This window comes from Nonomuraea sp. NPDC050202 (assembly GCF_040656115.1).
Taxonomy (GTDB): domain Bacteria; phylum Actinomycetota; class Actinomycetes; order Streptosporangiales; family Streptosporangiaceae; genus Nonomuraea.
On the sequence record NZ_JBFALF010000018.1, the window covers coordinates 1 to 56,473 of the forward strand.

Sequence of the window (56,473 nt, forward strand, 5' to 3'; positions counted from 1 at the left end):
ACCGGCTTGGAGGTGGAGGCCATCCGGAAGATCGTGTCCCGCCGCATCGGCGCGCCACCGTCGTGCCGCATCGTGCCCAGCGCCTCGACGTGCGTGTGGCCGCCCCGGCTGACCAGGGCGACCAGGCCGGGGATCTTCCCGGAGTCGACATGCCGCTCCAGCACCTCACGCAGCCTGCGCAGACCCGTGGCGGTGAAGCCGTTGTTGCCATTCGTCGCCATCATGAAATTCCTCTGCCCATAGTGTTCGGTGGTGCGAGGCCTGCCCTTGCGGGCCTCGCGTTCATGGTGTGAACGATCGTCGATCGCTCTGACACGGAGCCGTCGCTGTCCTGACGTCGCCGCTGATACGACCCCTCCTCGTCGGCGGAAGCGCGAGGGTCGGCCAGCGGGGATCAGGCGCTCGTACGGGGCCGACGGGGATCGAGCCTTCATGAATGCCCTCGGTCACGGTCGCGTCGCGGCGAAGCTGGGGGCGTAGTCCTTCAGCCTGACGATCTGCGCGTGGGCCATCCCCGGCGCGTCGGCGTCGGCCATGCCAGACGCTTCCTGTATGGGCGTGCCCATGAAGAACCGGTCGGCGCCCTCGCGTCCCATCTGCTGATGCTCGGCGACGAAGCCGCGCATCTCCCGCTCGTAGGTGGCGAATGCCACCGTGTGGTCGCCGCCGGCCACGGCCAGCTCGCCGGCCAGGACGTAGGCGCCGATCAGTGCCTGGGAGGCGCCGCGGCCCGAGGTCGGCGCCGCGCAGTAGCCGGCGTCCCCAAGGAGCGCCACTCGGCCCGAGGACCAGCGGTCCATCTCCACCTGGGCGTTGGCGTCGAAGAAGAGGTCCTGCGCCCTGCTCATCTCCTCCAGCAGGCGCGGGATCGGCCGGCCTTCGCCGGCGAACTGCTCGGCCACGATGCGCTTGTGCTGCGCGGCGTCGTCGCGGTCGTAGGCCAATGGCCCGGAGGCGAAGTGCAGTTCCGCGCGCGCCCCGGTGTTGTCGCAGGTGCTGAGGACGGCGGCCGCCTTGCCCGGCATGCTGGAGAGCCGGCCGTTGTCGGGCAGACCGAGGTGGTTGGGCAGGCTGAAGGTCGCGGTGTAGAGGCCCAGGTGCCGGACGAACCGCTGGTGCGGCCCGAAGACCAGCGAGCGGGTACGCGAGTGCAGCCCGTCGGCGCCGGCCACCAGGGCGAAGCGGCGCGGCCGGCCGCGTTCGAAGGTGACCCGCACGCCGCCGGCGTCCTGCTCCAGGGTGGCGATCGAGTCGCCGAAGACGTACTCCACCTCCTGGCGGGTGACCTCATACAGCAGGCCGATCAGCTCACCCGTGAAGATCACCGCAGGCAGGCCGTGGACCTGCTCCAGCAGCGCCATGCGGTCCAGGACGTCCAGTGCCTCGCCGCGGAAGCCCACCGCGCCCCCGCCCGCAAGCACCCGCGGGGCCCGCTCCACCACGGTGGGGGTGAAACCGTGGTGGCGTAACCAGTACGCCAGAGCGGACCCGGCAACGCCGGCGCCGGAAATGAGGACGTCCATCAACTTGCTCCATCGAACGTGCGGTTCGTGCAGTTCGAGGATCAAGTACGGGAACATCCGGAACAACGATGAATCCTGAAAGATCATCTTCAGTGGGAGTAAACGGAGCTGGCCAGGCGTGGAATGACGTGACTCGAGATCTCCTGACGCTGGCCGACCTAGGCGATCCAGAAGCAGGAGCGGCAGGTCGGTGCCCCGCTGTTCGAACGCACCAGCCGCACGGTACGGCTGACGCCGGTCGGCCGGCAGCTCCGCGACGACCTCCGGGCCGCTCTACGGGGGCGGCAACTGTCCACTGGCGACATCGCCGGAAAGGGCCGCGGGTTGCCTGTAGCCGCGGCTCGGCGGGTTCGGCCGGCCGATGGGCGGGCGGCGGCCGACCACTTGCCGACGAAGCGAGGCGGTCGCCTGGGCGTACTTCAGCGAGGCGGCCATCCGCAGCAGGTCCGGCTGGCAAGGCGCGCTGCTGGAGCGCGATGCGCGATGGTGAGGCCGAGACCGAAGGTCAACCGCTTTCTGCGTCGGCCTTCGCGTGGTGAGCGGCGAGGCCGACGGCCGGGAGGATGGCCTGGTCGACGATGTCGGCCAGGTCCGCGTCGCTGGGAGGCGTGCCGTCCAGCAGGCGCTTGGTGACCAGTGCCTCGCCGATGTCGGCGACCACGGGGGTGAGCAGTGCGGCGGGGAAGTGGCCGCGATCGGCGTAGTGGTGCAGCACCGTGCTGGTGAACGTGCCCCCCCGCCGGGAGAAGACGTTCTCGAAGAGCGCTTCGGAGACCTGCCCGGCCCCCAGGGGATCGGTGAGGATGGCCGCGACCGCTCGGCCTGCCGGGCTGAGCATCCAGGCGCGCATGAGCTGGAGCGATCGGATCAGGTCGCCGCGCAGATCGTCGGCTCCTGGGGTGGGTTCCTCGACCGGGTGCGCGTGGTAGAGCGCGTCCAGTAGCACCTCGATCGGGTCTGACCAGCGACGGTACAGCGTGGTACGGGCGGTTGCCGCCCGCCTGCCGATGCCTTCCATGGTCAGCCGGCCGACGCCGACCTCGAGTACCTCTTCCAGCACTGCGGCGTGGATGGCGTTGGCTACTTCTTCGGCACTGCGCCGCGTCCGGCCGCTGTGATCTCCCAATCGTCGCCCCTTGATCGACCCCAGGGCCCATCTTACTTGTGGAGGAGGCGGGCGCACCGCGACCGGGCCGGGGTCACCCGGCCGCGGTGGAAGCGGTCAGAACGAGATGACGGCCGTGGCGAAGGCGTCGATGACGACAGGTTCACCGGGTCGCGCCGGCGAGGTCACCGGTTCTCCTGGCCCGCTGCTGACGCCCGTCTGCTCCACCTGGCCGAGCTGCGCCTCATCGGCGGTGATCGCGATGGTGATGGGGTCGGCCGTCTTGTTCACGATCAGTAGTTTGCGATCACCGTCCGCCGTGACGAAGCCCTGAGTGTGGATGCGGCTGTCGGGATAGCCGAACATCATGGTGGTCGTGGTGACGAGCGAGTCGCCGGGGGCGAAGTGGCGCAGCAGCAGCTGAAGTGCCCGGTATCGGGCGTTGGGGGCGCCGCTGTCCCAGTTGATGAGCGTCGTGCCGGGAATCATGCCGGGGTAGTCCATGAACTCCGCGATGCCGACGAGGTCCACTCCGAGTTCGACGAGCCGGGCCCACAGGTAGGACTGCATCGACGCGCTGAGCGCCCAGTACTCCTCCGGGATCGTGGGGGCCGGGTTCATCAGGTCCGGCGGGTATGACCCCAGTTCGTTGATGAAGGTCCGGGTCCCGGATGCGAGCCGGCGGCGGATGGCGTCGATGTGGCGTACCTGGTCGAGGAACGCCTCGGCCTGGGCGAAGAAGAGCCCGCGCCAGTGCTCGAAGGGTGCGTTGCCGTGTTCGGAGATCGGGTTCACGATCTCAGGGGAGGCGTAGAAGTGATAGGAGAACGCGTCCAGGGGGATGCCGTCGGCGTGGTTGGCCGCGTTCAGGAAGTGCCAGAAGTATTCCGGCTCGCGGGCGACCGGGCTCAGGGACAACCCGATGAACTTCATCTCCGGGTCGAGAGGACGCAGCCGCTCCACGATGGTGTCGTAGAGCCGCGTGTACAGCTCGGGCGGGATGCGGTGCCCCATGTCGGGCTCGCACAGCACCTCCCAGTACGCGAAGCGGTAGCGGTGGCCCGATTCGTGCCACCGGCCGAGTTCGTCGGTGAAACCGCCCGCGATGTACCAGCTCGCGATCCGGTAGAAGTAGTCGGCGACCTCCCGCAACGTGGGGTCGCGTAGTTCGGTGCCCTGCTCGTAGTCCCAGTGGGTCTCATAGGGATCCTCCGCGACCGGTACCGGCTCGGGAGTGACGAACATCCAGGCGGGGATCGTGGCGAAGTTCGCCACGACCGGCCGGCCCTGGGCCGCGTTCATGAAGTCCTCCACGAACGGGTCGAGGAGCTGGAAGTTCCACGACGTCTCATCGGCGGTGGGCGGAGTCAGGGCGGGCACCGCCAACCGGGGGTGGGAGTACCAGGGCAGGAAACGCGCGAGGTCGGCGTTGAGATCGCGCAGCGCGTCGAACGCCTTGTCGTGGATCTGCGAACCGCGGCGCAACGGCGGGGCGGTCCACATGTGCGTGGTCAACGTCGTACGTGACACACCGGTCCTGGCGTTCCAGTCGAGGCGCACCTCGGTGGGTGGTGGCTCCGGAAATTCGATGGACATGGGTCTCTCCTTCAGTTCGGTGCGCGGCGGGGGTGTGTCCCTGGCCCACTCACACAAGCTACGCTACTGTAGCTATAAGCATGTAGCTACGCTTTCGTAGCTAAATCTGATTTCCGGTCGGACTCGAATGGCCGGAGCAACTAGACACCCCCTCTGCGGATGACGCCTGAGCAGCCAAAAGGGGGCGGGTCCCTTTGATGTGAGAGGTCAACCATGTCCATCGCTCCACCGGCCCCCGTTCACGAGGCCACTCCCATCACCCGGCGGGCGCTCGCCCCCGACCTCGCGCGTGGGCTGATGCTGCTGCTCATCGCGCTGGCGCATGCGCACATGTACCTGTCCGGCCACGAGGCGGGCTTCCGCGGTTACGCCCTGGACGGCACTGCTCTGGACCGGCTGGTCGCCGGGGCCCAGATCCTCCTGGTGGACGGGCGAGCGCTGCCCATGTTCGCGGCCCTGTTCGGCTACGGCCTGGTCCAGCTCGCCAACCGGCAGCTCGCCACGGGCAGAAGCTGGCCGCAGGTGCGCACCGTACTGCGCCGCCGGAGTCTGTGGCTGCTGGCCTTCGGGTTCTGCCACGCGCTGCTGCTGTTCTTCGGTGACATCCTCGGGGCATATGGACTGGTCGGGCTCGTGCTCGTCGGCTTCATCCGGCGCGAAGACCGGGCCGTGCTACGGGCCGCGGCGGTTGGATTGGCGCTGCATGTCGTGGTGCTGTTCGGCTTCGGGCTGCTCACCATCTCCGCACCCAAGGGCGACACGCCCGCCGCCATGGCGGACCCGATCGAGGCGCTCGTGATGCGGCTCATCGGATGGTCCGGAATGACGCCCACCTACTTCGCCGCCAGCGTGGTGCCGGCCTTCCTGTTCGGAATCTGGGCGGCCCGGCGCCGCGTACTGGAGGACCCGCTGTCGAACCGGGACCTGCTCTCCCGCGTCGCCGTCGTCGGTACGGTGCTGGCCGTCGTCGGCGCGGTTCCGCTGATGCTGATCGACACACAGGTCTGGACGCCGTCGGATCTGGTGTCCGTGTCGGCGTACGCGCTGCACAGCGTAACCGGCATCGCCGGCGGCCTCGCGTACGCGGCGATCATCGGACTCGTCGTCGGCCGGGGGCGGCGCGGCTATCCCGGCCCGCTCGTCAGGGCCCTCGCGGCCTGTGGCCAGTGGTCGCTGACCTGCTACCTGCTTCAGTCGGTGATCTTCGTCGCGGTGTTCGCCCCCTACGCGGGAGGGCTCGGCACGCGCGTCGGCGACGCCGCGGCGTCCGGCATCGCCGTGGTGACCTGGCTGGCCACCGTGGCGCTCGCCGCGCTGCTGGCTTCGGGCGGGCGTAGGGGACCTGCCGAGGCCGCACTGCGACGGCTGACGTACAGGCGAAACTGACCCACGCGAAGGATCCGCGAGCGTTCCTGGACAGGAGATGAGGCCTGTACCGCTTCACGTCACTGCAGAGTGCTTGACCTGCGGATCGACCTGAGGCGGTGGGATAGGCACGACCGGTGCTTGTGCCTCTTCCATCTCCTGTACGTGATCGCGCTCCGGAAGCTCGGCTGGTCAGGCCGGGTACGCCGCGAGCCAGGCGCCGCCGCCTGGCCCAACAGCGCTGAACGTATCCGAACCGGACCAGCCCGCCCGCGGACGAGAGAAAATCCGGGACCTGGTGGTGCGCCTGGCGGGGGAAAAACCGGCATGTGGATAACGCCGGGTCCACGGGTGGGCTTGTCCGATTCGCTGCCAGGTCAGCGGCTACGGCTCGGGGTCTGATACTGGAACGACGAATCCTGAAAGATCATCTCCAGCGGGAGTAAACGGAGAAGCCAGGCATGGAACTACGTGACATCGAGATCTTCCTGACCCTGGCCGAGGAGCTGCACTTCGGCCGCACTGCCACCCGGCTGTGCCTGTCACCCGCCCGCGTCACCCAGGCGATCCAGAAGCAGGAACGGCAGATCGGCGCCCTGCTGTTCGAACGCACCAACCGCAGCGTACGGCTGACGCCGGTCGGCCGGCAGCTCCGCGACGACCTGCGCCCTCTCTACGCCGGGCTGAAGGACAGCATGGAGCGCGCCCAGCTCGCCGGCCAGGGCATCACCGGCACCTTGCGCGTCGGCATGCTGCCGGCCAACGCCTACGACCTGCGCCCCTACTGGGACGTCTTCCGCCTGCGGAACCCGCAGTGGAGGCTCCGCGTCCAGAAGAGCCAGTTCAGCGACGCCTTCGCCACGCTGCGCCGCGGCGACATCGACGTCCTGATCGCCTGGCTGCCCATCGACGAGCCCGACCTCACCGTAGGGCCGACCCTGTTCGCCGAACCCCGGGTGCTGGCCGTCTCCACCGGCCACGAGCTCACCCGCCACACGTCGGTCTCGCTGGAGATGGCCGCCGACTTCCAGCACCCGCAGTCCGACACCCGCCCCGGCTACTGGTACGACGCCTACATTCCGCGCGCGACCCGCCGCGGCCGCACGATCGAGCGCGGCCTCGTGGTGCAGAGCACCGAAGAGGCCATCACCTTCGCCAGCATGGCCGAGATCGTCGTGCTCTTCCCCTCTCACATGGCCCGCTACTGGGTACGACCAGACATCACCTACCTGCCGGTCACCGACATGGGGCCGCTGCCGTACGCGCTGGTGTGGCGCAGCGAGACGGAGAACGAACCCATCCGCGCCCTGGCCGAGGTCGTCCGCGATCTCGGCCCCCTCCCCCCGGAGAGCTGATCGCCGAACAACACGGTGAACCCGGAAGCGTCCGGCGGATCGGAAGCCACAAACCTGCTTTGACCCTCACCGAGTTGGATGAGTGGCTCGACCGCGGCCGACGTACTTATCCGCAATGATCTCCCACAACGGCCTGCCGCTGACCTCGCGGATCCTGTGGCGCTACGACGCCACCGGCGCGGCTGAACTCCCCTATGCGGCCCCCACCGCGTGTTTCGGTCCCCATACCCTGACGCCCTCGGGGTTGAGGAACCTGCGGACAGCCGTTGGCGGTACCCGCGAGCTGCAGCGGCACCTCCGCCTCGCCGAGGTGGGTGGCGGCGGAGTGGCGCAGCACCGAGCCGCAGGAGTCGGTACTGGAGCTGGCCGCCCAATTGGGCGTCACTGCCGAGGACTACCGCGAGGCCAGGAAGATCAGGGACAGATATCGAGAAACAGGAGTGAGATGAACCCGAGGTGATCGGTAACGGTCGCCAATGCCGCAAGCGCGGGAAAGCTCAGGAGTACCCGGCCGCCGCGGCCTCCTAGTATGGCTACACTCTCACCCCTCCCGACCAACTGATGGAGCGCCTGGCAATCTGTAAGCCAGGGACACATACCGAATGGAAACCGTCCACATCAACGGTCTGCCCGCCGAGTACAACGCATGGCTGCCCGGAAATCCCTCGCTGGGTCCAGGCCACTTCACGCCACCATGAACAGGTACCACTATGCAGACAACACCCACGCTCCAAGCTGCGCAAACACCGACGCACAGGCCAGAACCGCTACCATCCGACATATTCCTCTACGAACTTCAAGTTCGTGGACTGGCGGAAGGTCGAGGACGCGATCGACTGAGCTGCCGAGCCCTGCGCCCGCGGGGGTGCAGGGCTCGACCAGTACGTTTCCTCGGCGGTTCTGCTCACTTGATGGCGCCCGCCCCGATGCCCTTCACGATGTGCCGCTGCGCCATCAGGTAGAAGATCACGACGGGCACGATCGAGATGGTGGTGGCGGCCAGGAGGATCTGCTGCTGTGGCGTCTCGGCGGAGGTGAAGGCGGTCAGGCCGCGCTGGATCGGCATGAGGGAGTTGTCCTCGAACAGGACGAGCGCCATGAGGTACTCGTTCCACGCGCCCAGCCCCTGGATGACCGCCACGGCGGCGAGGCCGGGCCGGGCCAGCGGGAGGATCACGTTCCAGAAGATGCGCAGCGGGCCGGCGCCGTCGAGCGCGGCCGCCTCCTCCAGGGCGCGGGGCTGGCCGACGAAGAAGCTGCGCATGATGAGCGTCGACATCGGGATGCCCGAGGTGATGAGGATCAGCACGTAGCCGACGGGGTTGTTCGTCAGGTTCAGCGAGATGAGCAGCTTGTACTGGGCGAGGAACATGGCGGGCGCCGGGATGATCATCACGGCGAGGATGACGAACGTGAACGCGCCCTTGCCCGCGAAGTCGAGCCGCGCGAGGGCGTATCCGGCGAGGCTGGACACCAGCAGGATGCCGAGAACGGCCGATCCCGTGTAGAGCACGCTGTTGCGCAGGTAGACGCCGAGCTCGCCCTGCACCCACGCGGTCACGTAGTTGTGCCACTGCGGGTCTGCGGGCAGGAAGCTCTTGTTCGACAGCAGCTCCGTGAGGCTCTGCAGGGACCCGGACAACATCCACAACAGGGGGAACATCGCGATCAGCGCGGCGACGCCCAGCAGTCCGTACAGGCCGGCCTTGTGGACGGGAACCCTGCGTCGTGCCGAAGCGATGGACATCCCCTCGGTCCTTCCTGTCGTCCGGCTGCTCATGCGCGGGACCTCCGCCTGGTGATCGCGAGCTGGATCACGGACAGCAGCACGAGGGCGCCGCCGAAGATGACCGACATGGCCGCGGCGCTGCCGTAACGCCAGTTGACGAACGCCTCGTTGTAGATCGCGAGGGTCGGCACCATCGTGTGGTGGCCGGGGCCGCCGTTGGTCAGCACCTGCACGGTGCCGAAGATCTGGAGGGCGGCGAGCAGGGTGAGCAGGCTGACGATCGAGGTGACCGGGGCCAGTTGCGGCCAGGTGATGTACCGGAACTTCGACCAGCGGTTCGCGCCGTCGAGCTCGGCGGCCTCGTACAGCTCCTTCGGCACGTCCTGCAGCCCGGCGAGGAAGAGCAGGAAGCCGAACCCCCAGTGGAACCAGACGAACACCGCCGCGACGGCGGGCAGCGCGACGGCCGGGTCGCCCAGCCAGTTCTGCTGGAGCGCGTCCAGCCCGGTCAGGCCGAGCAGCCGGTTGAGTACGCCGGAGCCGGGGGCCAGGATGAAGGAGAACAGCAGGCCGACGACGACGACCGACAACACGCCCGGCAGGTAGAAGACGGTGCGGAAGAACGTCCGGCCGCGGGTGACGCTGTTGACGGCCAGCGCCATGCCCAGGGCGACTCCGTTGCCGACGACGAAACCGACGACGCCGAAGAACAGGACGTTGCGCATGGACGCCCAGAAGATCGGGTCGGAGGCGACGAAGTCGTAGTTGTCCAGCCCCACCCACGGGGTGTCGGGGCTGACGCCGTCCCAGGACTGGAAGCTCAGCAGGATGGCCTGCGCGAACGGCGTGATCGTGAAGATCCCGACGAGCGCGACGGCCGGCGCCAGGAACAGCCAGCCGATCAGGTTGCGCCGGACAGCGCGCCTCCCGCGCGGCGCCCAGGAGGGGCGCCGTGCGGGAATCGCGAGGTGCTGCGTCGTCATGACGTACGGTCCTGCGCCGCCTGGATGGTGGTGAGCGCTTCGTCCACCGTCGTCTCGCCCAGCACCAGGCGCTGGGACTCCGCCCTGATCGCGGTGATCACGTCAGGCGTGAAGGTCGTCGACATGACCTGCATGGTCTTCACCCCGGCGGCGAAGCCCGCGAGCTGGTCGGGGATGTCCGCGCCGGCGAGGAGTTCCGGGTTGCTGGGCAGGATGCGGGCGGTCTTGGCGAACACCGCCTGCTGCTCGGGCTCGGTCAGCCACTTGACGAACGCGAGCGCCTCCTTGGGATGCTCGCCCCTCGGATTGATCACCGCGCCTTTCCCGGGGATGCCCGGCGAGCGCGGGTCGTGGACGCCGCCGGGAGCCTTGGGCAGCCCGGTGGAGAAGTAGTCCTCGAATTCCGGGTTCGTCCTGAGGCCGACCGCGATGCCGGGGGCGGCGTCGAAGATGGCGCCCATCGACTTGGTGAAGAAGGACGACTCCACGTTCGGGTGGTCGTCCTGGCCGCCGGGGATGGAGTCGTCGGCGAGCACGCCGGCCTTCTTCAGGTCGGCCAGGAACTGGAAGGCGTTGCGCCAGCCGTCCTGTTTCCAGCTCGCCTTCCCGTTGAGGGTGGCTTCGATCTCGGCGTCCGTCAGCCAGTTCGAGGCGAGGCCCTGGATGATGTTCGGCGTCTGCGATGCCGCGATGGAGAACTTCGCCTTCTTCGCGGCGAGCGCGTCGATGAACTCGGTCGTCGTCGCGGGCGGCTTGTCCGCCGACATTCCGGTCAGCGCCGGGTTGATGAGGAAGCCGTACGTCTGCGTCTCCCAGTGCACCGAGTAGATGCCGGGCTTGACCCCGAGGTTGTTGCCTTCCTGGAACGTCGACATCTTGAGCACGGCGGGGCTGAAGTTCTTGCTCCAGCCGGCGTTCAGCTCGGCGGAGAGGTCCATCGCCCAGCCGGCCTTGTAGAACGGCGCCATCTGGGACGCGTCGAAGGACGAATAGACGTCGGGCATGGACCGCGACTGCGCCTTCGCCTGGAGCTTGGGCAGGTAGTCGGCCGGTCCGGGCGAGTCGATAGTGATCTTGACGCCGGTCTTCTTGGTGTACTGCTGCGCGAGCTGGGTGAGTGCGGCCTCCTGCCCGCGCGACTGGTTCATGAAGGTCAGTTCGACGTCCCCGGTGGCGGGTTCGTCGGACGACGAACAGCCTGCCAGGGCAAGCGCCCCGGCGATCGCCCATGATGCTGCCACGACGGTGGAGCGGCGACGAGCGCCACGTGCTGAAAGAGGTGTACCCATGGTCCTCACCTTTGGAAGCCTTGGATGGGGAAGCGGCTTGATATGTCGGCCGATGGTTCTTCTTCCGGGTGCGCGGAAGTCATTCGGGTGTGGACAGGACATGGGGGCGGGGAAGCACGCCCAGTCCTTCTGAAGTGATCACCCAGCCTTCGGGAGGCTCTGCCCCCTGGTTCACCGCCGTGGCGAGGTGCGCCATCGCGGCCAGCAGCCCTCCGTTCGCCGGGAGATAGATCGTGAGGAATCCCGGCATCTGCGGATTGTGTCCGTTGGGGAGGAAGACGTTCTTGGGCGATGGGAGCAGGAGGGCGTCGATCGCCCGGCCGACGTCGCCGAGGCGGGCCGCGGTCATCGCCATGACGGGGTAGTCCCAGCCCCAGCTGGACTGCAGGTCCCAGTGCTCCCAGACGGCATCGAGCGTCGCCGCCATCGTGGCCGCGTCCACGAGGTCGGTGTCCGGCAGCCACCCCAGCGCCATGAGCATGGACGGGTGATCCTTGCGGATGAGCCACGGGAACGTCGCGATCGCGGCGTACGTGCCGTCGGGCAGCAAGGCGGGCCGGCGCATGTTCCGCGCCACCCGGTCCCACCGCTCGTTCGGTTCGAGACCGAGCCGGGTTCTCCACTCGTTCGCCACGCCGAGCGCCCACGACCAGTACGCCAGCTCGAAGGTCGGATCGGCGTTCGTCGCCCGGTCGAGGAGGTAGCTCTCCTGCGCGGGGATGAGCGGGGGCGGCAGCCGGAAGGACCCGTCACGTTCCTCGGCGAAGTCGGCCATGAAGTCGGCGGTCGCCTCGACGAGCGGGTAGTGCTCCCGCAGGAACGGCTCGTCGCGCCCCTCGCCACGCAGCAGCTCCAGCAGGTGGATCACGTGCGGCTGCTGCCACAGGAGGAAGACGCCGATGTGGCTCGGCGACTCGCGCGCGGACGGGTCGGTCTGCTTCGGCCAGCGGGCTCCGCGATACCCCTGCCGGCGGGCGGTCGCCTTCGCCGCCTCCAGGGCGCCGTGGTACCAGCGCATGCTGCGCTCGAGCAGGTGCCCCCGGCCCCACATCGGGAAATGTGCCGCGTGCCACCAGTGCATCTCGAGGTGGAACTTGCCCGACCAGGTGTTGTACGTCAGACCGGACTCCGCCGGAGGCGTGACCCCGGCGCTGTTGACGGCCATGAGGTACTGCGAGAGAACGACGCGGCGTTCGAGTTCCGCGGCGCGCGTGTCCGTGCTGCCGGCGAGGCTGATGGCGGCACCGGCGCTCCAGTGCTCGGCCCACCAGGCGCGCGCGGACGCGCTGACGGCGGAGAAGCCGTCCTGGTGCGGCGGCCGGTCCTGACCAGGCGTCAGCGTCACCACGACCTCGAGAACGGTGGCGCCCGTGTGCGCGACGGCCGAGCCGGCCCCTTCACGCAGGCTGCCGGTGGTGCGGACGCCCACGCCGTAGGTCAGCGCCTCCACCGTGCGCCGTGCGGTCCAGTGGCACGCCGTGTGCCGGTCCCAGACCGTCTGTTGCGCGAGCGGCAGTTCGAAGGCGGCCAGGTCGTCCGGCTGGTCGTCGAACACCCAGGCGACGCCCCATCCGCGCGGCAGCAGGCCGGACTCGATGCGTACGGCGAAGCGGTGATCGTGCGGGTCGGCGACGGTGGTGACGCGGACGTGCTCGCCGTCGAGGACGTAGGAGGCCTGGATCGTTCCCGTCCACAGGTCGAGCTCGGTGCGGACGTTCGTCAACGCGGCCGGGTCGTCGAGCGCCGTCCCGTCCGGGCGGACCAGAGCGAGGCGGCCGAGGTGAGCGCGGCGGGGGTTGAAGTGGTACCACGCGCCCGCGGCGAACTCCTCGGCGATGGGGTCGCCGGCCCGCTGCAGGCCCATGCGGTCGAGGTAGGGCACCGGGCCGCGGGACGTCTCGTACAGCGTGGTCGTGTCCTCCAGCCGGAGCTCCCGGTCGGTGCGCGTCTCGTACCAGCCCCAGGTCGACTGCGTGCGCAGGGGGATCTGGAAGTCGTCGGCGTCGAAGACGCGCGGGCGCTGCTCGGGCAGGCCGGACAGCCCGTCGCGAACGACGCGGTGCGGGTCGGGGACAAGCTCGTGGAAGGACGGGAACGTCTGCAGTCCGGAGATGTCGACCGTGAGCGCGATATCACCGTTGCCGACCGTGAGGACGCCGGCGGGGTGCGCGGACGTCAGCACGGGGTTGTGCCGTCGCACGAGCCGGCGCCGGTCGATCGCTTCGGGCATCTCGCCTTTCCTTGCCATTTCTCAGCTGATGGGGTCTCGGAGCGCGTTGGCCTTGGCGACGCCACCCAGCCAGGCGAGGCTCGGCTTGGGCCGGCGCTCGAACGTCTCCCGGTCAACGGCGACGAGGCCGAACGTCGGGTCCCAGTGCCCCCACTCGTAGTTGTCGAGCAGGCTCCAATGGATGTAGCCCCGCACGTCCACGCCGGCTCCCATCGCCTCGGCCAGCGCGTCGAGCGCGCCGGTGGTGTAGGCGATGCGCCGGGCGTCGTCGCCGGTCGCGATGCCGTTCTCGGTGACGACGATCGGGACGCCGGGCAGCACGTCGGCGGTGTGCCGGACGGCGATGCCGAGGGCGTCGGGGCGGTACGCCGTTCGCACGAGGGTGTTGTCCGGGTGGACGGGGTGCGGTTCGATGCCGTCCAGCCCCACCCACTGCGCCGAGTAGGCCTGCACCCCGATGAAGTCGTCGCCCCGCGCGGCCTCCAGGTAGAGGTCCTCCCAGACGTACTCGAGCCGCCGGCGCACCTCCTCCGCCCCGGGCCGGGTCTCGAACGCGCGGCTCGCGACCGACCATCCCACCCGGGCGTCCGTGCCCTCGCGCAGCACGTCCCGGGCCGCGTGGTGGGCCTCGACGAGGCGGCGCCCGATCTCCACCGGCGGCGCCGGCTTCACCGGCCGGGGCGTGTCCGCCTCCAGCGTGGGGCTCAGCCACTCCAGGCCCGCGTCGGGGTCGAGCGTCGCCTCCGCCTCGCGCACCATGATCGCGAGCATGTTGGGCTCGTTGATGGTGCAGACCCACTCGACGCCGCCGAGGATCGAGGTGGCCGCCTCGACGTAGGCGCGGAAGCGGTCCACGGCCCGTTCTCCGCGCCAGCCGCCCTCCTCGGCGAACCATCGCGGCGAGGTGAAGTGATGGATCGTGACGAACGGGGTCACGCCCGCGGCGAGGCACGCGTCGATCATGCGCCGGTAGTGCGCGAGCGCCGCGCGCGACACCCTTCCCGGGGCCGGCTCGATGCGCGCCCACTCGATGCCGAAGCGGTAGGTGTTCAGGCCCGACTCCGCGACGAGCCGGATGTCCTCGGCGTATCGGTGGTAGCTGTCGAGGGCGTCGCCGCTGCGATCCGCTCCTGGCATGCGCTCCTCCTGCGCCCAGAAGTCGCTGTTGACGTTGTTGCCCTCGACCTGGTGCGGTGCGGTCGCCGCACCCCAGAGAAAGCCGTCGGGGAAGGTGCGCATTGGTCTCTCGATCATGTTCCGGGGCGACCTGGGTCGCCTGCGGGGGGCCGGGACGGGCCCCGAGTGCGAGTTAACGTAGCCGTTACGTCGCGCGAAGGTCAAGGGAAAATGTGTACCGGTCTACGACGTCTCCACTAGGCCAAAGGGGTACGGTCTGGGTTATCCGCTAAGGTTCATAAACCGGTCTACATGTGCGACGATCTCTGCGTCGGAGGATCGGCAGGACTCGGCTGGAGAAGGGATGCCCATGGTCGCGCCTGAGCGGCGACGAAGAGTGACCATTTCTGACGTGGCGAAGCACGCCGGGGTCTCCAAGGCGGCGGTCTCCAAGGTGATCCGGAACGACTACGGGGTCAGCGACGCCATGCGAGAGCGCGTCCAGCGGGCCATCGAGGAGCTCGGCTATCGCCCCCAGGCCGCCGCGCGGGCGCTGCGCGGGCGGGCGTTCACCATCGGCGTGCTCATGCGGCACATCGGGATCCCGTTCTACGCCGAGATCATGACCGGGCTGGTGGACCAGCTCGCCGAGTCCGACTACCAGGCGATCATGATCCAGGGAGGCACCCTCGACAAGACCGAGAAACGTGCCCTGGACGCCCTGATAGACCGGCAGGTGGACGGCATCCTCATGATCGCTCCGCTGGTCGGCCGCACCCAGCTCGAGCAGGTGGCGCGCGAGTTCCCCACCGTGGTGCTGGGCCGCCACGACAGGTCGCCGGCGTACGACTCGATCGTCGACGACGACAGGGTCGGCTCCGAGCTCGTCATGGAGCACCTGATCGGGCTCGGCCACCGCCGCATCGGGCACATCACCTTCCAGCAGGAGCACGGGCGGGCGGCCGACCAGATGCCGCGCATCAGGGCCGAGACCTACGAGAGGGTGATGCGTGACCACGGGCTCGCCGGCGAGATCGCCGTCGCCGTGACCTCGTACTCGGAGGAAGGCGGCTACGACGGCGCCCGCGAGCTGCTGAGCCGCGACCCGCGCCCCACCGCGATCTTCGCCGGTTCCGACGAGGCGGCGCTCGGCGTGCTGGCCGCGCTGCACGAGGCGGGCCTGTCCGTCCCGGACGACGTCTCCGTGGCCGGCTACGACAACACCAGGCTGGCCGCCCACCCCAACATCGCGCTGACCACCGTCAACCAGGACGGCGTCGTCATGGGCCGGATGGCCGGGCGGCTGCTGCTCGAACGCATCGAAGGCCGCACGTCACCGGTGCACTTCTCGGTCATTCCGAGCCTGGTCGTCCGGCGCTCCACCGCCGCTGCCCGGTGACGTCCCGCTTCCCGCTTCCGGCGTGGACGGCTCCCGCCTGCCCGGCTCCACCCAGCCGGAACTCTCATTCTGAGGAGTGACGTGATCCGCACCCCGTTCAACGGCGACCGGTCCCCTCGTGCTGCACGCCGGACCCGAACGACCGATCATCACGGCCGACGCCGGCGACCTGGCCTACATCGCCCTCACCCTGACCGACTCGGCCGGGACACCGCACCCCGCGGCCGACCGGCCCGTGCGGGTGAACGTCACCGGCGACGGAACGCTGGTCGGCTTCGGCAGCGCGGACCCGGCGAACACGGAACGGTTCGACGCGACCGAGCACCGCACCTACCGGGGCCGCGCCCTCGCCGTGGTGAGGCCGGCCGCGTTTGGCACCATCCGCCTGACCGCCGTCGCCCCGGACTGCGACCCGGTCGACGTGCTGGTCACGGTCGAGAAGCCGGCCTGCCACCGAGTCCGAACCCCCGGCTGACGAGACAGGCGGGATGAGCGCCGGGATGTGGCGGCCTGTGTCAGCGACCGTCCGGGGCTGAGACGCCCAGCAGGTGGGTTGCTCGTTCCGTGCGCAGGTGCAGTGCCGTGCGGCCCCTGCGTTGCGTCAGCACCAGGCCCGCCCCGCGCAGCGCGTTCAGGTGCTGCGAGACCGCGCTCGGGGTGATGCGCAGGCGGGTGGCCAGGGCCGCGGTCGTCAGGGGTTCGGCCAGGGCGGCGAGGATCTGTGTTCTCGTGTCGCCGAGCACCGGAGCCAGGCCGGTCAGCGCCGGCGGGGGCGGCTCCCAGAGCAGGCCGACGCCCAACGCCGGGTAGCGGATCGACGCGGCGGTGACCGGGGACTTGTCCACGCCCACGTTCGGCCAGTTGAAGACGCTGGGCAGCAGGACCAGGCCGTGCCCGCCGGCGTCCACTGTGCAGACGGAGTGCGGGGTGCGCCGGCCGTGCACCACCAACTGGCCGCCGTCCCAGGCGATGTCCCGGTGCAACTCGGCGAACAGCGCCTGCACCCCGCCGTCCACCAGGGTCAGCGCGCGCCGGCCGATGTCGGCCTCCAGCACCGCGCACATCCGGCCCCAGTGCGGCGCGATCAGCAGCTCGTGGCAGCGATGCAGCGCCTCCGCCAGCCGCGGCAGGACCGCCGCCGGCTCGGGGACCTCCTCGGCAGGCATGCCCAAGACCGCGCCGTACTCATGCCGGAAGAAGTCCCCTTCCGTGGCGAGCAGCAGGTCCAGCTCCGCCGCCATGGACGGCAGCCGCTTCCCGGGCACCGGGAACAGGAACGACGGCAGCGGTCCGGCGATCAGCCCTCGCAGCAGCGGCAGCTCCCGCTCGCCCGCCAGCAACGGGCGCGCCTGGCGCACCCACGGCTGGTGGACCGCATGCCCGCCCGTGCCCAGCAGGATCCGCAGCGCCAGCACCGTCTCGCCCAGCGGTGAGACGGCGAATCGCACCTTCGCGACCGACGCCGCGGTGAACCTGATCTCGACCGCCATCCGCCCTCATCATGTAGCTGTGGCTGAACGATAGCCGAGGAGCGCCGCTCTCCCGCAGGCTGGCGGGCATGCCATTCTTCACCGCCCACGACGGCACCAGGCTCGCCTACCACGTATCCGGCGATGGGTCGCCGGTGATCTGTCTGCCCGGCGGGCCGATGCAGGCTTCCGCCTACCTCGGCGACCTCGGAGGCCTGTCCGCGCACCGGCAGTTGATCATGCTGGACCTGCGGGGCACCGGCCGGTCCGCCGTGCCGGAGGACACCGGCTCGTACCGCTGCGACCGTCTTGTCGATGACGTCGAAGCCCTGCGCGAGCACCTTGCACTCGACCGGATGGACCTGCTCGCCCATTCCGCGGGCACGAATCTGGCCACGCTGTATGCGGCCCGCCATCCGGAACGCGTCAGCAAGCTCGTGCTGATCGGGCCGAGCGTCATGGCCGTCGGCATCACGGTCACCGCGGACGTCCGGCGGGAGACGGCGCTGCTGCGCAAGGACGAGCCGTGGTTCCCGGCGGCGTTCGCGGCCCTGGAGGAGATCATGGCCGGCACCGGCGACGCCTTCGAGGCCATCGCGCCGTTCTGGTACGGCCGCTGGGACGAGACGGCCCGCGCCCACAAGGCCGCCGAGGACGGGCGGAAGAACCGCGAGGCCGCAGCCGCCTTCGGCTCCGGCGGCGCCTTCGACCCCGCCGCCACCCGCGCCGCCCTCACCCGCCTCACCTCGCCGGTGCTGCTGCTCACAGGCGAGGTTGACCTGAACTCCCCTCCTGCCGCGATGGCCGGGCTCGCCGAGCTGTTTCCCCACGCCGAACTCATCGTTCAAGCCCGAGCCGGGCACTTTCCGTGGCTCGACGACGCCGACCGGTTCGTGGCCACCACCGCGGCGTTCCTGCGGTGAGCGATTCGGCCTCCCATGACGAGACCTGCACACCGTGTCGGCCGGCGAGAGCCGTGCAGCACGCACCGAAGAACACGGATTCGTGCTGACGTCACCGACGACGAGCTTGCCGAGCTGCGGTGGCAGATGGGGCATGGGCCACGGCCTGAGCGACTGCCGATTGGCGCTGACAGATACGTGGAGACCTGTCCGCTCGGTGATCCCGACGACCCCGATGGCGAATGGGAGGTCGCGGAACCGGCGCCCGTGTTCGCGCAGCGCGGCGCTGCCCGGCAAGTGGGAGGCGCGCTCGTCGCCGAATTGGTCGAGCGAGAGCAATCGGACGGCTGGGCGCTGACGGTACGCCAGGAACTCCATCCCGACGACTTCTATCAGCTCCGGACGCTGCTGGACTGGCTCGGCCGGAAGACATCGAGTCGCATACCCCGCACTGGGAGGAACGCTGAGGGCCTTCCATCCTGAAACGGCAGGTCAGGAGAGGTGGGGGCAGGCCCCGGGCGCCCGTGCGGCGCCCGGGGGCGCCGGGTCACCCGTTCGTAGCGGGTGCGTTCTCATAGCGGAGCTCGGGCCCGGGCTCGGGCGTGTCCGCGGGGTCGGGCGCCGGCGCCTGCACCGGCTCGTCCGCGGCCTCGGTGCCGTCGGGCAGCACCTTGACCTGGTTGGAGCCGTGCAGGTTCCAGGTGAAGTCGTCCTTGCCGTCACCGTCGATGTTGTAGACGATCTTCCCGTCGCTGGTCCAGCCGTTCTGCGCGGTGCTGGTCATGTAGCCCGTCGTACACGTGTCGCTGCCGGAGACATAGTAATTCAGCGCCTCGGTGTAGTCGCAGTTCATGTGCCTGAAAACGGCGTCGTACCGTTCGAGCCTGGCCTGCACCACGAATTTGTCGAATCGCTTGCCGACCGAGACACCGGTATTCGTGTCCCAGGAAAATTGAATGCGCGCCCTTCGGGTGTTGCCGTCCTTGTAGACGCAGGCCCGGGCGCGCACCGTGACATCCGGCTTGTTGGGCAGGTCGAACGACTTCGTCTGCCAGCTCGCGTCGCAGGTCCAGCTCGCGGCCTGAGCCGGGGACGCGACGAGCAGGCCGCCGGTGGCCGCGGTGGCGGCTAATGCGAGAGACGCCAGGCGAACGCCGAATCGTGACATGAGACTTTCCTTTCAGCACGGAATTGTTTTCCGTGAACCAGACTGCCCCGCAATTTCCTGGAATGCATGACCCAGAGAACACACTTACTTGACCGTGCGTCCACCGGAACTCCGGAATGGTTCACCGGCTCGGCCTGCTGTTGTTCGTCGCGGCTGCGGCGGGCGACGGCGCGGCGGCCGGCGGCAGCGCGGCCAGGAGGGCGATCAGGATGCCTTGAATCTCATGAGGATCTTCTTTCGTGACGGCACGGTGCGCGGGCCGGGGCCGGGGCCGGGGCCGGGTCCGGGGTAGCCGGCCCCGGGACACCCTTCCCCATGGACCGCCGTCGAGGATGTCGTGGTGCTTCACACCCGGGATCCAGCACCGCGCCGGGCTTTGGGCCGATCACGCGGGGCCCGGACTTGCGGCCGGGCCGCCACCGTGGTCAGTCGGCCGCCTCACCCTGAGTGAGGTCTCATGGCGGGTGTCACTTCCTCCACTGCTCCGCCGGCGACACCCCCGGCAGTGGCTTGCCGATGAGGGCCAGGGGAAGGAAGAAGCAGACCTGGCCGATGGCCATGATGAGCGTGGCGAGCGCCTTGTCGTCGTACTGCTCGGACGCGCGGGCGTACAGCTCGTCGGGGACGCGCTCGCCGGACGCGTTCGGGGTCAGGACGGCCTCGACCAGTTCCAGCGCGACGCGTTCTGCGGCGGTGAAGTAGGGCGCGGTCCGCCAGGAGGCCACGGCGGTGATGCTCTCCTCGGTGGCGCCGGCCGCGCGGAGGTTGCCGGTGTGCAGGACGGTCAGGTACGTGCTGCCGGCGAGCTGGCCGGCGCGCAGTTGCACCAAGCTGATGGTGGTCCGCGGGATCGTGCCGTTCCCGGTCGCCTTGTACAGGGCGCCGCCGATGTCCTTGAGCTCGGGGACGAGGACGGAGGGGTTGGGCAGGCGCGACTCGGTGGTGGTCATGATGGTGGTGTTCCTCTCTGTACGGTGTTTCGCTGCTCTGACGGATGGAGGGGGGCGAAGGTGACCGGGTTCAGCGGGTTGTTCGGAGAGTTTCCGGCATGCGCCGGCTGTCCGGGTTCGTGGGACGGGAGCGCAGGAGGAGGACGGCGGTGAGGATGGCGGCCAGGTAGAAGCCGCCCGCGCCGAGCATGCCCGCGGTGTAGCCGCTGGTGAGCGCGTCCTGTACGGGCGTGCCCGGTGGCACGCTCGTGGTGGCGGCCGCGGCGATGCCGGCCAGGACGGCCAGGCCGAGGGCGCCGCCGATCTGCTGGCTGGTGTTGACCAGGCCGGAGGCGATGCCGGAGTCGCGCGCGGTGACGCCCTGCACGCCGCCGATGGTGGCGGCGACGAAGCCGATGCCCAGGCCGATGCCGCCGGCGAGCTGGGCGGGCAGCAGCACGAGCAGGGGGTTCTGGTCCGGGGTCAGCAGGCTGAACCAGCCCATCGCCGCGGCGGCCACCGCCATCCCGATCGTCAGGACGGTCCGGGTGGAGGCGCGGGCCTGCAGGCGGGGGCCGATGAGGCCGGAGCCGATGCCGATGCCGATGGCGAACGGCAGGTACGCCAGCCCGGTGATCATGGGCGAGTACTGGTTGATCGTCTGCATGTAGAGGGTCAGGAAGTAGAAGGTGGCCAGCTGCCCGGCCCCCATGAGCAGCATGACCAGGTTGGCGCCGAGTCTGCCCCGGTCGGCGAGCACGCCCGGGGGCAGCATCGGGCTGCGCGCGCCGCGCTGGATGAGCACGAACGCGGCGAGCAGCACGAGGGCGGCGGCGCCGAAGGTGAGGGTGAGCGGGTCGCCGATGCCGTGCGAGCCGGCCCGGTTGATCGCGTAGACCAGCGCGCCGAGGGCGAGGGTCACGGTGGCCGCGCCGGGCAGGTCGAGGCCGCCGCGCTCGCGGGTGCCGGGCCTGAGGGCGTAGGTGCCGGCCAGAACCAGCAGCGCGATGGGGATGTTGATGAACATGATCCATCTCCAGCCCAGGTACTCCGTCAGCGCGCCGCCCAGCAGCAGGCCGGCCACCGAGCCGAGGCCGCCCATGGCGCCGTAGACGCCGAGCGCCTTGTTGCGCTGCGGTCCGGCGGGGAAGGTGTCGGCGAGCAGGGACAGCGCGGCCGGGGCGACGATCGCGGCGCCGACGCCCTGCAGGACGCGGGCGGCGATCAGCACGCTGCCGTTGCCGGCCAGGCCGCCCAGCAGGGACGCGGCCAGGAAGACGGCCAGCCCGGCGCGGAACAGCCTGCGCCGGCCGAACACGTCGCCGGCGCGGCCGCCGGCCAGCAGCAGTCCGCCGAAGGCCAGGGCGTAGGAGGTGAGCACCCAGTCCAGGTCGGCCTCGGCGATGCCGAGCCCGGTCCCGATGACGGGCAGGCCCACGGTCACGATGGTGCCGTCCATCACCATCAGCAGTTGCGCGGCGGCGATCACCAGCAGGGCCAGGCCGCTTCTTTCCGAAGGGGTGTGCGAGGTCATCCGACGTCCTCAGGAGGTGGTGGTGGCGGCGTGGTAGGTCGCGGCGGCGAGCCGGTCGTGCTCGGGGTAGGACCAGGCGAAGCCGAAGCGGCGCCGGGTGTAGCCGAACGCGATGCCGCTCATCGGGTCGGCGAAGGACTCCGAGCCCGCGGAGCCGTCGTGGCCGAACGCGTTCGCGCTGAGGAAGGGGTAGCGCAGGCCCTTGGCCTGGAAGCCGACCGCGTAGTTGCCCTGGTCGCCGCGGACCAGGTCGGCGCCGAGGGAGTGCAGCTGGGCGAACTCGCCGATGGTGTCCGGCTTGAGCAGCGGGGGCCGGCCGTCGAGGCCCCAGACGGCCGCGGCGTACAGGCCGGCCAGGCCGCGCGCGCTGCCCACCCCGCCGGCCGACGCCTGGCCGTGGGCGCGCACGTCGCGGGTGTTGGCGAAGGCCACCTGGTCCAGCGGCGGGGTGCTGTTGAGCCCGTAGCCGACGCCGAGGATGCTGTGCGGTCCTGGCAGGTTCGTCCAGAACGCGGCCTCCTGCTCGGGGGTGGCCGTCCACCACTGGATCGGGCGGAAGCGGCGCTCCTCGGCCTCGGGCAGGCCCAGGTACAGGTCCAGCCCGTACGGGGCCCGGACGCGCTGCTCGTAGACCTGCTGCAGCGACTGCCCGGTCACCCGCCGGATCACCTCGTTCACCAGCGCGAACGTGACGAACCCGCCGTAACCGTAGGCCGTGCCGGGACGCCAGTACGGCCGCTGCCCCGCCAGCCTGCGGGCGATCACCGCGTCGTCGGCGAGCTCGGCCGCCGACAGCCCGCCGTCGACGCCGATGACGCCGGAGCGGTGGGTGAGCACGTCCCGCAGCGTGATGGTGGCCTTGCCGGCGGCGGCGAACTCCGGCCAGTGCCGGGCCACCGGCTCGTCCAGATCGAGGACGCCGTCCTGCACGAGCAGCGCCGTCACCAGCGTCGCGGCTCCCTTGGTGGAGGAGTAGACGCCGGTCAGCGTGTCGCCGCTCACCTCGTCCCCCGCCCACAGATCCACCACCCGGCGGCCGTGCGCGTAGGCGGTCAGCTGCGCGCCCACCTGGCCGTCCTGCTCGGCCACCACCTCGGCGAACGCCTCGCGCACCGGCTCGAAGCCGTCCTCGACCGTTCCGTGGACGTCCGTGTTACTCATCGTCAGAAACCTTTCGTACGTGTTGGTCCCCGGCATGACGGATGGCGCGGGGAAGAGGTGACCGGTGCGCCCGCGGTCACCTTTGTCTGTTCTGCTGCGTCAGCGGTATGACGTTGCCGAAGTGAGAGGGCCGAGACCGTGACGCCCCATGACTTCCTGGCCGACCAGTCCGGGACCATCGCCCCCATCTCTGCAGGCGGTCGCCTGCCGCATGTTCGGCTCGCCGGCTGCCCGCGCGCCGGCAGCCTCACCCCGCTCGGCCGGCAGCTCCGCGACGACCTGCGGCCCGTCTGCGCCGGCCTGCACGACAGTCTCGAACGCGCCCGGCCGGCCGCCCAGGGCATCACCGCCGTGCTGCGTGTCGGCATGCTGCCCGTCAACGTGCACGAGCTGCGTGCCTATGGGGACGCCTTCCGCGCCCGTCATCCCGGCTGGAGGCTGCGCATCCGGCACCCGGCCTTCAGCGATCCCTTCGGCGCGTTGCGCCGCGGTGACGTGGACGTGCTGGTCGCCTGGCTACCTGTCGAGGAGCCCGGCCTCACCGTCGGCCCGGCCCCGTACGCCGAGCCGCGCGTGCTGGCTGTCGGCGCCGGCCATGAGCCGGCCGGGCGCACGTCGGTCTCGCTGGACGTGGTGATCGACTTCCGGCATCCCGACGTCGAATCCAGGCCCGACTACTGGTTCGACAGCTACGTCCCGTCCCACGCCCGCAACGGCCGTTCGATCCAGCGCGGCCCCTTGGTGCAGAACACCGAGGAGATCCTCAGCAGCCCTGACGTACGCCCTCGTCCGGCGCAGCGAGGCCGAGACCGGGCTCATCCGGGCCCTCGCCCAGGTCGTCCGCGACCTGGGGCCCTGTAGCGTCACCGACGGCACCACCTGACGCGCCCGGTGCCGGCGGTCTCAGGCGTTGCGGAACAGGTCCCGCCGCTCGGACAACTGCTCCATGCCCGCCGACCGGTACGTGGCCACGGCTCCGACGTTGGAGCTCTCGCAGCACACGATCATGCTGGACGAGCCCAGCTCCCGGAGGGCCCGCGCCGCGGCGATCGTGACCGCCCGGCCGTAACCCCGGCCGCGGTGCGCCCGGTGCACCCCCATCGGCTCGATCAGCCCGAGCCTGCCCTCACCCGCCGACCACACGATCACCACCGCCACCGCCTCGCCCCGCTCGTCCCGAACGGCCAGGCACCGCGCGTCGGCGAACGCCGAACCCGCCGCCGTCGCGAGCCAGTGATCGCCGGTGAACGTCGACCCGTCGAACGATGCCCGCAGGACCCCGGCCCACTCGTCCGCGTCTTTCGGCCCGATCACCTCGACGCGAACGCCGGGATCCGGCACAGGCGCCCCGAGGTCACGCCGGAGCAGTGTCCACGGCTCGCCGCTCTCCCAGCCGTCCTCGGCCAGCAGGTCCTGGACCAGGGCGTCCGTCGACGACTCGAGGTAAGCCTTGCCCGGTGGCAGTACGCCACGCTCGGGCGCCGCCGCGTCCTCGGCCACCTGCCGGGCCAGTTCCTCGTCCCGCATCGCCTGCGGCGCGAACGCCAGCCGCAGCAGATCCGGACCGTCCAGGAGCCCGATGGCCAGAACCTCTCCGGCCCGGCTCCAGGTCCGCGTGGCCTCCGCCGTCCGCTCCGCGCCGAACCGCCAGAACCACCCCACATCCCCCGGGTGCAGTTGGACGGGCGCTCCGTCGTACTGCCACTCCCCCAGGACCCGCACCACGTCACCGAGGCGGTCGACTCCCGGCTTGCCCATCTCGATCGTCATCCGTTGATCACATACCATCCCACGACCCCTCCGCACCCGGATTTCCGCCGGCAGCCGGCGATCATGATCATGTCCGCCGCCGCCCTCCGAAGCCGCCGCGGTCCAGGTACGGCTTTGGCCGTGCGGCTTCAGCCCATGCCTCCTGACCCGCCGCGTTCCGGCTGGGCGCAGATATGTCACTTATTGTGGCGATCTGCCTTGACCTTATCGGTCATACAGCGACTCCATAGGCGATCATCCTGCTCATCCACCAGGTCACCGGTACGTTCCTGCAGTCGGAGGGCCAGACTGACGACACCCTCAACGACGAGGTGCAGAACGAGAACCACTGGCCTCTGCCCACCAACAAATCCCTGGTGTGGCAGCTCCACAAGGTCGACCTGGGCGAAGGACGTACGACGTACCTGATCGAGAACCGCGCCAAGGGGCACTACCTGACCTTCCGCCCCGGCAACACCCCCGCGGAGATCCCCACCCTCTCGCCCGTCCTGCGGCAACGCGGCGGCGACACCGGCAGTGCCGAGCAACGCTGGGACTTCCACCCGATCCCCGGCAGCGACGCCGCCTACTGGGCCATCATGCCGCACGACTACGACACCTACGCCCTGAGCGTCTACAACAACCACCTGGCCGACGACCAGTGGATCGTCCCCACCCCCACCTGGAACGGGCCGCCGGCGCTCGCGCACGCGTGGGGCGTCGTCCTGCGCCACCGCTCCGGCTCCGAGGCCAGCAGCAAGATGTGATGACCGGCGCCTCGCTGAAGGCCACCCTCGCCTGGACCGGCCCGCCCTCGCCGCCTGCCGCGGTTCGGCGCCGCGGCTCTGACCGGTGCGCTCACGTTCGCCGCGCTGCCCGCCGAACTCGCGCTCGCCGAGGCCGGCCTCCAAGCGGCGGCGCACGCAGCCCGCTGCACGAGTCAGGAGCGCTCCCGCTCGCCCGTCGCCTCGGCCGGAGTGCTGAGCCGAGGAGGGGTGGCTGATCGGCTACGCCGCCGGTACTCGGTGGGCGTCAGCCCGACCAGCGTCCGGAAGCGGCGGGCGAAATACGTCGGATCGTCCCAGCCGACGGCGGCGCCGACCCGAGCAGCCGGCAGGGACGAATGTGCCAGCAGCGTGGCGGCGCGCTCGGCCCGCAGCCGGGCCAGGAACCCCAGCGGCGTCAGCCCCACGTGGCGCCTGAACAGCCGGCCGAGATGGGCGGGATCCAGACTGACCGCACGGGCGAGATCGTCCAGCCGCCACGGATGGGCGGGCGCTGCCTCGATCCGGGCGATGGTGGCGGACACCGCTGGGTGGATGGTGGCCTCGCGCGTCTGCCGCTCGGGTTCGCGGCCGTCGGCCAGGACGCCGAGCACGGTGATCAGCCGGCCCAGCACCCGGCCGGGCCGGCGCTGATCGGCTCCGAGGTCGTGTTCGAGCAGGTCGATCTCCGCGAGGGCCTCCTCGGCGGCGGCCGGGTCGACGCTCGTGACGGCCACGCCGTGCGTGCCGGACGCGACCGGATCGGTCCACAGCAACCGGCGCAGCATCGGGATGTCGTGCAGCGCCGCCAGCTCGCCTCGTAGCGCCTGGGCGGACAGGCAGCAGTTGGCGACGGTCAGGTCGGTGCAGTCCCGAAACCCGTGCCAGGCGCCGGGGCGGAGCACGATGACCTGCCCGCGCCGCAGCGGGTGCTCGCCCTGGCTGGTCACGTGCCGGCCGTGACCGGTTCCGATCACGGCGATCTCGAGGAAGTCGTGCGCGTGCGGCTCGATGCCGGAATTCAGGTGGTGGACACCTGCCAGGACCGGGTCCCCAGCGAACAGCGCGTGCTCGTGCAGCGTGGCAGGCATGTCGGGATCGTACGACTACTCGCCGAGATCGGCCTAGCCCCTGCCGGGGTGCCTCGACGAGGCTTGCAGTGTCTCAACCGCAAGAACCTTGGAGGTCAGTGATGACGACGACCACGACGGGGCAGCCCGGCAGCGACGTCGATGCCGGTGGACGGGTGCCGGACGAGCTCGTGGCGGCGTACCGGGAGAACGGTTTCGTCCGAGTACGGGGCGTTCTCGACCCCGACCAGGTCCAGCGCTTCCGGGCCGCCGCCGAGGCGTTCCTGCAGGCGCATCGCGCGGAGAGCCTGGAACAGCGGGGCGTCTTCAGCCAACTGGTCAACGTCTGGCAACACGACCCGACGCTGCGGGAGCTCACCTTCGACCCGCGGCTCGGCCGGATCGCCGAACAGCTCGCCGGGTTCCCGCTGCGGCTCTGGCACGACCAGATGCTGGTCAAGGAGCCGCACAACAACGCCGCCACCGAGTTCCACCAGGACCGCCCGTACTGGCCGCACGCGGGCGACCGGCTCCCGCTGTCGGCGTGGATCGCGCTGGTCGACGTTCCCCCGGAGCGGGGCTGCATGACGTTCCTGCCCGGCACCCAGCATCGGACCGGTCTGCGCCCGCAGGACCTCCACCACGAGGAAGACCTGTTCACGATGGACCCGTCCCTGCGCTGGATCCCCCGCGTCACCGTGCCGCTCCGCGCCGGCGACTGCACCTTCCACAGCGGCTACACCGGGCACATGGCGCTGCCCAACCGTACCGACCAGGCCCGGTTCGCGCACGTGACCATCTACATGGACGAGGCGGCCCGTTACAGCGGGACCGAGCACGTCGTGACCGACCCTCTCGGCCTCGCCGCAGGGGATCGGCTGGACGGCGACACCTTCCCTCGCCCCTGGGCTTAGACGGCTCGGGTTGCGCTGGTCAGGAACGCCGACGGCGGCGTCCCCCGAACGTATCGCCGGACGATACCGATCCAGCCGGCGCTGGCATCGCCTGCCATGGCGATCACCGAGGACACGATCCCAGGACTGCGAGCCGCGGCTGTCGCCGGGAACCCGGAGGCGGCTCGCGAGCTGGGCCGCCTGCTGTGCATGCTCAGGACCGACTCCCTGGAAGACGCCATGGACAGTGACTTCCTGGCCACGTGGCCGGAGGAGCCCTGGCTCCGCGCCGCCCTGCGCGCCCGCCCTGACGATCGGCTCGCCGCCGTCCTCCTGGCCGGGCGGCTCGTCCAGCAGATCGCTTTCCGGCAGATCGATGACGACCATGCGACGGCGCATGGCGAGGACGACGGCACGCTCGCCCGCAGACATGACGAAGCACACGCCCTGTACGCGAGCGTGCTGAGAACCGATCCCGGCAACGCCGCCGCGCGCGCCGGGGTCGCCGCCCTGAACGCCTGGGCCGACGACACCGGCGACCTGGAGAAGGAGCCGCGAGGTGCGCTGGGCCTGCTCCCGGCTCGTGGCCCCGATGGTGGCGCAGGCAGGGGAGCCTCCCTTCGGCGTGGACCTCGATCTGTTCACCTACTCGGACGGGCGGCTCGACAGCGTCGTTCGTCTCGCCCGGCATTTCCACGCCGACGGGACGCTGGACTGGGACGCCGTCGAGATCCCGCCGCTCACGGGCGACCCGCTCCCCGCGGGCCACCCGGTCGGCATCGGCCACTACGGCTACTTCTGCGACTGGGGGTGACTTGTCACTTCGCGCAGGGTCTGATCTCGCGTTCCACGTCACCGTCAGGGCCACCTGCACCGCGCACGTCGCCGAGGGGAAGATCGACTCGCACCGCGAGTACTACGACCAGCTCGAACTCTACAGCCGGCTCGGTTTCGGCCTGCTGGAACTCGACCGCATCCCGGCGCCGTGAAACGCGCTGTGAAACGCGCTGTGAAACGCGCTGTGACCGGTGCGAGCCCTCGATCCGGGACGCGGTCCCGCCCCCCACGCCCGCCCGTCCGGGCGGCGGGGGTGACCCGTCTGCGCTGCCGCCGATCACCGTGCAAGCCGGCTGCAAGCGCCGCCCGGCATGATCCGCTTCGAGAAGCTCGCCGGATTGGAGCGATCGGCGACCCGTAGATCAGGAACGGCATGACTGGCACACCCTCGCCCACCACCGGACACCTCCGGGCACCCCGGCGGCCGGCCCCATGAGCAACAGCCTCGTCCTCGACCCCGACCTGCCCGAGGCGCACCGCCGGGCGATGGCCGCCCGTCCCGAACTCCTGCCGCCCCCGCCCGACCGGCCGGCCTGGCGCGGGCGGACGTTCGCCGACGTGCTGACGGCCCTGGCCCTGTCGGCGCTCTGGGGGTTCCTGCCGCTGGTCCCGGCGCTGGCCCGCCGCGGGCGTCCCCGGTTACCGCTCGTCGCGGCGGCGCTGCTGCAGGCGGCGCTCCTCGCCGTCTGGGCCGGCCGCGGCTTCCCGGCGTTCTTCCTCGCCTGCCTGGCCGCGCAGGGCGTCGCGGCCGTGGTGCTGCTGGCCCTCGCGGGCGAGTCGCCTGCGGCCGAATACGGCCGCCGCCACCGCGGCAGGTACGTGCACGCCTCGATGCTCGAACCGCTGGACGCCGCGCTGCTGGACCGCACGGTCGACGCGACGGAGACCGTGCTGAACTCCCCCATCGATCGGGACGGCCTGCTCGACGGCATCGCCAACCGGGTGACCCTGCCCCGGCAGGCGTGGGAGATCGCCCAGACGCTGACCGAGCTGACCCGGCTGCGGCGCGAGCAGGGCTCCGCCCGCGCCGGCCGCGTCACCGACCGCATCGGCGAGGTGCTCGCCACGCAGGAGGAGGCGCTGACCGTGGCGACGCGCGCGCTGGCCCGGCGGATCTCCGCCCTGGAGGAGTACGCGCGGCGCACCGAGGAGGCGGAGGCCGTCTACGCCGAGTGGCGCACGCTGCAGGACCTGGCCGAGGACGGCGAGGCCTACCGCGAGCTGCTGTCCAGGACGGTGCGCGACCAGCTTGCGGCCGGCGAGGTCGGCGAGCTGGCCGAGCGCGCCCGGGACCTGGAGGAGTCCCTGCGCGACAGCGTCGAACAGGCCCGGCTCGCCGGCCTCACCCTGGTCACCCGGGAGGGCTGATCCATGCCCAGAATGTCCGACCGCATGCGCGGCCTCGTGGCGCCGCTCCCCAGGTGGGTCCCGCTGCTCGGCGGCGCCGTACTGGTCGCCGAGCTCGTCGTCGGCCTGCGCCTGGCGACGGGCGAGGAACGGCCCGCCGCGGTCGCCCCGCCGGCACGGATCTCACCCACCTCCGCCGAGCTGCCGGTCCAGATGCCCACCCCCACCGTCCCGAGGCCCAGCCCGGCCCACAGCGCGACCTCGGACGGTCCCGCCGTCGAGCGAATCGCCGAGGGGACGGTCGTGGCGCTCCCGAGGTATCCCGGCCGTGGTTCCAAGGTGATCGGCCGGGTGACCGACCCCAAGACCGGCCTGTCGTTCGCCGAGCTGGGCGCGCCCTGGCGGCGGAGCCGTCCCATCGGTGACGGCCCCGTCCAGGACGGCCGCTACAACCTGCGCCAGACGCTGCTCACCGAGACCTACGGCCCGGACGACGACCGCAAGTGGTGGGCCGACATCGACTCCCAGCACCTGTGGAGCGAGCTCGACGCGGGCGACAGCCCGTACGACGCCGCCCGGGCGATGCTCGACGACCGGCAGGGCAGCGTGTTCCCGGCGGGCACGGCGGGCGAGGACATCGCCTCGCAGCCGGTGCGCGGCGGCTGGCTGCTGGCCAGGATGATGCGGATGCCGCCGAGCCCGGACGGGCGCGAGGCGTCGCAGGAGCTGTCCGTCGCGATCGCCGTGGACACCGGCCAGCCGCGCCCGGCCGTCCTGTGGATCACGATCCCCGACACGCACCGGCACCTGTGGCCCGACGTCCACACCTTGGTGAGATCCCTCAAGGTGAACCGGGCCTGAAAGGGGCCGCGACCCTGCCGCCCTGGAAGACGCGTTGCGCGACCATGAACGACGCCGCCTCGCCGGGGGCGGGTGCTAGTTCGGGTTGTTCGCGTGGGTGAGGGTTTCCCACGCGACGAACAGGTTGTTGGTGCCCGCGGGCCGCTGCCGTTCCGTGAGCGTCTGCGTGTTCGTCATCGCGATGCCCATGCGGGTGTGCAGGCCGTTGAAGCCCACCTCGGTGACCGGGCCCAGCCCGAGGGTGAGGGAGCCGCCGCACAGCCAGGACGGGACGGCGGTGCCGAGCTGGTACTTGGAGTGGAAGCCGAGCGCGTGCCGCAGCCGCTCCGCCACCTCGGGATAGAGGTCCTGCCCCTGGATGCGGCTGATCTCGGCGATGTGCGAGATGGACGACAGCCCGTAGCCCGTGTGGGTGAGGTCGCGGCAGGTCTCCTGGCTGAGGCCGTCCACGAACGTGGTCTGGTCGTGCCAGAACCTGATGATCTCGGCAGGGGTGTCCACGCCGCCGACGGGCGGCGCGACCGGCAGGGAGCCGTCGGCGGAGAGGTAGACGTAGGCGGGCAGGCGGGCGCGGAACTTGGCCACCGCCCGGTCGTAGCCCTCTCGGTCCTCCAGGAAGACGGCGATGCCCAGGGCCGCCTCCGTCATGGTCAGCTCCCAGTTGCCGTTGCTCGACGAGCCGGCGGCGACCTCGGGCAGGTACACGTTGCGGAGCATGGTGGCGAAGCGGCCGGCGTTGGGCCAGCCGGTGTAGGTGTAGCGGATGATCTCGGCGGCCCGCGGCCAGACCGAGCCGGCCCAGCCGCTCTGCAGGGGCGCGTTGCTGTTGGTGTGGTCCTGGATCGTCGCCGACCAGGCGTCCATGATCGAAATGGCCTTCTCGGCGTACCGGCTGTCGCGGGAGATGTACCAGCGCAGCGCGAGCGTGTACGCCGCCAGGGCGTCCTCGCGCTCGTCGGTGCAGCCGTTGTTCGGGTTGGAGTAGGACCCGCACTCCACGATGGCCCGGGGGCGCGGGGTCCGGTCCAGGGAGGCGTACCGGCTGGCGTTCATCTGGTCGTAGGCGCTCTTCCACGGCTGCGCGTTCGCCTGGACCCGGGCCCGGACGAAGTCGAGCTGCGGCCGGCTGACCAGCACGCCGGGGTGGGTGAAGGTGGCGGGGGCCGTGCGGGCGGCGCGAGCGGTCGCGCCGGCGGCTCCTGCGGCCTCGGCGGTTCCGCCGGGGAGGCCCGCGACCAGCAGGGTGACCAGCGCGGAGAGGGAGAGGAAGGTACGGCTGCGCAAGGGGAGATCCCTTCGTCCACATACGTGTACGGCAGGCATGAGTCTGGATGGCTGCCGATGATGGCGAACATAGAGTCCGCGCCGGGCCCGGTCAAAGCTTTCTGTTCGTAAACTTTCCTATTGACAGCCCACTTTTCGACTGTTTGATCGCAGTTGATTTGCGGGCGCGCGACCCGGACGGCCTCTCAGGAGGGAGGAGGTGTTCCGGCACGGGACTGTCTCTTTCGCCCGGGCGGCTCAACCGAATCGTGACCTCAGTGTCAGGTGTTCGACTGACAAGCCGGCGTTCCCGTCGTCCATAGGCTCACAATCCAGCCGCCGGACGAGCACGGTGCGGGTGGGTTGCTGTCGTTCGACGGGCGAAGCGGGGGACATGAGGCACGGCATCCCGGCCATCGTGGCCGCCACGGCATGCGCAGGGCATGGCCGGCGCCGTTCCTGAGGACGCCTCCGCTCGGTCCCCGATCGCTGCGCGAAGGCGGGTGGCACTGGGTTCGCCGAACAGTCGCTGGTCCGTTCCGAGAGGTCGCCGATGTCCACGCCATTCCCGCCGCCTCCCGGCCGACCTCCCGGGCCGCCTCCCGGCCGATCTCCTGGCCGTCCCGGGCCGCCTCCCGGCCGGCCACCGCAGGGGCCCGGCATGCCCGGGGCGCCCGGTTGGCATCCCGGTGGGGTTCCCCCGATGGGGTCAGGAGGACCGGCGCCGGGCGGTCCGGGCGGGCCGCGGCGGGCGCCCTCGCGTCACCGCGGCGGTGGCGGCTCGAAGGGGCCGCTGATCGCTCTCGTCGTCACGCTCTGCGTCGTGCTGGTCGCCGGAGCGGCGGCCGGAGGCTGGTTGCTCCTCAGCCGCGACGGCGACGGACCGCGATCGTCCACGAACGTCCCCGGTGACCGGCGTGCGGCGACCCGGTCGCCGTCGCCGGCGAGCGAGGCGGTGAAGGTGAGCCTGCGGCCGATCACCGGCGACCAGCTCTGCGCCGCCGTCCCGGACGCCCTCCGCAAGAGCCTGGTCACCGACGGCAGGTACGGCGGGAAGAACGCGTCGACCGGGGCCGCCACCGCGACGGAGAAGCGGGCGGCCTGCTCGTGGGACAACAACAAGATGGACGTCGGCGGCGGCGTCATCGGCCACCGCTCGCTGAGCATCTCGGTGGAGGCCAGGAGCACCGACCGGCAGAACGCGCTCGAGTACGCCAAGGAGCGCTTCGCCGAGGAGAAGGAACGCAACGACGAGCGGGTCAACGTCAGGGACGGCAAGCGGATCGACGGCAGCACCACCGGCTCGGCGTTCGGCCCGATCAGGGAGCTGACGTACGGCGACGCGTCGTACAGCCAGACCTGGATCGGCCACAGCGGGCTCAAGGCCGGCGTGTACGTCCGGCAGGGGCCCTGGCTCATCAAGATCGAGTACGGCGGCAGCAACCGGACCGGCGGCAGCCCCGCGGGCGACGACGTGCGCGCCGGAGCCGGCAAGGTCGCCGAGCGCGTCACCGCGGAGATGGCCAAGGACGCCGCCAAGGTCAAGCTCACCGGGCCGTGCGGGATCCTCACGGCCAAGCACGTCGAGTCGGCGTTCTTCCCCCACGCCGAAGGGCCGACCGTCGGCGGCCGCGACGGCCGGATCAAGCAGACCACGTGCGGCTGGAAGGTCAGCGAGTCCGTCCCGCACAGGCCCGGCGAGCCCTTCACGGCCCGGGGCGGCGAACTGAGGATCCACCTGGTCGACTGGGGCGGAGGGGGCCTCGGATCGGCGTTCCAGTTCGACCGCGACGCCAAGAAGTACGACCGCTACCACGCCAAGGGCGGCATCGGCGACGACGATCTCCACATCGCCTACGAGCCCAGGCAGCAGATCGCCGGGCTCGGCCAGAAGGCGTTCGCGGTGGTCTCCACCAGCACCAGGCCGGGCCGAGAGGACGATCGCCCGCTGCGGGAGGTGCTGGTGAAGGTGCTGACCGGCGACCGGACGATCGAGTTCGTCTTCAGGGGCACGACGACCGGCGGCGGCATCGTCGGCGCCCCCGGCTACCAGGAGCCCACCTTCGAGCCCGCCGTCGCGCAGCAGGCCGTCGTGAAGCTGGCCAAGGCCTTCGTCGCCGACCTGACCTGACCGCCTCCGCACCCAGGGAAGCCGGCGCGGCCGAGGAAGAACGATCAGGACAGGCGGAAAACCAGGTGCGGTGACCGGCGGCCGAGGCGTAGAACGGCGTCATGGACGAGCAGCCCCTGACAGGTGGCAGGCATGTCGGCGCAGTACGCATCGGCGAGACCGTCCACCGGCCCGCCAACCCGTGGACGCCCAGCGTCCACGCCGTGCTGGCGCATCTGGAAGAGGTCGGGTTCGAGGGCGCGCCGCGGGTGCTCGGCTTCGACGAGCAGGGACGCGCCGTGGGAGCCCGGGCTGGTCATCGCGCACAACGATGCCTCGCCCTACAACGTGGTGTGGCAGGGCGATGATCTGGTCGGGTTCGTCGACTGGGATACCGCCGGGCCGTTCACGCGGGAGCGCGATCTGGCCTACGTGGCGTTGACCTGGGTTCCGCTGCACGCCCGGCACGTCGTCGTCGCGCAGGGATTCACGGCGTTCGAGGATCGGTACCGGCGGCTGCACCTGCTGCTCGACGCCTACGGCTACGAGGGTGACCGTTCGGCGTTCGGCTTGGAGGTGGCTGACCGGGCGCAGAAGAACGCCGAGTTCATCCGGCGGCACGCCGAGGGCGGCGAGCAGGTCTTCCGGACGCTCCTGCCGTTCGCCGTGAACCTCGAACAGGCAGTGGCCGAGATCGAGGAACTGCCGGACTCCTTCTGGGTACGCGCCTGAAGGAGCCGCCAGGGGGTGGACGCTGGACGGTCAGCATGTGGCCATGGCGGATATGGGACAGCGCCTCCGGCCGCCTGCGCCGGTCCACCCCGTGGTGCTGCCTCCAGCCTTCCGGTGGGAGGCAGCCGTTCCGATCCTTCTCGCGGGCCTTTCCGGTTGTTCGGGCGAGATCAGCCGGCGGGCTTGCCGAACCACCGGGAGAGGTGGCCGTCCAGGTCCTGCTGGTCGTCGCCGATCCAGGCGACGTGGCCGTCGGGGCGGAGCAGGACGCACGGGACATCCAGTTCCGCAGTGGGATCGGCGAGGTAGTCGACCCGGTCCGACCAGCCGCCGGCGGTCAGGCGTTCGGTACGGTCCAGCAGCAGGCCGCGGCCGCGATGCAGCAGACCGTAGAGGTGGCCCTGTTTCACCTCGATGTCGCGCAGGCGGCGGCCGAGCAGGTCGGGGCCCTCGCCGAAGTCGTAGCGGATGCCGATCGCGGTGATCTTCTCGGTCAGATGGCGGTTCACCTCGTCGAAGTCCATCAGTTCGGTGATCAGCCTGCGCACGGCCTGCGGGCCCGGCTCGGCGGACAGCAGTTCCGTCTGGGCGCGGGTGTTGTCCAGCACGTCCTCGGCGACCGGATGACGTTCGGCCTGGTAGGTGTCCAGCAGTGTTTCCGGCGCCCAGCCGCGGATCTGTGCGGCCAGTTTCCAGCCGAGGTTGAACGCGTCCTGAACGCCCAGGTTGAGGCCCTGCCCGCCGATGGGCGGGTGGATGTGTGCCGCGTCGCCGGCCAGCAGCACCCGCCCGGACCGGTAGCGTTCGGCCAGCCGGGTGGCATCCCCGAAGCGGGACAACCAGCGCGGGGAGTGCACGCCGAAATCGGTTCCGGCGATGGCGCGCAGCTGTTGTTTGAAATCCTCGAGGGTGGGCGGTTCCGCGCGGTCGCCGATTCCGGCGGCGGGGACCACGACGCTGTACATTGCTCCGCCGAAGGGCCGGAGCCAGAACGGCTGATGGGTCTCGCGGATCTCGGCCACCTTGGCGGCGATCTCCTCCTGCGGCACGCCCACTTCCATCTCGCCCATCAGCGTCTCGGTCCGCGACGGCTCGCCGGGGAAGGCGACGCCGAGCAGTTTGCGCACCGTGCTGCGCGCGCCGTCGCAGCCGACGAGGTAGCGCGAACGCAGCCGTTCCCCGCCGGCCAGCTCGACGGTCACGCCCTCGTCGTCCTGCTCGAGACCGGTCACCGCGCAACCGCGCCGGACCTGCGCGCCCAGCGCGATCGCGTGCTCTTCGAGCAGGTGAACGATGACCGGCTGCGGGATGCCCAGCAGGTAGGCGTACGCGGAGTCCAGGCCCTTGGGCGCGGGTTTGGGGATGGCGGCGAAGAAGCCGCCGGCCGGACGCCGTCTTCCATGCGGGACAATGCGATCCAGCAGTCCGCGCATCGCCATCAGCTCGAGACTGCGCATGTGCAGACCGACGATGCGGACGAACGACGCGGGCTCGGTGTCCTTCTCCAGAACGAGTACCCGTACATCGTGCAGCCGCAGTTCGGCGGCCAGCATCGCACCGGTCGGCCCGCACCCGGCAATGATCACATCGAAGGTGAGGGGGGTGCGCTCGGCTTTGTCGTTCGACGACGGCCCGGCGGTGACCTGCGGAGAGTGCATAGGTGTTGCCTTTCGGGAGTGCCTTGTTGGCCAGGCGCTCCCGGCGACACCTACGTCAATCGCCCGACCGTGACGGCAAGGGGGAGCACCCACATCGATACAGCGTTCATGGGTCTCACCTCCTCGGGCGGTGTCACGATCAACTGCAAGCTACAAGCCCGAGCATCATCCCGTCCAACCCTTTACCGGCCTCGCCCGCACCCCAGCCCCCGGAGGGAACCCCGACCGGCCCGTGGAACCGGCGCCAGCCCCGCACGACGGATTCCGTGCGCGGCGCTGGATCAGCGTCGCAGCCATTCGTCGAGCAGCGCGGCCTCGGCTTCGCTGAGATGGGGCAGTTCGGGCAGGAGGGTGCGGAAGGCCGCGACGACGGCCGCGGGGTCCCGGGTGGGGACAGCGGGCTCGTCCGCGAGGATCGCGCGTGCGATCGCGTCGAAGGCGGCGTCGGCCAGGTGCGGGTCGCTCTGCCCTGGTGGCAGCGTCAGCAGGGTGTGGACGGTTCCGATCCCCGCGGAGCGGATGAGGTTGACGGCGCGTTCCTCGCTCACCCGAAGCCGCCCGGCGGCGGCGACTCTGTGCACCCGCTCGGCAAGGATCTGCACGCCCTTGGCCTGTGCCGGGGTGTCGCGTGCGCGGGCCGGGTCGAGCAGCAGGCCGTAGACGTAGGGGTTGGCCAGGCCGAAGCTGATCTGCGTGTTCCATCCGGCGCGGAGGTCCTCCACGGGGTCGTCCGAGGGCGCGGCGGTCTGCTTGCTCGCCACGTGTTCGGCGAAGACGTGCTCCGCGGCGGCGTCCAGCAGGTCGTCCTTGTCCTGGAAGAAGCGGTAGAGGGCGGGAGGCTGCAGCCCGGCCTCGCCGGCCACGCGGCGCGTGGTCACCGCGGCCGGGCCCTGGTCGCGCAGCAGGCCGGCCGCGGTCTTCACGATGCGGTCACGGGTGACGTCTCTCCGCTGCGTGTTCGGTGCCATGGTCACGATGGTATCGCCCATACCTGACACGTGATGCTATCGCTGATATCACCAGCCTTGCCCTGTCGGCTGGAGGCAGACATGCTGGCAGCACCGGTCTCGACTCTGAACGGTGCAGGGCGTTTGCATCCAATGGCAATATCAGTGTTACCGTTATTTCCGTTCCGTTGGAAATCATCAGACTGGAGCCACCGATGCTGATCGTCACGGGAGCCACCGGCCACCTCGGGTCACTGATCGTCAACCGCCTGCTGGAGCGGATACCGGCCGGCAGGATCGCCGTCAGCGTGCGCGACGTGAGCAAGGCCGCCGACCTCGCCGAGCGCGGCGTCCGGGTCCGGACGGGAGACTTCACCGAACCCGGCGGCCTGAAGCACGCCTTCGAAGATGCCGAGCGCATCCTGGTCGTCTCCGCCGCCATTCGAGGCGACGGCGCGTTGACCGCCAACAGGGCCGCCATCGACGCGGCCCGGGAGGCGGGCGCCCAGCGCATCCTGTACACCAGCCACCAGGCCGCCTCTCCCCTGTCGCTCTTCCCGCCGCAGAGGGTCCACGCGGCGACCGAGGAGCATCTGGAGCGGCAAGGAATCCCCTACACCGCTCTTCGCAACGGGTTCTATGCCTCCACCCTGGGCTTCTACGTCACCGCGGCGCTGGAGACCGGCACGCTCGCCGTGCCGCAGGACGGCCCGGTGTCCTGGACCGCCCACGAGGACCTGGCAGAAGCCGCGGCCTTCGCCCTGGCCGAAGACGGAGCGCTCGAAGGGGTCACGCCGCCGCTGACGGCCCCCCGTACACTGGACTTCGCCGACGTCGCCGACATCCTCACCCGCATCACCGGCCGGACCATCACCCGAGTCGTCATGGACGACGACGAGTGGATCTCCGCGGCAGTCGCCGGCGGGATGCCGCGGCCGGCCGCGGAGTTCTTCCTGACGATGTTCGCGGCGTCGCGCAAGGGCGAGTTCAACGCCACCAGCCCCACGCTCGAAGCCACCATCGGTCACCCCGCGAAGACCGTCCACGAGGTCTTGGAGGCCGCCTTGCGCTCCCGTTGAGCCGGCCCGCCCACCGCCGTCCCCCGATCACCCCGAGCCTTGGCACAGATGCCACCAGGGAGTAGTCATGTCCACGCTGGTTTTCGTTCACGGTTTCTGGCACGGCTCCTGGTGCTGGAGCGAAGTCGTCCCCCACGTGGTGGCCGCCGGTCGCCCGGCCGTCGCGGTGGACCTGGCGGGGCACGGGCTGTACGCCCGCCGTCCTCGGTGGTTCACCGGACAGCCGTACGACCGCGAGGCCGTCAGCACCGAGGTCTCGCCCGTGGGTCACGTGAGTCTCGACGACGCGGCCGCGTTGCTGACCTCGCAGATCCAGCGGATCGGCGGTGGCGAGCCGGTCACGGTGGTCGCCCACAGCGCGGCCGGTCCCGTACTGACGCGGGTGGCCCAGCGGCTGCCCGAGCTGGTCGCGCACGCGGTTTACCTTTCCGCCTACATGCCGGCATCCGGCGTGCCGGCCGCGGCGTACACGCGGACGCCGGAGGCCGCCGACGACCAGGTGGCGCCGTTGTTGCGGGGCGATCCGGCCCGGACAGGCGCGCTGCGGCTGGACTTCGCCACGGACGACGCGGCCTACCGGCAGGGGCTCTACGAGGCGTTCTACGGTGACGTGGACCCGGTGCTCGCCGACGCCGCCACCGGCCTGCTGACGCCCGACGGTCCGATCGGCATCATGCTCGGCACCACCACCCTGACCCGCGACGGCTGGGGATCGGTGCGGCGCACGTACCTCACGTGCGGCAGGGACATGGCCATCAGGCCGGCCCTGCAGGCGAGGTTCATCGCCGAGGCCGACGCGGCATTCCCGGACAATCCCACCTCCGTGGTCGCGCTCGACGCGTCCCACTCGCCCTTCCTCTCGATGCCGAGCGAGGTGGCCGGCATCGTCACCCGGCTCGGCTGAGACCTCCCCCGCGCGCGCCCGGGCCGCCTTCTGACAAGCCGGTGCTCCCGGATCGGCGAAGGGCGGCGGTTCGGGTGGCCGGCCGGTGACGGCGGTGATGATGTCGGCGGCGACGTCGTGCGGTTTGCGGTTGCGGTTCTGCGAGGCCAGGCGCAGGACCTCGAAGGCATGGGAGGCGGTGCAGCGGCGCTGGCCCATGATGATGCCCAGCGCCTGGTCGATGATCATGGCGTGCGCGCTGGTGGAGGCCACGGTCAGCACGCGACCAGCGCGCCGCAGGGTGACCCCGACAGCGAGGCGCCGGGGGTGGAACGGGCGGCCACGTCGGCCAGGCGGCCCAGCGCCTGCTCCACGTTGGCGGTCGACAGCAGCAGCGCGGTCAACTCGCGCAGATACGGGGGCATGGGGACGGGGGCGGGCTGGGCGGGTACGGGCTGATCGGCCATGAGACGGCACACCCCCACGTGAGGGGGGTTCCCTTTCTGGGCGCAGGCGTCGCTGTCGCGCCATGTCCGGCCTCTACTGTACGCCCCTGGGCATGCGTGAGCCGCCGACGATCACACCCCGGACCTGTCGAGATCCCGTACGAGAGATCGTCGCCGATCTGCCGGCCGCCCGGCCAGGGGTGACGCGGCCGGCGAGCAGCCCGCACAGGGACGCCGGCGTGCGCCGCGATGAGGGCACGCCGGCGCCTTGTCCCCGGCCGGCTCACCGGCATTCGGACGGCCGGCCCTGGCGTTCGGTCAGGCGGGCAGCACGTTGTCGGCGAAGGCGCCGGTCATGTTGCCGCGCTCCTCGAAGACGAACACGATGTAGGTCTCGAAGTACTCACCGGGCTGCCCCGCGACGCGCGCGATGCCGACCTTGGTGCTGGCCTTCCAGACCAGCTGGGTGAAGTGGCCGGCGGCGGAGGAGAACTTGGCGGCGGCGAAGTCGTAGGCGGAGATCTCGTCGTACCACTTCTTGACCGCCCTCGATCCGGGCAGGGCTTCGGCGTCGCCGCCCCAGAAGATGTTCTCCCCCGTCTGCGTGCGCAGGCCGGTGTGCCCAGCTGCGAGTTTTTCCTGCTCGGAGCGGGACAGGGCCCGCTCCAGGGCGTAGGCGTTGAGTTCGGGGTCCATGACCATGGGCGGCGCGTGGTGCTTGGCGCGGTAGGCGTTGGCCTCGGCGAGCGCCTCGGCCTGGAACTCCGGCGTGGTGGCGTTGGGCAGGGCAGGGCGAGTTCCTGTCATGAGACATCCTTCGAGTTGCGCTGGGAGACGCTGGCCGGATCACGATCGCTGAACGTCGCGGCTTTCTCTCGGCGGTGGGCGACCCCGACCGGGGCCGCCTTCTGCTCATCCTCCGCCGCTGGTACGAATCCGCCAGATACAGCCTGTGTCCAACATCGGACACCCGGCCATCACACGTCACGAGTGCCGCCGCGACCAAGGGCCCACACCGCCGCCCCGGCCTGGCGCGCAGCTTCAGACGCGAGATCAACGGCGTCTGAACCGACACCTCGACGCGCTCGTCCAGCGGGACGTCGGGTCACTCCCGCCCCTCCGGCAACGAACGGAGCCCACCGTAATCAGCGCCTTGGCCTCATCCGGCCACCCCATGCCCAGCCGCGGCCCCACGGCGAGAAGGCGAAAGGACGTTGCTTGCACTGAGTGCAGATGCGCCGTGGACGCAGAGGCCCTAATGTCTACGGGTGAGCTCCACGTCCCCCGGCATCCGGCCCGCTGTCGCAGCGGACAGGGCCGAACGTTGGCACCGCCTGCGCCAGGCCGCCCTGACCCTGTTCGAGCAGCGCGGCTTCGCCGCCGTGTCGATCGACGACATCGCGGCGGCCGCCGGAGTGTCCCGGCGTACCTTCTTCAACCACTTCGACACCAAGGCGGGAGCCCTGTTCGACCCGGCCCCCGGCGAAGCGGCCCAGGTCGCGGAGCTGCTCGCCCGGGAGGCGGGCACCGACCCGTGGGCCGCCCTGACCAGGGCGCTCAAGGCGTACCTGACCGCGGAGTTCCGGACGGTGTCCGCGCGGCGGCGCATCCTGGCCGGCCAGCCCGAGCTGAACCGCTTCCTTCTGCTGGCCAACATGCACTTCGAGGAGTCCATCCTCCACTGGCTCGACGATCGCGGAGTCATCGGCCTGCGTGCCAGGGCGATGAGCAGCATGGCGCTGGTCTGTGTCCGGGAGAGCTTCACGGCGTGGGACTGCGAGGGTGGCCCGGCGCAGCTGTTCGAGATCCTGGACGAGATGTTCGCGCTGGCCGCGGCGGGTACGGCGGCCATCCGAACGGCACCGGCGGCGCGCACGGAACCCGCCGCCGACCGGGTCACGCCGAAGGCGGGCCAGACCCGGAGCCGGATCCTGCTGACCGCCGAACGCCTGTTCGCCGAGCACGGGGTGTTCGCGATCTCCAACCGCCAGATCAGCGAGGCCGCCGGCCAGGGCAACAACGCCGCGGTCGGCTATCACTTCGGCACCAAGGCCGACCTGCTGCGGGCGATCGTCGAGCACCACACCACGCAGATGGAGCGGATCCGCGAGCGGCTGCTGCGGTCCAGGGGTGACAGCACGGATCTGCACGACTGGGTCGCCTGCGTCGTGCTGCCGTTCACCGAGCATCTGAGCAGCCTGGGCACCCCGAGCTGGTATGCCAGGCTCGCCGCTCAGATCATGACGGAACCGCAGCTACGCGAGCTGGCGGCCGCGGGCCTGCACGACGCGCCCCGCTTCCACGCGGTCGTCGAGGGCCTGCACCGCTGCCTGCCCGCGCTCCCGCCCGAGCTGCGCCGCCGGCGCGACGACATGGCACGCACGCTGCTCGTGCACACCTGCGCCCATCGCGAGCGCACGCTGCCGGCCGACGCGGGCGCGGCCAGGGCAGCGTGGTCGGCCACGGCCGCCGAGCTGATCGATGCCGTCGAGGGGCTGTACCTGGCCCCGGCAACCGAGCACCAAAACAATCATTTGACTTAATTTTCCACCTTCGGTTAGCTTTCCTCAGACGGGGCGATCATCGTCCGCCGCTGCAGCACGCCGCCCCGTCCGATCGGTCCTGCGCCGATGATTTCCGTGCCGCTTCCCCAGGCGCGGCGATGACTCAGCGGCTCCCTGATCGGAAGGGCATCCATGGACCACTCCTCGCCGCCGCCTGCCCACCTCACCGTCGCCGAGCTGGGCTTCGACCCGGACGCGCTGCGGGCCAGGTACCGCCACGAGCGCGACCGCCGGCTGCGGCCCGATGGCAACGCCCAGTACCGGGGCGCCCGCGGCGAGTTCGGCTACTACGCCGCCGACCCGTACACCGAACGGGCCGAGCGGGAACCGGTCCGCGACCGGGTCGAGGCGCTGGTGGTGGGCGGCGGCTTCGGCGGGCTGCTCACCGGCGCCGCACTCCGCCAGGCCGGCGTGGACGGCATCCGGATGCTGGACGAGGCCGGCGACTTCGGCGGCACCTGGTACTGGAACCGCTACCCCGGCATCCACTGCGACATCGAGTCATCGGTCTACCTGCCGCTGCTCGAAGAGGTCGGCTACGTCCCCACCATGCGGTACGCGCCCGGCGAGGAGATCCGCCGGCACGCCGTCGCGATCGCCGAACTGTACGACCTGTACCGCGACACGCTCTTCCACACCCGCGTCACGGAGCTGCGCTGGGACGACGCCGCGGACGAATGGCAGGTACGCACCGACCGCGGCGACGACTTCCGGGCCCGCTACGTCGTGATGTCCGCCGGCACCCTGGCCCAGCCGAAGCTGCCCGGCATCCCGGGCATCGAGACGTTCCGCGGGCACACCTTCCACACCAGCCGCTGGGACTACGGATACACAGGCGGCGACCAGAACGGCGGCCTGCACAAGCTCGCCGGCAAGCGGGTCGCGGTCGTGGGCACCGGCGCCACCGGGATCCAGGTCATCCCGCACCTGGGGCGCGACTCCCAGCACCTGTACGTCTTCCAGCGCACCCCCTCGTCGGTCGACGTACGCGACAACCGCCCCACCGACCCGGCCTGGGCCGCCTCCCTCAAGCCCGGCTGGCAGCGGGAACGGATGGACAACTTCCTCACCGTCGTCACCGGCGGGCGCGCCGAGCAGGACCTGATCGGCGACGGCTGGACCAGCACCGCGCGGCTGCAACGCAACCTGATGGCCGGCACCGTCGACACCGACCTGCCGCCCGAGCAGCGCGCGTACCTCGACGAGATCGCCGACTTGCAGAAGATGAACGAGATCCGCGCCCGCGTCGACGAGATCGTCACCGACCCGGCCACCGCGGAGCTGCTCAAGCCCTGGTACCGCTACATGTGCAAGCGGCCCACCTTCAGCGACCACTACCTGCAGACGTTCAACCGGCCCAACGTCACCCTGGTCGACACCGCCGACCACGGCGGCATCACCGCGATGACCGAATCGGCGGTCGTGGTCGGCGATCAGAAGTACGAGGTCGACTGCGTCATCTTCGCCACCGGCTTCGAGGCCGGCGTTTCCGGGATCGTCTCCGGCGCCCTTCCGGTGTACGGCCGCGACGGCACGCCGCTGCTCGGCACCTGGCGGCAGGGCCCGCGCACGCTGCACGGCTTCTACAGCCACGGCTTCCCGAACCTGTTCCACCTGGGCCCGCTGCAGAACGCCTCCGCGGTCAACTTCGTGCACATCCTGACGGAGCAGGCCAGCCACATCGGCGCCGTGGTCCGCGAGGCCCGCCGGCGTGGCGTCGCCGTGGTCGAGCCGAGCAAGGACGCCGAGGAGGCGTGGGTGGCCACCATCCGGGAGCTGTCGCCGGACAACAGCCGGTTCCAGGCCGAGTGCACGCCCGGCTACTACAACAACGAGGGCAAGCCCCGCCCGGTCAGCATGACGTACGGGCCCGGCCCGGTCGCCTTCCACGAGCTGCTGCGCCGCTGGCGTGCCGAGGGCGGCATGGACGAGGTGCTGGCGAGCGGCCGATGACCCGCCGGAAGGCCGAGCGGCCGCAGTTCCCCCATGCTTTCCCACCGGCGCGTGGCAAGCCCGCCTGATGCCGGCAAGGGGGTGACACAATGGGCGACATCCACCTGTTCCGGGTGCAAGCGGAGGCCAGATGGCGCTGCAGGACGAGCCGTCGGCCGCCCCATCCGGACTCGCGCACCCGCTCGTCAACGGCAAGCTGCTGGTCCCGCCGGTCCGTCCTGGCACCGTCGGCCGAGGCAGGCTGACCGCGCTGCTCGACGACGACTCCCGGCGCCTGGCGGTCGTGGTCGCCCCCGCGGGCTGGGGGAAGACCACCCTGCTCGCCGACTGGGCCCGGCGAGGCGACCCCGCCGTCGCGTGGCTCACCCTGGACGACTCCGACGACGAGCCGCACCGCTTCTGGACCTACCTGGTCTCCGCCCTGCGTACGGTGAACCCGGCGCTGGGCGGCGCGGCGCTGAAGGCGTTGCGCGTGACCGAGATCGACCCCCTTGAGGTGGCTGTGCCCAGCCTGCTCAACGACCTCGACGCGATGACCATCGGGCGGCACGCCCTCGTGCTCGACGACTACCACGTGCTGCGCGACCGGCGGATCCACGAGGCCGTCGAGTTCTTCCTCGGCTACCTGCCGCGCTCCTTCCGCCTGGTCGTCGCCTCCCGGCTGGACCCGCCGCTGCCGCTGGCCAGGCTCAGGGCGGGCGGAGAGCTGGCCGAGATCCGCGCGGCGGGGCTGCGCTTCACCGGCGACGAGGCGGCCGGCCTGGTCAACGACGTGGCCGGCGACGCCCTCGACACCGATGGCATCGCCGCCCTGGTCCACAGGACAGAAGGCTGGGCGGCCGGGATCAAGCTGATGGCGCTCGCGCTCCGGGCGGCCCCGGCGGCCGGCGCGGGGCCGCCCGGCGGCGACGAACGGCACGTCGTCGACTACCTGACCAGCGAGGTGCTCGACGGCCTGGGCGACGGGCAGCGCGACTTCCTGCTCCGCACCTCCGTGCTGGAGCAACTGTGCGGCCCCCTCTGCGACGCCGTCCTGGAACGCGCGGGCTCCCACCTGGTGCTGGCCGAGTTGGAGCGGGCCGATCTGTTCCTCGTCCCGCTCGACTTCCAGCGGTTCTGGTACCGCTATCACCGGCTGTTCCGCGGAGCTCTCCGCCGTGAGCTGGCCACGGTGGCTCCTGACGCGGCTCCGCGGCTCCTGCGCCGGGCCGCCGAGTGGTGCGCGAAGAGCGGGGAGCAGGAGCAGGCGATCCGCTATCTGATCGCGGCCGGTGACCGGCGGGCCGCGGCGGAGCTGCTGGCCGCCTCCGACGACGACTTCCTGGCCCGCGGCGCGATCGGCGCCTTCCTGCGGCTCGGTGACGGCCTCGGCGCGGAGGTCGTACGCGCCGATCCGAGGCTGGCCATCTCGCTCGCTTCGGCCGCGGGCTTCACCGGCCGCCTCCACCGCGTGGCCCCGCTGCTCGACCTCGCCGAGGCCGCCATCACCGCCGGCACCGCCCCCGCGGCCGGATGGCGGTCCGGGCACGCGGCGGTGCTGACGCTGCGCGCCGTGTACGCCCAGGACGGCTGGACCCCGGAGGAACTGCTCGCCATGGCCCGCCGCTCCGTGGAGCTGGAGGTCGATCCGGAGATCCCCGGCTGGGTGATCTCCCGGATCGCTCTCGGGAGCGTGCTGTCCGGCACGGGCCACCACGACGACGCGGCGCGGGTGCTGGCGCAGGCGGTGGGGCGCGCCGCGGCGGTCGGCCTGCCCGCGTTCACCCGGCTCCAGGCCACCGGCCTGCTCGCCATGTCCCTGTCGAACCGGACCGACATCGAGCCCGTACGCGTGCTGCTGCGCGGCGTGCTGCCCGAGGTCGCGGCGATCGAGGCCGAGCTCGGGGAGGCCGCCGCGCCGGCGGTCGTCTTCCTGCGGCTGGCCGAGGGCGTCGTCGCCCATCGCGACGGGCGTCTGATCCAGGCCAGGGATCTGCTCCTGCACGCCGCGCACCTGGCCCAGATCACCGGTCATCCGACCCAGATCGTCCGGGCCCTGGTCACCCTGGCGGAGCTGGAGCTGGCCCGCGGGGACCGGCGGGCGGCGTCGGCCGCTCTCTCCGAGGCAGGCGAGGCGGCGCGGACCGGCCCGGTGTTACCTGCGGTGGCCGCCGCACTCACCGAGACGCGCCGGCGTGCCGGGCGGGACCCGACGGCCGTGACCGGACGGGCCGGCGGGCCCGTCGAACCCCTCACCGACCGGGAGCGCTCCATCCTGCGTGCCCTGTGCGGCCCGCTGAGCCAACGGGAGATCGGCGCCGAGCTCTACCTGTCGATGAACACGGTGAAGGGCTACAGCAAGAGCCTGTACCGCAAGCTCGGCGTGACGTCCCGCGCGGAAGCCGTCCGGCAGGGGCGCGACCTCGGCCTGATCTGACGCTCTCCACCCTGGGTGGACCACGGCCCTGGGTGGTGTGCGCTCCCCCCGGTGCCCGCGATGCTGCGCGGCATGCGAACAAAGAGCTCGACATGACGACGAACTACCGGGTGGAGGTCCGCGGGGTCCTCCCGAGCGGCCTCACGGACGAACTGCGCCGCCGGTTCGGAGCGGTGGTCGTCCAGTCGGACGGCGCCCGCACCGTGATGCCGGCCCTGGCCGTCGACCAGGCCGCGCTGCGGGCCGTACTCGACCTGCTGTGGGACGTGGACGGCGAGCTGCTGCTCGTCCAGGCCGTCCCGCCACGCGCGGAGCGGGGGGACCGATGAGATCGTGGCTCTGGCTGCTCGCCGGTACGGCCCTGCTGCCGTTCACCCTTCTGCAGACCACCATTCCGCTGGCTTCGTGGGTGGCGCCGGTGCTGCTGCTGCGCTTCACCCGGACCACGCGGGCCCGCTGGGCGCTGCCGGCCCTGACCGTCGCGATCGCCGTCAGCACCGCGATCAGTTTCCGCGGCGCCATGCCGGTCGACCAGGTCGCGATCATGGCCGTCGGCGCCGGGGTCCTCGGCGTCGTGGCGTACGCGGTGGACGGGCTGCTCGGCCGGCGGCTGAGCGGGCTGCCCCGTACCCTCGTCTTCCCGATGGCCGACGTCGCGGTGGCGTACTTGTTCAGCACCGGCGACATGGGCACGATGGGGCATCCTGCGGGTACCCAGGTGGGAAACCTGCCGCTCCTGCAATCGGTGTCGGTGACCGGCTTGTGGGGGCTCGCGTTCCTGCTCGCCTGGACCGCTTCGGTGGGCAACGAGTTGTGGGAGCGCGGCTTCGACCTGCGGGCCGCCGGTCGCAGCGCCGTCGTGTGGCTCTGCGCCCTGACGGCCGTGCACCTGCTGGGCGGGGCGCGGCTGGCGTTCGACCCGCCGGCCGGCTCGACCGTCCGGCTGGCCGCGCTGGCGCCGAACCGGGCGGCCGACGAGGCCGCCGTGGCCGCCGGCATCAGGCCAGGGCCGCGCAGCGCGGCGGAGCGCGCCGAGCTGAGACGACGGTACTTCGCTCCGACGCTGGACGACATGTTCGCCCGTACGGTGACGGCCGCCAGGTCGGGAGCCAAGATCGTGGTGTGGGCCGAGGCAGCCGCCTACGACTTCGCCGAGGAAGGGGCGGCGGTGGTCGAACGGGCGCGGGCGGTCGCCAGGCAGGAGCGCGTCTATCTCCAGATCGGGGTGGTCTACCTGCTGTCCGGCGAGCGGAGTCCCAACGTCGAGATCCGCGCGATCATGATCGACCCCGGCGGCACGGTGGTCTGGAACTACCTCAAGACGTCCACACCGGTCGGCGACGGCAACGTGCCCGGTCCTGGGGTGGTGCCCACGACGGACACGCCGTACGGCCGGTTGGCGACCGTCATCTGCTTCGACGCCAACTTCATGCCGCTGGTCAGGCAGGCCGGGCAGGCCGGGGCGGACATCCTGCTCCTGCCCTCCAGCGATTGGGAGCAGGTCACGGACGCGCTCGCCCAGCAGGCGGTGCTGCGCGGCGTGGAGAACGGGATGAGCGTCATCCGGTCCACCCGGCGGGGAACGTCACTGGCCGTCGACCACCAGGGCAGGGCGATCGGGTACGAGGCGAGCTGGTTCACCGGTGACCCCCGCACCACGGACCACACGATGACGGTCACGGTGCCCGTCCAGGGGCGGTCCACCCCGTACGGCCTGTGGGTGGGTGAAGGCGTCGCCTGGCTCTGCCTCGCCGGCCTGTCGTCCATGGGCGCGGTGGTGGCCGTCCGCCGCTTGCGTCGCAGGGCCGCGCGGGGAACGGCCGGGGCCGCCGGTGGCCGGCCGAAGCTCACGCCAGGCGTCCTGGAGCGGCATCCGCGGCAACTCGATGCCTCACAGCAAAAAGAACGGTGATTCTGTTAGAGTGACACCCCCAAACAGAATGATCATTTTCTTTGTGGGGGTGTGGTGCCGCGACTCACCAGCGCGCGCAAGGAACTTCGTCGTGCCCAGATCGCCGAGGCCGCCGTCCGCTGCTTCGGCCGCACCGGCCTGAAGCAGACCTCGATCGCCGACATCATCGCCGAGTCCGGCCTCTCGGCCGGTTCGATCTACGCGCACTACCGCAACAAGGCCGAGCTGGTCCGGGCCGCCGCCCGCGAGGTGCTCGCCAGGCGCGCCGGCGTCATCGGCGAGTACGCCGCGGACGACGTACCGCCCGATCCCGACGAACTGCTCGCCCGCCTGATCGCCGCGATCGACCCCGCCGAGGCCCGGGTCGGCGTGCAGACCTGGAGTGAGGCGACCACCGACCCGGACATCCGCGACATCGTCGTCGACATGACCGACCGGATGCGCGCGATGCTGCACGACTGCGTCACGGCCTGGCTCGTCAAGGTCGAGCACCACGAGCCGTCGGGGGCCCGGGAGCTCGCCGCCCCGATCGCCCACCGGGTCATGGCGCTCTACCAGGCCGAACTGCTGTACCTCGCCCTCAGATCAACGACCGAGGAGCCCGCATCATGACCACCACGACCGCTCCCTTCGCCGGCCGCACCGTCTCGCGGATCGGCTACGGCGCGCTGCAGCTCGAACGCCTGCACGACCGCCGCGGCGAGGCCGTCGCGCTGCTGCGCCGCGCCGTCGAGCTGGGCGTCGACCACGTGGACACCGCCGAGTTCTACGGCTTCGGCTTCGTCAACGACGTGATCCGCGAGGCGCTGCGTCCCGAGGACGGCGTCCTGATCGTCACGAAGGTCGGCGCCGATCCCGACCCGGGCGGGCCCGTACCGCTGCGTCTGGCGCAGCGGCCCGAGCAGCTACGCGCCAGCGTCGAGGACAACCTGCGCAGCCTCGGCGTCGAGCAGCTACCGGTGGTCAACCTCCGGCGCCTGGACACCGGCCCCGGGCTGCGTCCCGAGGGCGACCAGGTCGTCGACCTCGACGACCAGCTCGCGGTGATGACCGCGCTGCGTGACGAGGGCAAGATCGGCGCGATCGGCTTGAGCAGCGTCACCCTCGACGGCCTGCGCCGCGCCCTGCCGGCCGGCATCGTCTGCGTGCAGAACGCCTACAGCCTCGTCTCCCGCGACGACGAGGACCTGCTGCGGCTGTGCGCGGCCGAGGGCATCGCCTGGGTGCCGTTCTTCCCGCTCGGCGGCGCCTTCCCCGGCCTGCCCAAGGCGACCGACGAGCCGGTGGTGCACGCCGTGGCCGAGTCCTCGGGCGTGACGCCCTCCCAGGTCGCCCTCGCCTGGCTGCTGCACCACGCCCCGAACGTGCTGCTCATCCCCGGCACCGCGAACGCCGCCCATCTGGAGGCCAACATGGCGGTCAGCGAGATCGCCTTCGACGCCGCGACCCTCGCCGGCCTCGATGCCATCGAGTCTCGTTCCAGCGAGGTCCCCATCGGCTGACGGCAGCCGGCGCACCTGCCCCCGAACAACCTGACGTATCGAGGACATCCCTTTGAAGGCCATCATCTACCTCGACAACGGCGGCCCCGACGTTCTGCGGCTCGTCGACCGTGACCTGCCCGTGCCCGGCCCGGGCGAGGTCCGCGTCCGGGTCGCCGTCTCCGGGGTCAACCCGACCGACTGGCAGGCCCGCTCCGGCGCCGGCCACCCCAAGCACTTCGCCGAGGTCACCCCGCACCTCGACGGGGCCGGCACGATCGACGCCGTCGGCGAGGGGGTCGACCGGAGCCGGGTCGGCCAGCGGGTCTGGCTGCTCATGGCCGCCGCCGGGCGGCCCACCGGCACCGCCGCCGAGTTCACCGTGGTGCCCGCCGAACGGGCCGTGCCGCTGCCCGAGGAGGCCGGCTTCGACCTCGGCGCCGCACTCGGCGTCCCCGCGCTCACCGCACACCGTGCGCTCACCGTCGCCGACGACGGGCCGCGCCGGCTGCGGCCCGGGGCGCTCGCCGGCAAGGTGGTGCTCGCCGCGGGCGGGGCCGGAGCGGTCGGGCACGCGGTGATCCAGCTCGCCCGCTGGGCCGGCGCCATCGTGATCACCACGGTCAGCGGCCCTCACAAGGCCAGGCTGGCCACCGCCGCCGGAGCCCACCACGTGATCAACTACCGCGGCGGCGACCCGGCCGCCGAGATCCGCGACATCGTCCCGGACGGCGTCGACATCGTCGCCGAGGTGGCGCTGGGCGCGAACCTCGCCCTGGACCTGGCCGTGCTGAGGCCGCGCGGCACGATCTCGACCTACGCCAACGACGGCGGCAAGCCGGTCGGACTCGACGTGCCGCGGGCCATGGTGCTCAACACGCGCCTGCAGTTCCTGGTCCTCTACACAGCCGGCCCGGAGGCGCGTGCCGCGGCCGTCGAGGACGTCGCCGCCGCCGTCCGCGACGGCGCCCTGCCGGTCGGCGAGGAGCACGGCCTGCCGCTGATCCGCTTCCCGCTCGACCGCACCGCCGACGCCCACCGGGCGGTGGAGGGCGGCGCGGTCGGCAAGGTCGTGGTGGACGTCGCATCGTGACGCCCGGCGTGCGGGGGGTCACGATGCGGGCGACGCGTGCGGCTGGTCAGGGAGTCGCTCGCGGAAGGCTGGACCTATCAGAAGGTCGCCTTCTCCGGCGGGGTCTGCCATTCCCGTCCCGCGCGAACTAAGATCCACCGTGGGAGAACAGGAGTGAGTCATGGCCCGAGTGCTTGTTCTGACCGGCGACGCGGCGGAAGAGCTGGACTCCATGTACCCCGTCTTCCGGCTCCGGGAAGGGGGTCATGAGGCGATCGTGGCCGCCCCCACCACGCGTGCGGTGAAGCTGGTGGTGCACGACTTCGAGCCCGGCTGGGACGCCTACACGGAGAAGCCCGGCCATCAGCTGCCGGTGGATCTCGCGTTTGCCGACGTGCGCCCCGAGGACTACCAGGCGCTGGTGATCCCGGGCGGCCGCGCGCCGGAGTACATCCGCACCGATCCCGACGTCGCCCGAATCGTGCGCCACTTCTTCGAGCACGGCCTGCCGGTGGGCACGATCTGTCACGGCCCGCAGGTGCCGGCCGCGCTCGGCCTGCTGCGCGGCCGTACCACGGCGGCGTTCCCGCCGTTGCGGGCCGACATGGAGATGGCCGGCGCGACCTTCGTGGACGCCCCCGACGTGGTGGACGGCGCGATGGTCTCCTGCCGTGGCTGGCCGGACCTGCCTGAATGGTCGCGGGCCTTCATGCGCGTGCTGGAGGGCGTGAAGGTGCCGTTGTGAGGTGGGCGGATGTCGGCGCGCGGCGATCGTGCGTGCCGCGATCGCCGGCCATCGGCTGGGTGTGATGCCGGCCGAGGCCGGGCGCGGCGGGCGGATCAGTGGGCGGTGGCCCGGACGGCGTCGAGGATCAGTCCGGCGACCCGTTCGGGATGAGCGAGCATCACGAGGTGCGAGGAGTCGACGTCGACGGTCGTCATGCCGGCTCGTTCGTAGCCGTAACGCTCGACGTCGGGGTTGATGGTGCGGTCGGCCGTGGCGACCAGGCCCCAGGACGGCTTGGTCTTCCAGGCCGCCGCGGGGGCCTTCTCGCTGAAGGCCTGCGCAGCCAGCGGGCGCTGGGAGACGGCGAGGACAGCGGCGAGGCCGGGGTCGACGTCGGCGGCGAAGACCGCAGGAAACCTGTCGATCTGGACCGACACGTCGGTTCCGGTCTCCGTGGAGCCCTCGATCGGGAACGGGGTGTGGACGAGCGCGCCGGCAAGGTCGGAGTCGGGGAAGCGGCCCTGCAGCTCGCCCAGGCTCTCGCCTTCCTCCAGGGCGTAGCCGGCCAGGAAGACCAGCGCCTTGACGTTGTCCTCCGTTCCGGCGACCGTGATGATCGCGCCGCCGTAGGAGTGGCCGACCAGGATCACCGGACCGGGCACCTGCCGGACGAACGAGGCGATGTAGGCGGAGTCGCCGAGCAGGCTGCGGTTGGGAACGGCAGGGGCCAGCACGTCGAGGCCGCGGGCGATCAATTGGGGGATGACGCGGGCGAAGCTGGACGCGTCGGCGAACGCGCCGTGGACCAGGACGACGGTGGGGCTGTCAGGACGGGACATGGCACAACTCTCTCTGTGTGTGTCGAGGTGGTTGGATCGGCCGATACCGGCCCGGGATCAAGGTTCGCTGCCGCAGGCGCGGACGGCTGCGCTCGGGCCGGCTCGTACGGGTAAGGGAGTGCGATGCGTGGTTCGCCTGGATGGCGGACGCTTCGGCCGGTGCCGCGCTGGGCGTCACGCGGCCGTGAGGTACGACGCGCGGGACACGGGCATCGGGGGGGAACACCACGGCCTGAACGAACAGTAGGGGTGATCGAGGAGGGTGTCTTGCCTGCCAGCGCCCTACTTCTGGCCTGTCAGTGCCTGGGCGGCGCCGGCGGGCGGCGCAGCAGGAGCCGGGTCAGCAGCCCGCTGCCCAGCCCGGCTCGGCCGGCCGTTTCCTTCCTCGTGGTGGCCTTCGCTGTTCCCGGGCCGCACGGGACGGGGACGTGCCCGCCGGCCGCCGCAGGTGCCGCGCGGGAGGCGAGCCGAGTGCCGGCAAACCCGCGCCGACCTTCTGTTATGCGCGGTTGTACCCTGTGGTGCGGTGTCCGGGAGGCGGTGGCCGTATCGCAGGGCGGGGTGGTATGGAGCGGTCCAGTCGTGGTCTTCGTTTCGCGGTGCTCGGGCCCGTGCGGGCCTGGCGAAACGGGGCGGAACTAGAGCTCGGGCCGCCACAACAGCGGGCCGTGCTGGCGCTGCTGCTCGCAGGCTCGGGCAGGGCGGTGACCGTTGAGGAGATCGTGGACGTGCTCTGGCGCGACGATCCCCCGGCCAGTGCGGTCAACATCGCGCAGCGCTACGTCGGCAAACTGCGCAGGCTGCTCGACCCGGGGTTGCCGCCGCGTTCGGAGGGGACTCTCCTGGTGCGCAGCGGGGGCGGATACCGGCTGGAGGCGTCGTCGGCCGAGGTGGACCTGCTGGTGTTCCGGAACGGTGTGGAGCGAGCCCTGGGCGCGGACGCGGAGGGAGACCCCGAGCTGCGCGTGCGTCTGCTGATGGAGGCGCTCGGCCTGTGGCGGGGGCCGGTGGCGGCCAACGTGGAGGCGGACGTCCGCATCCATCCGATGTTCGTCGCGCTGGAGCGGGAGTACGTGAGCGCGGTGCGCCAGGCGGCGGACCTGGCCCTGCGTGCCGGAGTGGCGGAGCGAGCACTGGTGGCGGTGCAGCGGGCGGCCGAGGCGTACCCGCTGGACGAGTCGCTGCAGGCCAGGCTGATCCGGATACTCGCCGCCACCGGCCAGCAGGCGGCCGCGTTCGCCGTCTTCCACACCCTGCGTGACCGGCTCGTGGAGGAGCTGGGGGTCGATCCGGGTCCCGAGGTGTCGGCGGCGCACGCCGCCCTCCTGTCCGCGCCGGCCGCTCCCCCCGCACAGCCCGCGCGACCCGCTCCCTCCGCACAGTTCGCCCCGCCCGCGCCTCCCGCGGTGGTGCCGGCCCAGTTGCCGGTGGACCTGGCGTCCTTCACCGGCCGCCACGACCAGGTCGCGGAGCTGCTCGACCTGGTGCCCGGCGCGCCTCACACCGTCCTCATCAACGCGATCGGCGGCATGGCCGGGATCGGCAAGACCACGCTGGCGATCCACGTCGCGCACCGGCTCGCCGGCCGGTTCCCCGACGGCCAGCTCTACGTGAACCTGCGGGGCTTCGACCCCGCCGAGGCGCCGTTGGCCCCGGCCGACGCCCTGCACGGATTTCTGGAAGCCCTCGACGTGCCGCCCGAGCGTGTCCCGTCTGCCCTGGACGCGCGCGCCGCGCTGTTCCGCAGCCTGCTGGCCGGGCGGCGGATGCTGATCGTGCTCGACAACGCCCGCGACACCGCGCAGGTGACGCCGCTGCTGCCGGGCACCCCGGGCGCGCTCGTGCTGGTCACCAGCAGAAACCACCTGCTCGGCCTCGTCGCCGCGCACGGCGCGCACGCGCTCGCTCTGGACCTGCTCTCGGCCGAGGAGGCACGCGACCTCCTGACGCGGCGGCTGGGCGCCGCCCGGCTGGCGGCCGAACCGGACGCCGCCGAAGAGATCATCGCCCTGTGCGCGCGGCTGCCGCTGGCGCTGGCCATCGTCGCCGCCCGCGCCGCCGCCAACCGCGCCTTCACCCTGTCGTCCATCGCGGCCGAACTGCGGCGCGCGAACGGCAGCCTGCGCGCGTTCACCGGCCCCGAGGCGGCCGTCGACGCGAGGGCGATCTTCTCCTGGTCCTACAAGACCCTCAGTCACGGCGCGGCCCGGCTGTTCCGGATGCTCGCCATGCACCCTGGCAGCGGCGAGGCCGGTCTCGACGCGGCCACCGCGCTCACCGGCGCCCCTGCCGGGACGCTGCTGGCCGAGCTGGTCGGCGCCAATCTCCTCACCGAGACCTCACCCGGACGGTACGCCTTCCACGACCTCCTGCACGCCTACGCCACCGAACTCGCCGACGAGGACGCCGGCGAGGGCCGCGATGCCCTGCGGCGGGTGCTCGACTACTACCTCCACACCGCTCATGCCGCCTACCGGCTGATCGCACCGTTGAGGAAGAGCATCGTGGTGGAGCCGCCCCTGCCCGGCGTCCCGGAGACACACCTCGCCGACAAGGAGCAGGCCGAGGCCTGGCTGAGAACCGAGCATCGCGCTCTGCTGGCCGCGGTCGAGACGGCGGCGCGGTCGGGGTTCGACACGCACGCCTGGCAACTGGCCTGGGCGCTGACGGACTTCCTCGACGCCCGTGGCTATCAGGAGGAGGCGCTGGACGTCCATCGGACGGCGGCCCGGGCCGCCGAGCGGCTGAGCGATCCGTCCGCTCAGGCCCATGCATATCACAGCCTCGGCAGCGCGGCGAGCAACCTGGGACGTATGGAGGAAGCGCTCGAGTACACCTCTCACGCGGTCGAGCTGTTCGGCGAGGTGGGCGATCTTCACAACCAAGCGCATGCCATGCGCTTGGTCGCCTACGAGCTCAACAAGCAGGGACGGACCGCGGAAGCCCTGGTCCACGCCGAGCGGGCGCTCGAGCTGTTCAGCACGGTGGGTGACGCCCGGGGGCAGGCGATCACGCTCAATTCGGTCGGCTGGTGCCACATGCAGCTCGGTCACTACGAGCGCGGCTTGGAGTACTGTCAGCGCGCGGTCGAGCGACTGGCGGGGACGGGATCCCGCCGCAGCGAGCCCGCGGCCTGGGACAGCATCGGGTACGCCAGGCACCGGCTCGGGCAGTTCCAGGAGGCCATCAGCGCCTATCGGCGCGCGGTGGAGCTGCGCAACCTCATGGGCCTGCGATATCTCGAGGCGTCCTCCCTGGAGCGGCTGGGCGCCGTGTACCGGGATGCCGGAGAGCACGAAGCCGCGCGTGAGGCGTGGCAGGCCGCCCTGGCCATCCTCACCGATCTGCGCCACCCCGCGGCAGGCGGCGTCAGGGCCAACCTGGCAGCCCTCTGAGCGGCCCCTCTGAACGGCCCCTCTGAGCGGCCCCTCTGAGCGGCCCCTCTGAGCGGCCCCTCTGAACGGCGCTGTCACAGATCTCGCACAGTCCTTACGCGGGGTCCTTCCTAGGCTCGGCCCGTCTAGGAAGGACCTACTTCATGTCTGCTCATGCGATGAGCCATGCCGGGCTGCGGGTGCGTGTCACTCTTGCTGAGGGGAGAGCAGGTTGAGCTTGCTGTTGACGACCGCTTCCGTTCCTGACCGTGACAAGGTCGCCTACTGGAATGACGCGGTGAGCAGGACCCTGGTGCCCATGACCGTCGTCCCGCAAGGCGACGGACCGTTCGAGGGCCGGATCGCGACCGACCGCCTCGGTTATCTCCAGGTCTCGACCATGGAGGCCGACGCGAATCGGATCAGCCGCACGCCGACGCTGATCGCACGCTCGCCGGCGGGATTCGTGGCGATCGGTGTTCAGGTGTCGGGCACGGCGACCCTGCTCCAGGACGGCAGGCGGGCCGAGGTGAGCGAGGGGGACCTGGTGGTGTACGACACGACGAGGCCGTACTTCTTCGACTATCCGCAACGGTTCTCCACCCATGTCTTCCAGTTGCCCCGCCGCGTGCTGGGCGTTCCG

The 56,473-nt window shown here is 71.1% G+C and carries 52 protein-coding genes and 2 pseudogenes (1 of these 54 cut by a window edge); 30 read left to right on the top strand and 24 right to left on the bottom strand.

Features of this window, described 5'->3' with window-relative positions:
* Positions 1-221: serine hydrolase domain-containing protein (locus tag AB0I79_RS36425; protein WP_357883367.1), on the bottom strand; the 221-nt coding region annotated here is incomplete at its 3' end.
* Between the two features lie 225 nt (positions 222-446).
* Positions 447-1,523: an FAD-dependent monooxygenase gene (locus AB0I79_RS36430; RefSeq protein WP_357883370.1), complete on the bottom strand. Its 1,077-nt coding sequence runs from the start codon at positions 1,521-1,523 to the stop codon at positions 447-449.
* A 165-nt stretch (positions 1,524-1,688) separates the two neighbouring features.
* Between AB0I79_RS36430 and AB0I79_RS36435 the strand changes: the two are divergent.
* Positions 1,689-1,790: pseudogene (locus tag AB0I79_RS36435) on the top strand (LysR family transcriptional regulator); the annotation flags it as partial.
* Positions 1,791-2,028: 238 nt separating this feature from the next.
* On the opposite strand, the gene AB0I79_RS36440 reads toward AB0I79_RS36435, so the two are convergent.
* The gene (locus AB0I79_RS36440) at positions 2,029-2,649 is read right to left on the bottom strand and encodes a TetR-like C-terminal domain-containing protein (RefSeq protein WP_357883373.1); all 621 of its coding nucleotides are present in this window, start codon (positions 2,647-2,649) and stop codon (positions 2,029-2,031) included.
* A 96-nt stretch (positions 2,650-2,745) separates the two neighbouring features.
* On the bottom strand, positions 2,746-4,224 hold the full coding sequence (locus tag AB0I79_RS36445; protein WP_357883375.1) for a hypothetical protein: 1,479 nt from the start codon (positions 4,222-4,224) through the stop codon (positions 2,746-2,748).
* 213 nt (positions 4,225-4,437) lie between these two features.
* Here AB0I79_RS36445 and AB0I79_RS36450 point away from each other — a divergent pair, with 213 nt between their 5' ends.
* The 3 genes from AB0I79_RS36450 (at position 4,438) to AB0I79_RS36460 (ending at position 7,393) form a co-directional block, all read left to right on the top strand.
* Positions 4,438-5,610 (top strand): DUF418 domain-containing protein, encoded by a 1,173-nt coding sequence (locus AB0I79_RS36450; protein ID WP_357883378.1) that lies wholly within the window; start codon positions 4,438-4,440, stop codon positions 5,608-5,610.
* Between the two features lie 440 nt (positions 5,611-6,050).
* On the top strand, positions 6,051-6,944 hold the full coding sequence (locus AB0I79_RS36455; protein WP_357883382.1) for a LysR family transcriptional regulator: 894 nt from the start codon (positions 6,051-6,053) through the stop codon (positions 6,942-6,944).
* 266 nt (positions 6,945-7,210) lie between these two features.
* Positions 7,211-7,393, top strand: coding sequence for a hypothetical protein (locus AB0I79_RS36460; RefSeq protein ID WP_357883385.1), 183 nt, complete (start codon positions 7,211-7,213; stop codon positions 7,391-7,393).
* A gap of 455 nt (positions 7,394-7,848) precedes the next feature.
* On the opposite strand, the gene AB0I79_RS36465 is transcribed toward AB0I79_RS36460, so the two are convergent.
* The 5 genes from AB0I79_RS36465 to AB0I79_RS36485 all read right to left on the bottom strand — a co-directional run bounded on the left by AB0I79_RS36465 (position 7,849) and on the right by AB0I79_RS36485 (position 14,429).
* A complete protein-coding gene (locus AB0I79_RS36465; RefSeq protein ID WP_357883388.1) occupies positions 7,849-8,691 on the bottom strand; it encodes a carbohydrate ABC transporter permease in 843 nt (280 codons plus the stop codon).
* A 29-nt stretch (positions 8,692-8,720) separates the two neighbouring features.
* Positions 8,721-9,656, bottom strand: coding sequence for a sugar ABC transporter permease (locus tag AB0I79_RS36470; protein ID WP_357883391.1), 936 nt, complete (start codon positions 9,654-9,656; stop codon positions 8,721-8,723).
* Positions 9,653-10,897 (bottom strand): extracellular solute-binding protein, encoded by a 1,245-nt coding sequence (locus AB0I79_RS36475; protein WP_357883394.1) that lies wholly within the window; start codon positions 10,895-10,897, stop codon positions 9,653-9,655. The genes AB0I79_RS36470 and AB0I79_RS36475 overlap by 4 nt, the downstream gene beginning before the upstream one ends.
* Before the next feature lie 127 nt (positions 10,898-11,024).
* A complete protein-coding gene (locus AB0I79_RS36480; protein WP_357883397.1) occupies positions 11,025-13,175 on the bottom strand; it encodes a hypothetical protein in 2,151 nt (716 codons plus the stop codon).
* 21 nt (positions 13,176-13,196) lie between these two features.
* Positions 13,197-14,429, bottom strand: coding sequence for a family 1 glycosylhydrolase (locus AB0I79_RS36485; RefSeq protein ID WP_357883400.1), 1,233 nt, complete (start codon positions 14,427-14,429; stop codon positions 13,197-13,199).
* A gap of 274 nt (positions 14,430-14,703) precedes the next feature.
* Here AB0I79_RS36485 and AB0I79_RS36490 point away from each other — a divergent pair, with 274 nt between their 5' ends.
* Positions 14,704-15,690 (top strand): LacI family DNA-binding transcriptional regulator, encoded by a 987-nt coding sequence (locus tag AB0I79_RS36490; protein ID WP_357883403.1) that lies wholly within the window; start codon positions 14,704-14,706, stop codon positions 15,688-15,690.
* Positions 15,691-15,808: 118 nt separating this feature from the next.
* The gene (locus AB0I79_RS36495) at positions 15,809-16,165 is read left to right on the top strand and encodes a hypothetical protein (protein ID WP_357883405.1); all 357 of its coding nucleotides are present in this window, start codon (positions 15,809-15,811) and stop codon (positions 16,163-16,165) included.
* Positions 16,166-16,205: 40 nt separating this feature from the next.
* Here AB0I79_RS36495 and AB0I79_RS36500 read toward each other — a convergent pair whose 3' ends face one another.
* The gene (locus AB0I79_RS36500; RefSeq protein ID WP_357883408.1) at positions 16,206-17,180 is read right to left on the bottom strand and encodes a DUF5937 family protein; all 975 of its coding nucleotides are present in this window, start codon (positions 17,178-17,180) and stop codon (positions 16,206-16,208) included.
* A gap of 68 nt (positions 17,181-17,248) precedes the next feature.
* On the opposite strand from AB0I79_RS36500, the gene AB0I79_RS36505 reads away from it, so the two are divergent.
* Positions 17,249-18,082 (top strand): alpha/beta hydrolase, encoded by an 834-nt coding sequence (locus AB0I79_RS36505; protein ID WP_357883411.1) that lies wholly within the window; start codon positions 17,249-17,251, stop codon positions 18,080-18,082.
* A gap of 526 nt (positions 18,083-18,608) precedes the next feature.
* Here the strand turns inward: AB0I79_RS36505 and AB0I79_RS36510 are convergent.
* From AB0I79_RS36510 to AB0I79_RS36525, 4 genes are all read right to left on the bottom strand, one after another.
* Positions 18,609-19,229 (bottom strand): hypothetical protein, encoded by a 621-nt coding sequence (locus AB0I79_RS36510; protein WP_357883413.1) that lies wholly within the window; start codon positions 19,227-19,229, stop codon positions 18,609-18,611.
* A 467-nt stretch (positions 19,230-19,696) separates the two neighbouring features.
* Positions 19,697-20,179, bottom strand: coding sequence for a carboxymuconolactone decarboxylase family protein (locus AB0I79_RS36515; RefSeq protein WP_357883416.1), 483 nt, complete (start codon positions 20,177-20,179; stop codon positions 19,697-19,699).
* A gap of 70 nt (positions 20,180-20,249) precedes the next feature.
* Entirely contained in the window at positions 20,250-21,692 is a 1,443-nt protein-coding gene (locus tag AB0I79_RS36520) for an MFS transporter (protein WP_357883419.1), read from the bottom strand.
* Between the two features lie 9 nt (positions 21,693-21,701).
* Positions 21,702-22,853 (bottom strand): serine hydrolase domain-containing protein, encoded by a 1,152-nt coding sequence (locus AB0I79_RS36525; protein WP_357883422.1) that lies wholly within the window; start codon positions 22,851-22,853, stop codon positions 21,702-21,704.
* A 138-nt stretch (positions 22,854-22,991) separates the two neighbouring features.
* Between AB0I79_RS36525 and AB0I79_RS36530 the strand changes: the two genes are divergently transcribed.
* Positions 22,992-23,714: a LysR family transcriptional regulator substrate-binding protein gene (locus AB0I79_RS36530; protein WP_357883425.1), complete on the top strand. Its 723-nt coding sequence runs from the start codon at positions 22,992-22,994 to the stop codon at positions 23,712-23,714.
* Between the two features lie 42 nt (positions 23,715-23,756).
* Here AB0I79_RS36530 and AB0I79_RS36535 read toward each other — a convergent pair whose 3' ends face one another.
* Positions 23,757-24,623 (bottom strand): GNAT family N-acetyltransferase, encoded by an 867-nt coding sequence (locus tag AB0I79_RS36535; protein ID WP_357883428.1) that lies wholly within the window; start codon positions 24,621-24,623, stop codon positions 23,757-23,759.
* A 311-nt stretch (positions 24,624-24,934) separates the two neighbouring features.
* On the opposite strand from AB0I79_RS36535, the gene AB0I79_RS36540 reads away from it, so the two are divergent.
* Positions 24,935-25,369, top strand: a complete 435-nt coding sequence (locus AB0I79_RS36540; RefSeq protein WP_357883431.1) for a hypothetical protein — start codon at positions 24,935-24,937, stop codon at positions 25,367-25,369.
* Positions 25,370-25,542: 173 nt separating this feature from the next.
* On the opposite strand, the gene AB0I79_RS36545 is transcribed toward AB0I79_RS36540, so the two are convergent.
* Positions 25,543-26,457: an AraC family transcriptional regulator gene (locus AB0I79_RS36545; RefSeq protein ID WP_357883434.1), complete on the bottom strand. Its 915-nt coding sequence runs from the start codon at positions 26,455-26,457 to the stop codon at positions 25,543-25,545.
* 101 nt (positions 26,458-26,558) lie between these two features.
* Here AB0I79_RS36545 and AB0I79_RS36550 point away from each other — a divergent pair, with 101 nt between their 5' ends.
* The 5 genes from AB0I79_RS36550 to AB0I79_RS36570 all read left to right on the top strand — a co-directional run bounded on the left by AB0I79_RS36550 (position 26,559) and on the right by AB0I79_RS36570 (position 30,374).
* A complete protein-coding gene (locus tag AB0I79_RS36550) occupies positions 26,559-27,350 on the top strand; it encodes a phytanoyl-CoA dioxygenase family protein (protein ID WP_357883437.1) in 792 nt (263 codons plus the stop codon).
* Positions 27,351-27,888: 538 nt separating this feature from the next.
* The gene (locus AB0I79_RS36555; protein WP_357883440.1) at positions 27,889-28,143 is read left to right on the top strand and encodes a hypothetical protein; all 255 of its coding nucleotides are present in this window, start codon (positions 27,889-27,891) and stop codon (positions 28,141-28,143) included.
* Between the two features lies 1 nt (position 28,144).
* Positions 28,145-28,318: a hypothetical protein gene (locus AB0I79_RS36560; protein WP_357883443.1), complete on the top strand. Its 174-nt coding sequence runs from the start codon at positions 28,145-28,147 to the stop codon at positions 28,316-28,318.
* Positions 28,319-28,598: 280 nt separating this feature from the next.
* Complete coding sequence (locus AB0I79_RS36565; protein ID WP_357883446.1) at positions 28,599-29,534, top strand: hypothetical protein; 936 nt, start codon at positions 28,599-28,601, stop codon at positions 29,532-29,534.
* A 3-nt stretch (positions 29,535-29,537) separates the two neighbouring features.
* Positions 29,538-30,374, top strand: coding sequence for a hypothetical protein (locus AB0I79_RS36570; protein WP_357883449.1), 837 nt, complete (start codon positions 29,538-29,540; stop codon positions 30,372-30,374).
* 75 nt (positions 30,375-30,449) lie between these two features.
* Here the strand turns inward: AB0I79_RS36570 and AB0I79_RS36575 are convergent, their stop codons facing one another.
* Positions 30,450-31,658, bottom strand: a complete 1,209-nt coding sequence (locus tag AB0I79_RS36575) for an alginate lyase family protein (RefSeq protein WP_357883452.1) — start codon at positions 31,656-31,658, stop codon at positions 30,450-30,452.
* An 802-nt stretch (positions 31,659-32,460) separates the two neighbouring features.
* Here AB0I79_RS36575 and AB0I79_RS36580 point away from each other — a divergent pair.
* The 3 genes from AB0I79_RS36580 (at position 32,461) to AB0I79_RS36590 (ending at position 34,479) form a co-directional block, all read left to right on the top strand.
* A complete protein-coding gene (locus AB0I79_RS36580; RefSeq protein ID WP_357883455.1) occupies positions 32,461-33,768 on the top strand; it encodes a hypothetical protein in 1,308 nt (435 codons plus the stop codon).
* Between the two features lie 101 nt (positions 33,769-33,869).
* Entirely contained in the window at positions 33,870-34,115 is a 246-nt protein-coding gene (locus AB0I79_RS36585) for a hypothetical protein (RefSeq protein ID WP_357883458.1), read from the top strand.
* Positions 34,099-34,479, top strand: a complete 381-nt coding sequence (locus tag AB0I79_RS36590; protein WP_357883460.1) for a hypothetical protein — start codon at positions 34,099-34,101, stop codon at positions 34,477-34,479. Before AB0I79_RS36585 ends, AB0I79_RS36590 begins: the two co-directional genes overlap by 17 nt.
* 170 nt (positions 34,480-34,649) lie before the next feature.
* Here the strand turns inward: AB0I79_RS36590 and rox are convergent, their stop codons facing one another.
* Entirely contained in the window at positions 34,650-36,137 is a 1,488-nt protein-coding gene (gene rox, locus AB0I79_RS36595) for a rifampin monooxygenase (RefSeq protein WP_357883988.1), read from the bottom strand.
* 281 nt (positions 36,138-36,418) lie between these two features.
* Entirely contained in the window at positions 36,419-37,105 is a 687-nt protein-coding gene (locus tag AB0I79_RS36600; protein ID WP_357883463.1) for a TetR/AcrR family transcriptional regulator, read from the bottom strand.
* A gap of 194 nt (positions 37,106-37,299) precedes the next feature.
* Here AB0I79_RS36600 and AB0I79_RS36605 point away from each other — a divergent pair, with 194 nt between their 5' ends.
* Both AB0I79_RS36605 and AB0I79_RS36610 read left to right on the top strand, forming a co-directional pair.
* On the top strand, positions 37,300-38,163 hold the full coding sequence (locus AB0I79_RS36605) for an NAD(P)H-binding protein (protein WP_357883466.1): 864 nt from the start codon (positions 37,300-37,302) through the stop codon (positions 38,161-38,163).
* A 67-nt stretch (positions 38,164-38,230) separates the two neighbouring features.
* Positions 38,231-39,067 (top strand): alpha/beta fold hydrolase, encoded by an 837-nt coding sequence (locus AB0I79_RS36610; protein WP_357883469.1) that lies wholly within the window; start codon positions 38,231-38,233, stop codon positions 39,065-39,067.
* Positions 39,068-39,175: 108 nt separating this feature from the next.
* Here AB0I79_RS36610 and AB0I79_RS36615 read toward each other — a convergent pair.
* The 3 genes and pseudogenes from AB0I79_RS36615 to AB0I79_RS36625 form a co-directional block, all read right to left on the bottom strand.
* Positions 39,176-39,295: pseudogene (locus AB0I79_RS36615) on the bottom strand (ANTAR domain-containing protein); the annotation flags it as partial.
* Positions 39,296-39,321: 26 nt separating this feature from the next.
* A complete protein-coding gene (locus AB0I79_RS36620) occupies positions 39,322-39,513 on the bottom strand; it encodes a hypothetical protein (RefSeq protein WP_357883472.1) in 192 nt (63 codons plus the stop codon).
* Positions 39,514-39,810: 297 nt separating this feature from the next.
* On the bottom strand, positions 39,811-40,299 hold the full coding sequence (locus AB0I79_RS36625; protein WP_357883475.1) for a CAP domain-containing protein: 489 nt from the start codon (positions 40,297-40,299) through the stop codon (positions 39,811-39,813).
* A gap of 461 nt (positions 40,300-40,760) precedes the next feature.
* Here AB0I79_RS36625 and AB0I79_RS36630 point away from each other — a divergent pair, with 461 nt between their 5' ends.
* On the top strand, positions 40,761-42,035 hold the full coding sequence (locus AB0I79_RS36630; protein ID WP_357883478.1) for a TetR family transcriptional regulator: 1,275 nt from the start codon (positions 40,761-40,763) through the stop codon (positions 42,033-42,035).
* A gap of 14 nt (positions 42,036-42,049) precedes the next feature.
* Here AB0I79_RS36630 and AB0I79_RS36635 read toward each other — a convergent pair whose 3' ends face one another.
* Complete coding sequence (locus AB0I79_RS36635) at positions 42,050-42,190, bottom strand: hypothetical protein (RefSeq protein ID WP_357883481.1); 141 nt, start codon at positions 42,188-42,190, stop codon at positions 42,050-42,052.
* Here AB0I79_RS36635 and AB0I79_RS36640 point away from each other — a divergent pair.
* The 8 genes from AB0I79_RS36640 to AB0I79_RS36675 all read left to right on the top strand — a co-directional run bounded on the left by AB0I79_RS36640 (position 42,189) and on the right by AB0I79_RS36675 (position 51,635).
* Positions 42,189-44,009 (top strand): NAD(P)/FAD-dependent oxidoreductase, encoded by a 1,821-nt coding sequence (locus tag AB0I79_RS36640; RefSeq protein ID WP_357883484.1) that lies wholly within the window; start codon positions 42,189-42,191, stop codon positions 44,007-44,009. The two genes, AB0I79_RS36635 and AB0I79_RS36640, sit on opposite strands and share 2 nt — an antisense overlap.
* A 130-nt stretch (positions 44,010-44,139) precedes the next feature.
* Positions 44,140-46,425 carry a LuxR C-terminal-related transcriptional regulator gene (locus AB0I79_RS36645; RefSeq protein ID WP_357883487.1) on the top strand — a complete coding sequence of 762 codons (2,286 nt, stop codon included), beginning with the start codon at positions 44,140-44,142 and terminating at the stop codon, positions 46,423-46,425.
* 92 nt (positions 46,426-46,517) lie between these two features.
* On the top strand, positions 46,518-46,754 hold the full coding sequence (locus tag AB0I79_RS36650) for a hypothetical protein (protein ID WP_357883490.1): 237 nt from the start codon (positions 46,518-46,520) through the stop codon (positions 46,752-46,754).
* On the top strand, positions 46,751-48,337 hold the full coding sequence (locus AB0I79_RS36655; protein WP_357883493.1) for a nitrilase-related carbon-nitrogen hydrolase: 1,587 nt from the start codon (positions 46,751-46,753) through the stop codon (positions 48,335-48,337). The genes AB0I79_RS36650 and AB0I79_RS36655 overlap by 4 nt, the downstream gene beginning before the upstream one ends.
* A gap of 54 nt (positions 48,338-48,391) precedes the next feature.
* The gene (locus AB0I79_RS36660; protein ID WP_357883496.1) at positions 48,392-48,949 is read left to right on the top strand and encodes a TetR/AcrR family transcriptional regulator; all 558 of its coding nucleotides are present in this window, start codon (positions 48,392-48,394) and stop codon (positions 48,947-48,949) included.
* A complete protein-coding gene (locus AB0I79_RS36665) occupies positions 48,946-49,839 on the top strand; it encodes an aldo/keto reductase (protein ID WP_357883499.1) in 894 nt (297 codons plus the stop codon). The genes AB0I79_RS36660 and AB0I79_RS36665 overlap by 4 nt, the downstream gene beginning before the upstream one ends.
* A 52-nt stretch (positions 49,840-49,891) precedes the next feature.
* On the top strand, positions 49,892-50,911 hold the full coding sequence (locus tag AB0I79_RS36670; protein WP_357883502.1) for an NADPH:quinone reductase: 1,020 nt from the start codon (positions 49,892-49,894) through the stop codon (positions 50,909-50,911).
* Between the two features lie 160 nt (positions 50,912-51,071).
* A complete protein-coding gene (locus AB0I79_RS36675) occupies positions 51,072-51,635 on the top strand; it encodes a DJ-1/PfpI family protein (protein ID WP_357883505.1) in 564 nt (187 codons plus the stop codon).
* A 95-nt stretch (positions 51,636-51,730) separates the two neighbouring features.
* Here the strand turns inward: AB0I79_RS36675 and AB0I79_RS36680 are convergent, their stop codons facing one another.
* Positions 51,731-52,456, bottom strand: coding sequence for an alpha/beta hydrolase (locus AB0I79_RS36680; RefSeq protein WP_357883508.1), 726 nt, complete (start codon positions 52,454-52,456; stop codon positions 51,731-51,733).
* A gap of 611 nt (positions 52,457-53,067) precedes the next feature.
* On the opposite strand from AB0I79_RS36680, the gene AB0I79_RS36685 reads away from it, so the two are divergent.
* Both AB0I79_RS36685 and AB0I79_RS36690 read left to right on the top strand, forming a co-directional pair.
* Positions 53,068-55,851, top strand: a complete 2,784-nt coding sequence (locus AB0I79_RS36685; protein ID WP_357883511.1) for a BTAD domain-containing putative transcriptional regulator — start codon at positions 53,068-53,070, stop codon at positions 55,849-55,851.
* Between the two features lie 211 nt (positions 55,852-56,062).
* A protein-coding gene (locus AB0I79_RS36690) for a helix-turn-helix domain-containing protein (protein ID WP_357883514.1) crosses the window boundary here: on the top strand, positions 56,063-56,473 show its beginning. The gene runs 609 nt beyond the window's last position; 411 of the gene's 1,020 nt are visible here — the first part of the coding sequence; the start codon lies at positions 56,063-56,065; its stop codon lies off the right edge, out of view.

Excerpts from the sequence above, each read along its gene's own strand:
- AB0I79_RS36655 (WP_357883493.1), top strand. The coding sequence starts at position 46,751 with ATGAGATCGTGGCTCTGGCTGCTCGCCGGTACGGCCCTGCTGCCGTTC.
- AB0I79_RS36445 (WP_357883375.1), bottom strand. The coding sequence starts at position 4,224 with ATGTCCATCGAATTTCCGGAGCCACCACCCACCGAGGTGCGCCTCGAC.
- AB0I79_RS36535 (WP_357883428.1), bottom strand. The coding sequence starts at position 24,623 with ATGACGATCGAGATGGGCAAGCCGGGAGTCGACCGCCTCGGTGACGTG.
- AB0I79_RS36525 (WP_357883422.1), bottom strand. The coding sequence starts at position 22,853 with ATGAGTAACACGGACGTCCACGGAACGGTCGAGGACGGCTTCGAGCCG.
- rox (WP_357883988.1), bottom strand. The coding sequence starts at position 36,137 with ATGCACTCTCCGCAGGTCACCGCCGGGCCGTCGTCGAACGACAAAGCC.
- AB0I79_RS36515 (WP_357883416.1), bottom strand. The coding sequence starts at position 20,179 with ATGACCACCACCGAGTCGCGCCTGCCCAACCCCTCCGTCCTCGTCCCC.
- AB0I79_RS36450 (WP_357883378.1), top strand. The coding sequence starts at position 4,438 with ATGTCCATCGCTCCACCGGCCCCCGTTCACGAGGCCACTCCCATCACC.
- AB0I79_RS36600 (WP_357883463.1), bottom strand. The coding sequence starts at position 37,105 with ATGGCACCGAACACGCAGCGGAGAGACGTCACCCGTGACCGCATCGTG.
- AB0I79_RS36635 (WP_357883481.1), bottom strand. The coding sequence starts at position 42,190 with ATGGATGCCCTTCCGATCAGGGAGCCGCTGAGTCATCGCCGCGCCTGG.
- AB0I79_RS36570 (WP_357883449.1), top strand. The coding sequence starts at position 29,538 with ATGCCCAGAATGTCCGACCGCATGCGCGGCCTCGTGGCGCCGCTCCCC.
- AB0I79_RS36610 (WP_357883469.1), top strand. The coding sequence starts at position 38,231 with ATGTCCACGCTGGTTTTCGTTCACGGTTTCTGGCACGGCTCCTGGTGC.
- AB0I79_RS36620 (WP_357883472.1), bottom strand. The coding sequence starts at position 39,513 with ATGGCCGATCAGCCCGTACCCGCCCAGCCCGCCCCCGTCCCCATGCCC.
- AB0I79_RS36650 (WP_357883490.1), top strand. The coding sequence starts at position 46,518 with ATGACGACGAACTACCGGGTGGAGGTCCGCGGGGTCCTCCCGAGCGGC.
- AB0I79_RS36565 (WP_357883446.1), top strand. The coding sequence starts at position 28,599 with ATGAGCAACAGCCTCGTCCTCGACCCCGACCTGCCCGAGGCGCACCGC.
- AB0I79_RS36545 (WP_357883434.1), bottom strand. The coding sequence starts at position 26,457 with ATGCCTGCCACGCTGCACGAGCACGCGCTGTTCGCTGGGGACCCGGTC.
- AB0I79_RS36430 (WP_357883370.1), bottom strand. The coding sequence starts at position 1,523 with ATGGACGTCCTCATTTCCGGCGCCGGCGTTGCCGGGTCCGCTCTGGCG.
- AB0I79_RS36485 (WP_357883400.1), bottom strand. The coding sequence starts at position 14,429 with ATGATCGAGAGACCAATGCGCACCTTCCCCGACGGCTTTCTCTGGGGT.
- AB0I79_RS36510 (WP_357883413.1), bottom strand. The coding sequence starts at position 19,229 with ATGTCACGATTCGGCGTTCGCCTGGCGTCTCTCGCATTAGCCGCCACC.
- AB0I79_RS36520 (WP_357883419.1), bottom strand. The coding sequence starts at position 21,692 with ATGACCTCGCACACCCCTTCGGAAAGAAGCGGCCTGGCCCTGCTGGTG.
- AB0I79_RS36675 (WP_357883505.1), top strand. The coding sequence starts at position 51,072 with ATGGCCCGAGTGCTTGTTCTGACCGGCGACGCGGCGGAAGAGCTGGAC.
- AB0I79_RS36505 (WP_357883411.1), top strand. The coding sequence starts at position 17,249 with ATGCCATTCTTCACCGCCCACGACGGCACCAGGCTCGCCTACCACGTA.
- AB0I79_RS36680 (WP_357883508.1), bottom strand. The coding sequence starts at position 52,456 with ATGTCCCGTCCTGACAGCCCCACCGTCGTCCTGGTCCACGGCGCGTTC.
- AB0I79_RS36455 (WP_357883382.1), top strand. The coding sequence starts at position 6,051 with ATGGAACTACGTGACATCGAGATCTTCCTGACCCTGGCCGAGGAGCTG.
- AB0I79_RS36465 (WP_357883388.1), bottom strand. The coding sequence starts at position 8,691 with ATGTCCATCGCTTCGGCACGACGCAGGGTTCCCGTCCACAAGGCCGGC.
- AB0I79_RS36605 (WP_357883466.1), top strand. The coding sequence starts at position 37,300 with ATGCTGATCGTCACGGGAGCCACCGGCCACCTCGGGTCACTGATCGTC.
- AB0I79_RS36470 (WP_357883391.1), bottom strand. The coding sequence starts at position 9,656 with ATGACGACGCAGCACCTCGCGATTCCCGCACGGCGCCCCTCCTGGGCG.
- AB0I79_RS36500 (WP_357883408.1), bottom strand. The coding sequence starts at position 17,180 with ATGGCGGTCGAGATCAGGTTCACCGCGGCGTCGGTCGCGAAGGTGCGA.
- AB0I79_RS36625 (WP_357883475.1), bottom strand. The coding sequence starts at position 40,299 with ATGACAGGAACTCGCCCTGCCCTGCCCAACGCCACCACGCCGGAGTTC.
- AB0I79_RS36645 (WP_357883487.1), top strand. The coding sequence starts at position 44,140 with ATGGCGCTGCAGGACGAGCCGTCGGCCGCCCCATCCGGACTCGCGCAC.
- AB0I79_RS36585 (WP_357883458.1), top strand. The coding sequence starts at position 33,870 with ATGGACGAGCAGCCCCTGACAGGTGGCAGGCATGTCGGCGCAGTACGC.
- AB0I79_RS36640 (WP_357883484.1), top strand. The coding sequence starts at position 42,189 with ATGGACCACTCCTCGCCGCCGCCTGCCCACCTCACCGTCGCCGAGCTG.
- AB0I79_RS36550 (WP_357883437.1), top strand. The coding sequence starts at position 26,559 with ATGACGACGACCACGACGGGGCAGCCCGGCAGCGACGTCGATGCCGGT.
- AB0I79_RS36665 (WP_357883499.1), top strand. The coding sequence starts at position 48,946 with ATGACCACCACGACCGCTCCCTTCGCCGGCCGCACCGTCTCGCGGATC.
- AB0I79_RS36480 (WP_357883397.1), bottom strand. The coding sequence starts at position 13,175 with ATGCCCGAAGCGATCGACCGGCGCCGGCTCGTGCGACGGCACAACCCC.